51 protein-coding genes (2 of these 51 cut by a window edge) are annotated in these 57216 nt (G+C 60.4%); 34 read left to right on the top strand and 17 right to left on the bottom strand.

Annotation, left to right across the window (positions count from 1 at the left end):
* From arnC to ACIP8I_RS02800, 13 genes are all read left to right on the top strand, one after another.
* Positions 1-570, top strand: the 3' portion of a protein-coding gene (gene arnC / locus ACIP8I_RS02740) for an undecaprenyl-phosphate 4-deoxy-4-formamido-L-arabinose transferase (protein ID WP_400758459.1). The gene continues 462 nt to the left of window position 1, outside the view; only the last 570 of its 1032 coding nucleotides appear in the window; its start codon lies off the left edge, out of view; its stop codon occupies positions 568-570.
* A complete protein-coding gene (gene arnA / locus ACIP8I_RS02745; protein ID WP_247267606.1) occupies positions 567-2558 on the top strand; it encodes a bifunctional UDP-4-amino-4-deoxy-L-arabinose formyltransferase/UDP-glucuronic acid oxidase ArnA in 1992 nt (663 codons plus the stop codon). Before arnC ends, arnA begins: the two co-directional genes overlap by 4 nt.
* Positions 2558-3442: a 4-deoxy-4-formamido-L-arabinose-phosphoundecaprenol deformylase gene (arnD, locus tag ACIP8I_RS02750; RefSeq protein WP_400758461.1), complete on the top strand. Its 885-nt coding sequence runs from the start codon at positions 2558-2560 to the stop codon at positions 3440-3442. Before arnA ends, arnD begins: the two co-directional genes overlap by 1 nt.
* Positions 3439-5088 carry a lipid IV(A) 4-amino-4-deoxy-L-arabinosyltransferase gene (gene arnT / locus ACIP8I_RS02755; protein WP_400758463.1) on the top strand — a complete coding sequence of 550 codons (1650 nt, stop codon included), beginning with the start codon at positions 3439-3441 and terminating at the stop codon, positions 5086-5088. Before arnD ends, arnT begins: the two co-directional genes overlap by 4 nt.
* Entirely contained in the window at positions 5085-5429 is a 345-nt protein-coding gene (gene arnE / locus ACIP8I_RS02760) for a 4-amino-4-deoxy-L-arabinose-phosphoundecaprenol flippase subunit ArnE (RefSeq protein WP_183785026.1), read from the top strand. Before arnT ends, arnE begins: the two co-directional genes overlap by 4 nt.
* Complete coding sequence (arnF, locus tag ACIP8I_RS02765; protein ID WP_400758465.1) at positions 5426-5839, top strand: 4-amino-4-deoxy-L-arabinose-phosphoundecaprenol flippase subunit ArnF; 414 nt, start codon at positions 5426-5428, stop codon at positions 5837-5839. The genes arnE and arnF overlap by 4 nt, the downstream gene beginning before the upstream one ends.
* Entirely contained in the window at positions 5836-7215 is a 1380-nt protein-coding gene (locus ACIP8I_RS02770) for a UDP-glucose/GDP-mannose dehydrogenase family protein (RefSeq protein WP_186351698.1), read from the top strand. Before arnF ends, ACIP8I_RS02770 begins: the two co-directional genes overlap by 4 nt.
* The gene (locus ACIP8I_RS02775) at positions 7212-8810 is read left to right on the top strand and encodes an ArnT family glycosyltransferase (RefSeq protein WP_400758467.1); all 1599 of its coding nucleotides are present in this window, start codon (positions 7212-7214) and stop codon (positions 8808-8810) included. The genes ACIP8I_RS02770 and ACIP8I_RS02775 overlap by 4 nt, the downstream gene beginning before the upstream one ends.
* 79 nt (positions 8811-8889) lie before the next feature.
* The gene (locus tag ACIP8I_RS02780) at positions 8890-9408 is read left to right on the top strand and encodes a GNAT family N-acetyltransferase (protein WP_400758469.1); all 519 of its coding nucleotides are present in this window, start codon (positions 8890-8892) and stop codon (positions 9406-9408) included.
* 142 nt (positions 9409-9550) lie between these two features.
* On the top strand, positions 9551-10729 hold the full coding sequence (locus ACIP8I_RS02785; RefSeq protein WP_400758471.1) for an MFS transporter: 1179 nt from the start codon (positions 9551-9553) through the stop codon (positions 10727-10729).
* Between the two features lie 154 nt (positions 10730-10883).
* Complete coding sequence (locus ACIP8I_RS02790) at positions 10884-11573, top strand: HPP family protein (protein ID WP_400758473.1); 690 nt, start codon at positions 10884-10886, stop codon at positions 11571-11573.
* A 254-nt stretch (positions 11574-11827) separates the two neighbouring features.
* Positions 11828-12934, top strand: coding sequence for an enoyl-CoA hydratase/isomerase family protein (locus ACIP8I_RS02795; protein WP_400758475.1), 1107 nt, complete (start codon positions 11828-11830; stop codon positions 12932-12934).
* Positions 12935-12937: 3 nt separating this feature from the next.
* Positions 12938-14089 (top strand): acyl-CoA dehydrogenase family protein, encoded by a 1152-nt coding sequence (locus ACIP8I_RS02800; protein WP_400758477.1) that lies wholly within the window; start codon positions 12938-12940, stop codon positions 14087-14089.
* Positions 14090-14205: 116 nt separating this feature from the next.
* On the opposite strand, the gene ACIP8I_RS02805 is transcribed toward ACIP8I_RS02800, so the two are convergent.
* The 6 genes from ACIP8I_RS02805 to ACIP8I_RS02830 all read right to left on the bottom strand — a co-directional run bounded on the left by ACIP8I_RS02805 (position 14206) and on the right by ACIP8I_RS02830 (position 21173).
* On the bottom strand, positions 14206-14979 hold the full coding sequence (locus ACIP8I_RS02805) for an enoyl-CoA hydratase (protein WP_123586292.1): 774 nt from the start codon (positions 14977-14979) through the stop codon (positions 14206-14208).
* A 15-nt stretch (positions 14980-14994) separates the two neighbouring features.
* Positions 14995-16122 (bottom strand): acyl-CoA dehydrogenase, encoded by a 1128-nt coding sequence (locus tag ACIP8I_RS02810; RefSeq protein WP_400758479.1) that lies wholly within the window; start codon positions 16120-16122, stop codon positions 14995-14997.
* Positions 16123-16262: 140 nt separating this feature from the next.
* Entirely contained in the window at positions 16263-17456 is a 1194-nt protein-coding gene (locus tag ACIP8I_RS02815) for an acetyl-CoA C-acyltransferase (RefSeq protein WP_400758481.1), read from the bottom strand.
* Positions 17457-17468: 12 nt separating this feature from the next.
* Positions 17469-18230 carry an SDR family NAD(P)-dependent oxidoreductase gene (locus ACIP8I_RS02820; protein ID WP_400758482.1) on the bottom strand — a complete coding sequence of 254 codons (762 nt, stop codon included), beginning with the start codon at positions 18228-18230 and terminating at the stop codon, positions 17469-17471.
* Positions 18231-18245: 15 nt separating this feature from the next.
* A complete protein-coding gene (locus ACIP8I_RS02825; protein WP_400758484.1) occupies positions 18246-19910 on the bottom strand; it encodes an AMP-binding protein in 1665 nt (554 codons plus the stop codon).
* A gap of 246 nt (positions 19911-20156) precedes the next feature.
* The gene (locus ACIP8I_RS02830) at positions 20157-21173 is read right to left on the bottom strand and encodes an AraC family transcriptional regulator (protein WP_400758486.1); all 1017 of its coding nucleotides are present in this window, start codon (positions 21171-21173) and stop codon (positions 20157-20159) included.
* Positions 21174-21466: 293 nt separating this feature from the next.
* On the opposite strand from ACIP8I_RS02830, the gene efeU reads away from it, so the two are divergent.
* Genes efeU through efeO (ACIP8I_RS02850) form a run of 4 tightly spaced genes read left to right on the top strand, consistent with a single transcriptional unit; the run spans position 21467 to position 25689 of the window.
* Positions 21467-22315 carry an iron uptake transporter permease EfeU gene (gene efeU / locus ACIP8I_RS02835; RefSeq protein WP_400758487.1) on the top strand — a complete coding sequence of 283 codons (849 nt, stop codon included), beginning with the start codon at positions 21467-21469 and terminating at the stop codon, positions 22313-22315.
* 8 nt (positions 22316-22323) lie between these two features.
* A complete protein-coding gene (efeO, locus tag ACIP8I_RS02840) occupies positions 22324-23523 on the top strand; it encodes an iron uptake system protein EfeO (RefSeq protein ID WP_367084566.1) in 1200 nt (399 codons plus the stop codon).
* Between the two features lie 17 nt (positions 23524-23540).
* A complete protein-coding gene (efeB, locus tag ACIP8I_RS02845; protein WP_400758489.1) occupies positions 23541-24839 on the top strand; it encodes an iron uptake transporter deferrochelatase/peroxidase subunit in 1299 nt (432 codons plus the stop codon).
* A 25-nt stretch (positions 24840-24864) separates the two neighbouring features.
* Positions 24865-25689 carry an iron uptake system protein EfeO gene (efeO, locus tag ACIP8I_RS02850; protein ID WP_108589789.1) on the top strand — a complete coding sequence of 275 codons (825 nt, stop codon included), beginning with the start codon at positions 24865-24867 and terminating at the stop codon, positions 25687-25689.
* Positions 25690-25821: 132 nt separating this feature from the next.
* Here the strand turns inward: efeO (ACIP8I_RS02850) and pssA are convergent, their stop codons facing one another.
* Positions 25822-27165 carry a CDP-diacylglycerol--serine O-phosphatidyltransferase gene (gene pssA / locus ACIP8I_RS02855; protein ID WP_400758491.1) on the bottom strand — a complete coding sequence of 448 codons (1344 nt, stop codon included), beginning with the start codon at positions 27163-27165 and terminating at the stop codon, positions 25822-25824.
* Between the two features lie 204 nt (positions 27166-27369).
* Between pssA and ACIP8I_RS02860 the strand changes: the two genes are divergently transcribed.
* Both ACIP8I_RS02860 and ACIP8I_RS02865 read left to right on the top strand, forming a co-directional pair.
* Positions 27370-27933, top strand: a complete 564-nt coding sequence (locus tag ACIP8I_RS02860) for a TetR/AcrR family transcriptional regulator (RefSeq protein ID WP_096796073.1) — start codon at positions 27370-27372, stop codon at positions 27931-27933.
* Between the two features lie 56 nt (positions 27934-27989).
* Entirely contained in the window at positions 27990-28469 is a 480-nt protein-coding gene (locus ACIP8I_RS02865; RefSeq protein ID WP_098963977.1) for a nuclear transport factor 2 family protein, read from the top strand.
* Between the two features lie 123 nt (positions 28470-28592).
* On the opposite strand, the gene sfnG is transcribed toward ACIP8I_RS02865, so the two are convergent.
* Positions 28593-29675 carry a dimethylsulfone monooxygenase SfnG gene (sfnG, locus tag ACIP8I_RS02870; RefSeq protein WP_400758494.1) on the bottom strand — a complete coding sequence of 361 codons (1083 nt, stop codon included), beginning with the start codon at positions 29673-29675 and terminating at the stop codon, positions 28593-28595.
* Between the two features lie 333 nt (positions 29676-30008).
* Here sfnG and ACIP8I_RS02875 point away from each other — a divergent pair, with 333 nt between their 5' ends.
* Positions 30009-30788: a TSUP family transporter gene (locus ACIP8I_RS02875; protein ID WP_400758495.1), complete on the top strand. Its 780-nt coding sequence runs from the start codon at positions 30009-30011 to the stop codon at positions 30786-30788.
* Here the strand turns inward: ACIP8I_RS02875 and nudC are convergent.
* The 3 genes from nudC to ACIP8I_RS02890 form a co-directional block, all read right to left on the bottom strand.
* Positions 30756-31586: an NAD(+) diphosphatase gene (nudC, locus tag ACIP8I_RS02880; RefSeq protein ID WP_400758496.1), complete on the bottom strand. Its 831-nt coding sequence runs from the start codon at positions 31584-31586 to the stop codon at positions 30756-30758. The two genes, ACIP8I_RS02875 and nudC, sit on opposite strands and share 33 nt — an antisense overlap.
* Positions 31587-31592: 6 nt before the next feature.
* Complete coding sequence (locus ACIP8I_RS02885; RefSeq protein WP_400758497.1) at positions 31593-32405, bottom strand: crotonase/enoyl-CoA hydratase family protein; 813 nt, start codon at positions 32403-32405, stop codon at positions 31593-31595.
* A gap of 229 nt (positions 32406-32634) precedes the next feature.
* Positions 32635-33408 carry a methyltransferase domain-containing protein gene (locus ACIP8I_RS02890; protein WP_400758498.1) on the bottom strand — a complete coding sequence of 258 codons (774 nt, stop codon included), beginning with the start codon at positions 33406-33408 and terminating at the stop codon, positions 32635-32637.
* A 175-nt stretch (positions 33409-33583) separates the two neighbouring features.
* Between ACIP8I_RS02890 and ACIP8I_RS02895 the strand changes: the two genes are divergently transcribed.
* From ACIP8I_RS02895 to pncA, 4 genes are all read left to right on the top strand, one after another.
* Complete coding sequence (locus ACIP8I_RS02895; protein ID WP_400758500.1) at positions 33584-34117, top strand: tetratricopeptide repeat protein; 534 nt, start codon at positions 33584-33586, stop codon at positions 34115-34117.
* Between the two features lie 90 nt (positions 34118-34207).
* On the top strand, positions 34208-34666 hold the full coding sequence (locus tag ACIP8I_RS02900; protein WP_260688120.1) for a sigma-70 family RNA polymerase sigma factor: 459 nt from the start codon (positions 34208-34210) through the stop codon (positions 34664-34666).
* The gene (locus tag ACIP8I_RS02905) at positions 34663-35421 is read left to right on the top strand and encodes a transcriptional regulator (RefSeq protein WP_400758502.1); all 759 of its coding nucleotides are present in this window, start codon (positions 34663-34665) and stop codon (positions 35419-35421) included. The genes ACIP8I_RS02900 and ACIP8I_RS02905 overlap by 4 nt, the downstream gene beginning before the upstream one ends.
* Positions 35422-35471: 50 nt before the next feature.
* Positions 35472-36098 (top strand): bifunctional nicotinamidase/pyrazinamidase, encoded by a 627-nt coding sequence (pncA, locus tag ACIP8I_RS02910; RefSeq protein WP_400758504.1) that lies wholly within the window; start codon positions 35472-35474, stop codon positions 36096-36098.
* Between the two features lie 156 nt (positions 36099-36254).
* Here the strand turns inward: pncA and ACIP8I_RS02915 are convergent, their stop codons facing one another.
* Positions 36255-37556 (bottom strand): ATP-binding protein, encoded by a 1302-nt coding sequence (locus ACIP8I_RS02915; RefSeq protein WP_400758506.1) that lies wholly within the window; start codon positions 37554-37556, stop codon positions 36255-36257.
* Positions 37557-37560: 4 nt separating this feature from the next.
* On the bottom strand, positions 37561-38262 hold the full coding sequence (locus ACIP8I_RS02920; RefSeq protein ID WP_400758508.1) for a response regulator: 702 nt from the start codon (positions 38260-38262) through the stop codon (positions 37561-37563).
* A gap of 278 nt (positions 38263-38540) precedes the next feature.
* On the opposite strand from ACIP8I_RS02920, the gene ACIP8I_RS02925 reads away from it, so the two are divergent.
* The 5 genes from ACIP8I_RS02925 (at position 38541) to ACIP8I_RS02945 (ending at position 45480) form a co-directional block, all read left to right on the top strand.
* Positions 38541-39698, top strand: coding sequence for an efflux RND transporter periplasmic adaptor subunit (locus ACIP8I_RS02925; protein WP_400758510.1), 1158 nt, complete (start codon positions 38541-38543; stop codon positions 39696-39698).
* 15 nt (positions 39699-39713) lie between these two features.
* Entirely contained in the window at positions 39714-42812 is a 3099-nt protein-coding gene (locus tag ACIP8I_RS02930) for a multidrug efflux RND transporter permease subunit (protein WP_400758512.1), read from the top strand.
* 199 nt (positions 42813-43011) lie between these two features.
* On the top strand, positions 43012-43851 hold the full coding sequence (locus ACIP8I_RS02935; RefSeq protein ID WP_400758514.1) for a hypothetical protein: 840 nt from the start codon (positions 43012-43014) through the stop codon (positions 43849-43851).
* A 310-nt stretch (positions 43852-44161) separates the two neighbouring features.
* Positions 44162-44803 (top strand): DUF1345 domain-containing protein, encoded by a 642-nt coding sequence (locus tag ACIP8I_RS02940; protein ID WP_102355174.1) that lies wholly within the window; start codon positions 44162-44164, stop codon positions 44801-44803.
* Between the two features lie 170 nt (positions 44804-44973).
* Positions 44974-45480, top strand: a complete 507-nt coding sequence (locus tag ACIP8I_RS02945; RefSeq protein WP_400758516.1) for a hypothetical protein — start codon at positions 44974-44976, stop codon at positions 45478-45480.
* A 77-nt stretch (positions 45481-45557) separates the two neighbouring features.
* Here ACIP8I_RS02945 and ACIP8I_RS02950 read toward each other — a convergent pair whose 3' ends face one another.
* From ACIP8I_RS02950 to ACIP8I_RS02960, 3 genes are all read right to left on the bottom strand, one after another.
* Complete coding sequence (locus ACIP8I_RS02950; RefSeq protein ID WP_400758518.1) at positions 45558-47849, bottom strand: autotransporter outer membrane beta-barrel domain-containing protein; 2292 nt, start codon at positions 47847-47849, stop codon at positions 45558-45560.
* A gap of 161 nt (positions 47850-48010) precedes the next feature.
* Positions 48011-49978 (bottom strand): hypothetical protein, encoded by a 1968-nt coding sequence (locus ACIP8I_RS02955; protein ID WP_400758520.1) that lies wholly within the window; start codon positions 49976-49978, stop codon positions 48011-48013.
* Between the two features lie 90 nt (positions 49979-50068).
* The gene (locus ACIP8I_RS02960) at positions 50069-50863 is read right to left on the bottom strand and encodes a hypothetical protein (protein WP_400758522.1); all 795 of its coding nucleotides are present in this window, start codon (positions 50861-50863) and stop codon (positions 50069-50071) included.
* A 201-nt stretch (positions 50864-51064) separates the two neighbouring features.
* Here ACIP8I_RS02960 and ACIP8I_RS02965 point away from each other — a divergent pair, with 201 nt between their 5' ends.
* The 5 genes from ACIP8I_RS02965 (at position 51065) to ACIP8I_RS02985 (ending at position 56404) form a co-directional block, all read left to right on the top strand.
* The gene (locus ACIP8I_RS02965) at positions 51065-52090 is read left to right on the top strand and encodes a LacI family DNA-binding transcriptional regulator (RefSeq protein ID WP_400758524.1); all 1026 of its coding nucleotides are present in this window, start codon (positions 51065-51067) and stop codon (positions 52088-52090) included.
* A gap of 145 nt (positions 52091-52235) precedes the next feature.
* The gene (locus ACIP8I_RS02970) at positions 52236-53018 is read left to right on the top strand and encodes a sugar phosphate isomerase/epimerase family protein (protein WP_400758526.1); all 783 of its coding nucleotides are present in this window, start codon (positions 52236-52238) and stop codon (positions 53016-53018) included.
* A complete protein-coding gene (locus ACIP8I_RS02975) occupies positions 53011-54069 on the top strand; it encodes a sugar kinase (protein WP_400758528.1) in 1059 nt (352 codons plus the stop codon). The genes ACIP8I_RS02970 and ACIP8I_RS02975 overlap by 8 nt, the downstream gene beginning before the upstream one ends.
* Positions 54070-54112: 43 nt before the next feature.
* Complete coding sequence (locus tag ACIP8I_RS02980) at positions 54113-55411, top strand: MFS transporter (RefSeq protein WP_400758530.1); 1299 nt, start codon at positions 54113-54115, stop codon at positions 55409-55411.
* 15 nt (positions 55412-55426) lie between these two features.
* Positions 55427-56404, top strand: a complete 978-nt coding sequence (locus tag ACIP8I_RS02985; RefSeq protein ID WP_400758532.1) for a 2-hydroxyacid dehydrogenase — start codon at positions 55427-55429, stop codon at positions 56402-56404.
* 142 nt (positions 56405-56546) lie between these two features.
* On the opposite strand, the gene ACIP8I_RS02990 is transcribed toward ACIP8I_RS02985, so the two are convergent.
* Positions 56547-57216, bottom strand: the 3' portion of a protein-coding gene (locus ACIP8I_RS02990) for a pyridoxal phosphate-dependent aminotransferase (protein ID WP_007963375.1). The gene runs 518 nt beyond the window's last position; the window shows 670 of its 1188 coding nt (coding positions 519-1188); its start codon lies beyond the right edge, outside the window; it ends in the stop codon at positions 56547-56549.

Below are 57216 nucleotides of genomic sequence, written 5' to 3' on the forward strand. Positions count from 1 at the left end.
ATGAGCGACTACGGCTGCATGCTGCGCGCCTACCGCCGCACCATCATCGACGCGATGCTCGCCTGCCGCGAACGCAGCACGTTCATCCCGATCCTGGCCAACAGCTTCGCCCGTCACACCACCGAAATCGTCGTGGCCCACGCCGAGCGTGAACACGGCGACTCGAAATACAGCCCGATGCGCCTGATCAACCTGATGTTCGATCTGGTCACCTGCATGACCACCACCCCACTGCGCTTGCTCAGCATCGTCGGCTTCGCCATGGCCGGACTGGGCGTGCTGTTCGCGATGGCGTTGATTGTCTTGCGTCTGGCGTTCGGTGCCGGTTGGGCCGGTGACGGCATGTTCGTGCTGTTCGCCGTGCTGTTCGTGTTCACCGGTGGCCAGTTCATCGGCATGGGCCTGCTGGGTGAATACCTCGGCCGCATGTACAGCGATGTGCGCGCCCGCCCACGTTTCTTCATCGAAAAGGTGTTGCGCAGCCAACCGGCCGCTCCGGCCCCTGCCGTCACCGTTGATGGTCTTTCTTCTACCGCTACTTCTTCCACTTCCGATCAGGTTCTCTCATGAGTGCAAAAACTGTTGTCTTCGCCTACCACGATATTGGCTGCGCCGGCATTGAAGCCCTGCTCAACAGCGGCTATGACATTGCAGCAGTGTTCACTCACGCCGATGATCCGAAGGAAAACGCGTTCTATGCGTCGGTTGCACAACTGTGCGCCAACAAAGGCATCCCGGTCCACGCACCGGAAGACGCCAACCACCCACTGTGGATCGAGCGCATCGCCAAGCTGGACCCGGAGTACATCTTCTCCTTCTACTACCGCAACCTGCTGAGCGAACCACTGCTGGCCCTGGCCAAAAAAGGCGCGTTCAATCTGCACGGTTCGCTGCTGCCACGCTATCGCGGCCGCGCTCCGGCGAACTGGGTGCTGGTCAACGGCGAAACCGAAACCGGCGTCACCCTGCACCGCATGGTCAAGCGCGCTGATGCCGGCGCCATCGTTGCCCAGCAGCGCGTTGCCATCGAGCGCAGCGACACCGGTCTGACCCTGCACGCCAAACTGCGCACCGCCGCCAGCGACCTGCTGCGCGACACCCTGCCGAACATGCTGCAAGGCAAGATCACTGAAACCCCGCAAGACGAATCGAAAGCCACCGTGTTCGGTCGTCGCACCCCGGCGGACGGCAAACTGGTCTGGGCCAAACCGGCCGAAGAACTGTTCAACCTGGTGCGCGCCGTCACCCGTCCTTACCCGGGCGCCTTCTGCGCCGTGGGCGAGCACAAGCTGATCGTCTGGAGCGCCGACGTCGTCAAGGGCAACGAAGGCCAGGCGCCAGGCCGCGTGATCAGCGTCGATCCGCTGCGTATTGCCTGCGGTCAGGACTCGCTGGTGATCAACGCCGGTCAGCGCAACGACAACGGCCTGTACCTCAGCGGCCCGCAACTGGCCAATGAACTGGGTCTGGTGGATGGCTCGCTGCTGCGCGGCGCCGAATCCGGTCGTGCGCCACGTCGCACTCGTGTGCTGATCCTGGGCGTCAACGGCTTCATCGGTAACCACCTGTCCGAGCGCCTGCTGCGTGACGACCGCTACGAAGTCTACGGTCTGGACATCGGCTCCGACGCCATCGACCGTCTGCGCAGCCACCCGAACTTCCACTTCGTCGAAGGTGACATCAGCATTCACTCCGAGTGGATCGAGTACCACATCAAGAAGTGCGACGTGGTCCTGCCGCTGGTGGCCATCGCCACCCCGATCGAATACACCCGCAACCCGCTGCGCGTATTCGAACTGGACTTCGAGGAAAACCTCAAGCTGGTGCGCTACTGCGTCAAGTACAACAAGCGCGTGATCTTCCCGTCGACCTCCGAAGTCTATGGCATGTGCCAGGACAAGAACTTCGACGAAGACAGCTCGAACCTGATCGTTGGCCCGATCAACAAGCAGCGCTGGATCTACTCGGTCTCCAAGCAACTGCTGGACCGCGTGATCTGGGCTTACGGCGCCAAGGGCCTGAACTTCACCCTGTTCCGTCCGTTCAACTGGATGGGCCCGCGTCTGGATCGTCTGGATTCGGCGCGTATCGGCAGCTCCCGCGCCATCACCCAGTTGATCCTCAACCTGGTGGAAGGCACGCCGATCCGTCTGTTTGACGGTGGCGAGCAGAAGCGTTGCTTCACCGACATCGCTGACGGCGTCGAGGCACTGGCGCGCATCATCGATAACGACAACGACGTGTGCAACGGCCAGATCATCAACATCGGCAACCCGGACAACGAAGCCAGCATCCGTCAGTTGGGCGAAGAGCTGCTGCGTCAGTTCGAAGCGCACCCGCTGCGCCACAACTTCCCGCCGTTCGCCGGTTTCCGCGACGTGGAAAGCAAGGCGTTCTACGGCGCCGGTTACCAGGACGTGGAACACCGCAAGCCAAGCATCGCCAACGCCAAGCGCCTGCTGAACTGGGAACCGACCGTGGAAATGCGCGAGACCATCGGTAACACCCTGGACTTCTTCCTGCGTGAAGCCATGCTCGAAATCGCGGACAAGAAGTAATGCAGGCAGGTCTTCGTATCGATGTCGACACCTACCGCGGCACCCGTGAAGGTGTGCCGCGACTGTTGGAGATGCTCGACGAGGCGCAGGTCAAGGCAACGTTTTTCTTCAGTGTCGGCCCGGACAACATGGGTCGACATCTGTGGCGCCTGATCCGCCCGCAGTTCCTCTGGAAAATGCTCCGTTCCAACGCTGCCGGCCTCTACGGCTGGGACATTTTGCTGGCCGGCACTGCCTGGCCCGGCAAACCGATTGGCCGTGATCTCGGGCACCTGATGCGTCAGGCCCGGGACGCCGGTCACGAAGTCGGCCTGCACGCCTGGGATCACCATGGCTGGCAGGCCAACGCTGGCCGTTGGAGCGACGCGCAACTGATCGAACAGATCCGGCGCGGCGTCGACACCTTGAGCGACATCCTCGGGGAAAAGATCCAGTGTTCGGCCGCCGCCGGTTGGCGTGCGGACGAGCGCGTGATCGAGGCCAAGCAGACCTTCGGCTTTCGCTATAACAGCGATTGCCGCGGGCAGAGCCTGTTCCGTCCGCTGCTGGCGGACGGCACACCGGGCACGCCGCAGATTCCAGTGGACCTGCCGACCTTCGACGAAGTCGTCGGCCCGCACGTGGCGGCGAAGGACTTCAACGCCTTCATCCTCGACCGGTTCCAGCCGCTAGCACTCAACGTCTACACCATTCATGCCGAAGTAGAAGGGATTCTGATGGCTCAGGACTTTCGTCAATTGCTGGCCGATGCACGCCAGCGCAATATTGACTTCAAACCGCTGGGCGACTTGTTGCCCGAGTTCTTCAACACCCTGCCCGTGGGCCGCGTGCAACGCGGTGTGCTCGAAGGCCGTGAAGGCTGGCTGGGAGTGCAAGGCGCATGACCAGACGCTGGGCACTGCCGCTGTTGGTCGGCCTCTGTCTGCTGGCCTATCTGTTGCCGTTGAGCACCCATGGCCTGTGGATCCCCGACGAAACCCGTTACGCACAGATCAGCCAGGACATGCTGCTCAGTGGCAACTGGGTGTCGCCGCATTTCATGGGTCTGCGGTATTTCGAGAAGCCGATTGCCGGCTACTGGATGATCGCCATCGGCCAGGAACTGTTCGGACAAAACCTGTTCGGCGTGCGCTTCGCCTCGGCCCTCAGCACGGCGTTGAGTGTGCTGCTGGCCTACCTGGTCGCGCGCAGGCTATGGAACGATCCGCGCAAGAGCTTCGTCTGCGCCCTGCTCTATATGAGCTTCACCGTCGTCGCCGGTCAGGCCGGGTACGCCAACCTCGATCCGCAATTCACCTTCTGGGTCAACCTGAGCCTGGTCGCGCTGTGGTTTGCGCTCGACAGCCGCAGCACCGGGCAACGGCTGGGCGCCTGGGCGCTGCTGGGGCTGGCCTGCGGCATGGGTTTCATGACCAAGGGCTTTCTCGCCTGGTTGCTGCCGGTACTGATCGCGTTGCCGTGGATGCTCTGGCAGAAACGCTGGCGTGAACTGCTGGTGTTCGGCCCGGTGGCGATCGCCATCGCGATCATCGTCAGCTTGCCGTGGGCGCTGGCGGTGCACGCACAGGAACCGGATTACTGGCGGTTCTTCTTCTGGCACGAACACATCCGGCGCTTTGCCGGTGACGATGCGCAGCACGATGCACCGTGGTGGTTCTACTTGCCGCTGCTGGTGGCGTTCAGTCTGCCGTGGGTTGGCCTGTTGCCGACCGCGTTCAAGCAAGCCTGGCAAACCCGGGCCCAGCCGAACATGGTTTTCCTGCTGTTGTGGCTGTGGTTGCCGCTGGGCTTTTTCAGCCTGAGCAACGGCAAGCTGCCGACCTACATCCTGCCGTGCCTGTTGCCATTGGCACTGCTGCTGGGCAATGCGCTGGCTGATCGCTTGCGTCTGGAACAAGGTCGGGCGCTGGGAATCAACGGCCTGCTGAACCTGCTGCTGGGTGTGGTCACGCTGATCGCGCTGGTTTACCTGCAATTGAACAAACCGGTGTACGACCACGAACTGCACAGCCTGGTACTGGTGTTCATCGCCCTGATCGGCTGGATCATCGCCAACCTGGCGCAAGCGTTCCTGCCGTTGCAGTGCTGGGCGGCACCGGCGCTGGGCAGTCTGTTGCTGGCCGGGATCCTGCCGGCGGCATTGCCCAAGTCGGTGGTGGCCAACAAGACTCCGGATCAGTTCATCCGGCACCACGTCACCGAACTGTCCGGCGCCACGCACCTGCTGAGCAATGATCTGGGCGCGGCGGCAGCGCTGGCCTGGCGCATGAAACAACCAGAGGTCGCGCTGTACAACACGGTCGGCGAACTCAAATACGGTCTGTCCTACCCGGAAGGCGCTGAACGCCGACTCACCAAGGACAACGTTCAACAATGGGTACGTGAAGCGCGCCGCAGCGGCTCGGTCGGCGTGCTGATGCGCGTGAAGGGTCAGGACGAGCTCGAAGAGCTGGACCTGCTGCCCAAGGACGGTACCCGTTACGAATCGGGCAATCTGGTGATCATGGTGCTGCCCAAGGATCCATCATGAGTTGGTTGCTGTTACTGACGGCGTGTCTGCTGACCTGCCTGGGGCAAGTCGCGCAGAAATTCGCCGTCGAGAGCTGGCGCGGCGTTGATTCGTCCTGGGCCGCCAAACTGCGTTCGCCATGGTTGTGGCTGGCGCTGTTTTCACTCGGCAGCGGGCTGCTGGTCTGGCTGCTGGTGTTGCAACGTCTTGAAGTGGGCATCGCTTACCCGATGCTCAGCCTCAACTTCGTGCTGATCACCCTGATCGCCCGCTTCGTCTTCCGCGAGCCCATCGACCGCCAGCATTGGCTGGGCGTGGCGCTGGTGATCGGCGGCGTGGTTTTGCTGGGGCAACAGTCATGAACCAGGCACGGGGAATCGGTTTTGCTCTGGGCAGCGTCATGCTGGTCAGTGGCGCGCAACTGGGCATGCGCTGGAGCATGACGCGCCTGCCGCAACCGGAACAATGGCTGACGGCGCTGAGCGCCGGCAACGTTGATCTGGCGGCATTGGCCGTGGTGCTGGCGGCGATTTTCGCCTACGCCCTGTCGATGCTCTGCTGGCTCGCGGCCTTGCGCGATCTGCCGCTGGGGCGGGCCTATTCGCTGCTGAGCATCAGCTATGCGCTGGTGTACCTGCTGGCGGCCAGTCTGCCGCTGTTCAACGAATCCTTCAGTTTCACTAAATCGCTGGGCGTGGCACTGGTCATGCTCGGGGTCATCACTATTAACACTCGTCCGTCTCGTGCGCCCGAATTCAGGAGTGCTCCATGAAAATCACAGTATTTGGTAGCGGTTATGTCGGCCTGGTGCAGGCCGCCGTGTTGGCCGAAGTCGGTCACGACGTCGTGTGCATGGACATCGATCAGAAGAAAGTCGAACTGCTGCGCCAGGGGCACGTCAGCATTTTTGAACCGGGCCTGTCGAGCCTGGTGCGCGAAGGCCTGGACTCCGGCCGCCTGCATTTCACTTCCGATGAAAAACTCGCTGTTCAGCACGGTCGCGTGGCGTTCATCGCTGTCGGTACACCGTCCAGCGAAGACGGCTCGGCCGATCTGAAATACGTGCTGTCGGTGGGTGACGCCGTGGCGCGCCACCGGGAGCAGCCGCTGATTCTGGTGGAGAAATCCACCGTACCGGTCGGCACCGGCGACACCTTGCGTGCGCACATCCAGGCCGCGCTCGACAAGGCCGGTCGTGAACTGCAGTTCGATATCGTCTCCAACCCGGAATTCCTCAAGGAAGGTTCGGCGGTGTCTGACTGCCGTCGTCCGGACCGCATCGTCATCGGCTGCGAAGGTGACGAAGTACGCGACGTGATGCGCGACCTGTACTCGCCGTTCAACCGCAACCATGACCGCATCATGTTCATGGACCTGCGCAGCGCCGAGCTGACCAAATACGCCGCCAACTGCATGCTGGCGACCAAGATCAGCTTCATCAACCAGATCGCCGAACTGGCCGAACACCTGGGCGCCGACATTGAGTCGGTGCGTCAGGGCATCGGCGCCGACACGCGCATCGGTTACCACTTCATCTACCCGGGCTGCGGTTATGGCGGTTCGTGCTTCCCCAAAGACATGCGCGCGCTGATCCACAGCGCCGAGCAGGCACATTGCTCCAGCGACCTGCTGCAAGCGGTCGAAGCGATCAACGAGCGGCAGAAGCACAAGCTGTTTGACCGCATCAACGCGTTCTACAAGGGTGATCTGCGCGGCAAGACCTTCGCCCTGTGGGGCCTGGCGTTCAAGCCGAATACCGATGACATGCGCGACGCACCGAGCCGCGTGCTGCTCGATTCGCTGTTCGCTGCCGGCGCCAGCGTGCGCGCATTCGACCCGGAGGCGATGCAGGAAACCCAGCATCTGTATCCGAACGAAGAAAAACTGATGCTGATGGGCACCCCGGAATCGGTGCTGGCGGGTTCCGATGCGCTGATCATCTGCACCGAATGGCAGCAGTTCAAGGCGCCGGACTTCGACCTGATCGAGCAACGCCTGAAAGCCCCGGTGATCTTCGACGGCCGCAACCTGTACGACGCCGAGCGTCTGGCGCGCAACGGCTTCAAGTACTTCCCGATCGGCCGTGGTGATTCGCGCAAACTGCCGATGCCGCTGCAGCAGTGGCCTAACACCGCGGACGTCGCTTGATCACGTTGTCGCCTGTCATCCGCCGGCAGTCCCTGATCGCAGGGCTGCTGGCGCTGTTGCTGTTCATCGCCGGGGTTTACGGACAGGCTCCCATTGGCTTTGACTCACGCTTCGTACTGTTTGCCCAGGAGATGTTGCGACACGGGCCAACCGTTTTCCCGACCACCTACGGCCAGCCGTACGCCGACTATTCGGCGCTCTCGACGCTGTTCATCTGGTTGTTGTCGCTGCCCTTCGGCGCGGTCAACACCCTGACGGCATGGCTGCCGAGCGCGATTGCCGGCGGCGTGATCGTGACATTGATGTACCGTTTGCTGGCAGTGCATTCGCAGCGCTGGGCGCTGATCAGCATTGCGTTGCTGATGCTCACCAGCACCTTCGTCACCGAAGTGCGCGCGGTGTCGCAAGACCTGATGCTCGCCGCCGTGGCGCTGTCGGTGTTTTATCTGGGTTACGCGCACGACCACTTCGGCTCGCGCCGGCGCTGGCCGCTGATCTTTGTCCTGCTGTTGCTGGGCTTCGGGATTCGCGGGCCCATAGGTTTGGTGATACCGACCGGCATGCTCTGCAGTTACTACCTGCTCAACCGCGAGTGGAAACGCCTCTTCGTGTTCGGCGTGATCGCTTCTGTGTTACTCGCAGCGTGTGTAAGCCTGCTGTTGTGGCTGGCGAAACTCAGCGGTGGCGAAGCGTTCCTGCAGGACGTGATCCGCATGCAGTTCATGGGGCGCATGGACGGCAGTGAAGGCGTTAGCGGTTCGCTGTATTACTTCACCAGTTCCCTGGGCAACTACGCACTGTCGTATCCGCTGGCGATCCTGGTGTTGGCCGCGACCTGGCTGAGCAAGCCGCATCAGCGCGGGCCGGCCTTGCGTCTGGTGCAGTACTGCGCCGCCGCCGGGCTGATCGTCATGGTCGGCTTGTCGATTCCACAGGCGAAGAAGGCGCGTTACCTGCTGCCGATGTTGCCGATGGCGGCGATCATCGCGGCGTACCCGTTCCAGGTCCTGCACGGTCGGGTGTTCCGCGTATTGCGCGGGGTGATTCAAGGCATCTGGCTGGTGACGCCGGGGCTGTTGATGGTGGCCCTGCTGGTTGCCAAACGCCGCTTTCCCGAGCAACTCGACGGCATCACTCTGGTGCTGATCGTACTCGGCGTTCTGCAATTGCTCGCGTTGTCGCGTCTGATGATCCCGCGCTGGCGGGCCGAAGTGTTGGCGCTGTGCTCGGTGTTAGCCTTGTGGACGGTGTATGCCGCGGTGTTCGAACCGGTGGAGCGACGTCTGTACGACACGCAGGCGTTCAGTCGTGCTGCCTTTGCGCAGGTGCAGCAGAACCCGGCCCCGCTGGTGCTGCACGGCATGGGCAAAGACGCCAAGGCGATCAAGTTCATGGTCAACGTCGAGCAGGACCTGCAACCGCAGTTCACCGAAACGGTGCAGCAACTCGAAGCGCTCAAGGGGCCGGCGTGGTTGATGATGGACAGCAAGGACTTGCAATCGCTGCAGGGCACCTCGCTGGCGGGTCTGCAACCGGTGCTGACGGGCAGTTTCGACAAGAACGAATACGTGCTGTTGTATCTGAAGCCCTTGTAGGAACTGATTGAGGCTGCGATCTTTTGCGCTTTCAGGAAAAAGATCGCAGCCTGCGGCAGCTCCTACAGGGATTTTTACCATGAGTTTTGTTGTACGCCGGGCGCGGCAGAATGATGCCGCCGCCCTCCCCGCCATTGAGCGCTCGGCCGCCGAGCTGTTTCGCACAGATCCGACCCTCGCCTGGCTTGCCGACACCGACGTGGCCAGCGCCGCGCAACACCGCCAAGCCATCGAAAATGCCCACGTTTGGGTCGCCGAAAACACCTCGGCGCAGCTCGCAGGGTTTATCCGCGCGCTGGATTTCGACAACCAACTGCACATTGAAGAACTGTCGGTCAGCCTCGCGTCTCAGGGTCAAGGCGTGGGCCGTCAACTGCTGCTGGCCGCGATTGAACATGCCCGCCGTGAGCAAATGCACGCGGTGACCCTGACCACGTTTCGCGACGTGCCGTGGAATGCGCCTTTTTATCAGCGGATGGGGTTTGTGGAAGTCGCACCCGGTGAGCACGAAGCGCATTTGCTCGATGCTCTGCAGAAAGAAATCGAGCATGGCTTTGCCGCCGAACGCCGCTGCGCCATGCACCTGATATTGCCCTGACAGGACAAATCCCTTGTAGGAGCGAGCCTGCTCGCGATAGCGTCCTGTCAGTCAACTGGGTTGGCGCCTGACACTCGGAATTCGCGAGCAGGCTCGCTCCCACACGGTTTTTCATCATGAAAATAAGGACATTTGCACTGCCGTGGCCACCTACTCCCGCCTGATCCGCCGACTGATGATCACTTCGCTGAGCATCGTCATCAGCCGTGCCCTGATCAGTCCGCTGCTGACCCTGTTCCTCAGCAACAAACTGGGTCTCAACCCGCAGGACGTCGGCCTGCTGTTGGGCATCGCGGTGTTCAGTGCCACGCTGTTGTCGCTGTACGGCGGCTACATCATTGATCGCCTCGACAAGCGTCAACTGTTGATCCTTACCATGCTCTCCAGCGGTGTCGGCCTGATGTTGCTGACCTTCGCGCAGAATCTGTACCTGGTCACGCTGGTGTTGATCATCAGTGAAACGGCGTCGGCGCTGTTCCTGATCTGTTCCAAAGCGATGCTCAGTGAAAACCTGCCGGTCGGCCAGCGGGTCAAGGCGTTTTCGCTGAACTACACGCTGACCAACATTGGCTACGCCGTCGGCCCGATGATCGGCGTGGTAATTGCCGGGGTGCAGCCTTCAGCGCCGTTTATCGTCGCGGGGCTGATTGCCGCTGGCAGCGTTTTTCTGCTGCTGGGCGTGTCCCGTGAGGCCAGTCCGCTGTCGCAGGCCAGCCCACCACAGAGTTTCCTGAACACCCTGATCATCCTGAAAAACGACCGCACGATGATCCTGTTCACCCTCGGCTGCCTGCTCAGCACCCTGGTTCACGGGCGCTTCACCCTGTACCTGTCGCAGTATCTGCTGGTGACCCACACGCAAGAGCAGACCCTCGACACCATGGCCGCCCTGCTCGCCTGCAACGCGATCACGGTGATCCTGCTGCAATACCAGATCGGCCGCTTCCTCAAGCGTGAGCACCTGCGGTTCTGGATTGCTGGCGGCACCGCGTTGTTCATCGTCGGTCTGATCGGCTTCAGCATGGCCGACAGTCTGGTTGGCTGGTGCGTAGCGATGTTCATCTTCACCCTCGGCGAGATGATCATCTATCCGGCGGATTTCCTCTTCGTCGACACCCTCGCTCCCGAAGAGCTGCGCGGCAGTTACTACGGCGCACAGAACCTCGCGGCGCTGGGCGGTGCGCTGAGTCCGGTGATGTGTGGGTTCCTTCTAATGCACACGCCGGCGCCGAGCATGTTCTACGCCTTGAGCGCTCTGGCGGCGTTGGGTGGGTATTTGTGTTTTGTCAGCGGACGCCGCGTGGCGACAATTCAAAAATAATGCACTGAATCAGCATTTATATGAATTTGTCAGCATCGACTTTGCACGGCACACTGTGCGCGTTCCTCCCCCAATAGTTGGAACGCTTCGAGGACTTTCCGAAACGGACAAGTCCTTTTTTTTGCCCCGAATTTACTGCAAGGACCCGATTCACATGCTCGCTCGCTGGTTGCCCGCCGCCATCAACACCCGCCCCACCGAATGGAGCCGCGCCGCCATCGGCATGGCGCTGGGCACTTTGTTCAGCGTCTGGGCGTGCAGTCAGGTGTTCGGCATCGAGGTCGCGTATCACCTGATCGGGCCGTTGGGGGCTTCAGCGGTGTTGCTGTTTGCTGTGTCTTCCGGCGCCCTCGCCCAGCCATGGTCGATCATCGGCGGCTACCTATGCGCCAGCGTGGTCGCGTTGCTGGTGGCCCACGTCCTCGGCCGAACCCTGGGCAGCGCCTGCCTGGCGGCGGGCATCGCGCTGATTCTGATGTGCTGGCTGCGTTGCCTGCACCCACCGGCCGGCGCACTGGCACTGACCCTGGTGCTGGCCGATCCCGCCACCATCGCCATGGACTGGAAAGCCATGGAGCCGGTCATGTTCGCCGCCGCCTGCATGCTGCTCAGCGCCCTGGCCTACAACAACCTGACGCGCATCCGCTACCCGAAACGCCCGTCCGAGCCCGCGCCTGTGGTTGCCCCGGTCGACAGCCAGGCAATCACTGCCGAAGACCTGAAACTGGCCTTGGCCGACATGGAAGCGTTCATCGACGTCACCCCCGAAGACCTCGAACAACTGATCCACGCCAGCGAACTGCACGCCAAACGCCGCAGCATCCGCCAAGTTTTCACCCGATAACCACCTGGATCATTGTGGCGAGGGAGCTTGCTCCCGCTCGGCTGCGCAGCAGTCGTAAACCCGCGGTGTTGGGCCGCTTCGCAACCCGGCGGGAGCAAGCTCCCTCGCCACGAAGGCAATCCTCAACCTGCTGCAAAAACGCAAACTCCCCCTGCACATATCCCGGTTGTACACGGCAAATTTGCACTGTTACGATCCGTCAACGCTCGCGCGCGAGCTTCTCGAATAAAGACAATAAAAGCAGGGAGTTAGTGATGACTGCTCAGGCTTCATCCCCGCGGACCCCGTCCATGGATGCCACGCAAAACGAAGTGCTGGCCGAGGTTCGCAATCACATCGGTCACCTGACCCTCAACCGCCCCGCCGGTCTCAACGCCATCACCCTCGATATGGTGCGTCAGTTGCAGCAGCAACTCGATGCCTGGGCGACTGACGCCAATGTGCGCGCCGTGGTGTTGCGCGGTGCCGGTGAGAAGGCTTTCTGCGCCGGTGGCGATATCCGTTCGCTGTACGACAGTTTCAAAAGCGGCGACACGCTGCACGAAGATTTCTTTGTCGAGGAATACGCCCTCGACCTGACCCTTCATCACTACCGCAAACCGGTGCTGGCGTTGATGGACGGTTTTGTCCTCGGCGGCGGCATGGGCCTGGTGCAAGGCGCGGATCTGCGGGTGGTCACCGAAAAGAGCCGGCTGGCGATGCCGGAAGTGGCGATCGGTTATTTCCCCGATGTCGGCGGCAGCTATTTCCTCTCGCGGATTCCCGGTGAGCTGGGGATCTATCTGGGCGTCAGCGGCGTGCAGATTCGCGCGGCCGATGCGTTGTACTGCGGGCTGGCGGACTGGTTTGTCGACAGCAGCAAACTGTCGAGCCTCGACGAACAACTCGATCATCTGGAATGGCACGACACGCCGCTCAAGGACCTGCAGAACCTGCTCGCCAAAAACGGCGTGCAAACCCTCGCCGATGCGCCGCTGAAGCAACTGCGCCCGGCCATCGACCATTTCTTCGCCCTGCCGGACGTACCGAGCATTGTCGAGCAACTGCGCGCAGTCACCGTCGCCGACAGCCATGAGTGGGCGACCACCACCGCTGACCTGCTGGGGACCCGCTCGCCACTGGCAATGGCCGTGACCCTGGAAATGCTGCGTCGCGGTCGTCAGTTGTGCCTGGAACACTGCTTCGCCCTCGAACTGCATCTGGATCGCCAGTGGTTCGAACGCGGCGACCTGATCGAGGGCGTGCGTGCCCTGCTGATCGACAAAGACAAGACCCCACGCTGGAACCCGCCGACCCTCGCTGCGCTGGACGCCGGGCATGTCGCGAGTTTCTTTCACGGTTTTACTGAGAGCGGGAGCTAAGCCATGCACGATCTCGAACTGACTGAAGAACAAGTGATGATCCGCGACATGGCCCGGGACTTCGCCCGTGGCGAAATCGCGCCGCATGCGCAAGCCTGGGAAAAGGCCGGCTGGATCGACGACGCACTGGTGGCGAAGATGGGCGAACTCGGTTTGCTCGGCATGGTGGTGCCCGAGGAATGGGGCGGCACCTACGTCGATTACGTGGCGTACGCGCTGGCGGTGGAAGAAATCTCTGCCGGCGACGGCGCCACCGGCGCGTTCATGAGCATCCACAACTCGGTGGGCTGTGGGCCGGTGATGAATTACGGCAGCCAGGAGCAGAAACAGACCTGGCTGGCGGATCTCGCCAGTGGCCAGACGATTGGCTGCTTCTGCCTCACCGAACCGCAGGCCGGTTCCGAAGCGCACAACCTGCGCACCCGCGCCGAACTGCGCGACGGCCAGTGGGTGATCAACGGCGCCAAACAATTCGTCAGCAATGGCAAACGGGCGAAACTGGCAATCGTGTTTGCGGTGACGGATCCGGATCTGGGCAAGAAAGGCATTTCCGCGTTCCTTGTACCGACCGATACCCCGGGTTTCATCGTCGATCGCACCGAACACAAAATGGGCATCCGCGCCTCCGACACCTGCGCGGTGACCCTGAACAACTGCAGCATTCCCGAGGCCAATCTGCTCGGCGAGCGCGGCAAGGGTCTGGCGATTGCCCTGTCCAACCTCGAAGGCGGCCGCATTGGCATCGCCGCGCAAGCCTTGGGCATCGCCCGGGCGGCGTTTGAAGCGGCGCTGGTGTATTCCCGCGATCGCATTCAGTTCGGCAAACCGATCAACGAGCACCAGAGCATCGCCAACCTGTTGGCCGACATGCACATGCAGATCAACGCGGCGCGCCTGATGATCCTGCACGCGGCGCGCCTGCGCACGGCGGGCAAACCGTGTCTGTCGGAGGCTTCACAGGCCAAGCTGTTCGCCTCGGAGATGGCGGAAAAGGTCTGCTCCTCAGCGATTCAGATCCATGGCGGGTATGGCTATCTGGAGGACTATCCGGTCGAGAAGTACTACCGCGATGCGCGGATTACCCAGATTTATGAAGGGTCGAGCGAGATTCAGCGGATGGTGATTGCGCGGGAGCTGAAGAACTATCAGCTGTAAAAGCATCGCGGGCAAGCCCGCTCCCACAGGGAATTCTGTCGTTCACAAAAGTTGTGCACTCCAGAAAAACCTGTGGGAGCGGGCTTGCCCGCGATAGCGTCAGTGAGAACGCAACTTTACTTACCGGTAAACTCCGGCGCACGCTTGGCGACAAACGCCGCCATCCCTTCCTTCTGATCCTGCGTGGCAAACGCCGCGTGGAACACCCGGCGCTCAAAGCGCACACCTTCAGTCAGATTGACCTCGAACGCGCGGTTGACGCTTTCCTTGACCATCATCGCAATCGGCAGCGATTTGCTGGCGATCACTGCCGCCACCTTCAGCGCCTCGTCGAGCAATTCATCGCTCGGCACGATCCGCGCAACGATGCCGCAACGCTCGGCTTCCACCGCATCGATCATCCGCCCGCTGAGGCACATTTCCATGGCCTTGGCCTTGCCCACGGCGCGGGTCAGGCGCTGGGTGCCGCCCATGCCTGGCAGCACGCCGAGGTTGATTTCCGGTTGACCGAATTTGGCGTTGTCACCGGCCAGGATGAAGTCGCACATCAACGCCAGTTCGCAACCGCCACCAAGGGCGAAACCGTTGACCGCAGCGATGATCGGCTTGCGCCGGTTAGCCACGCGGTCGCTGTCGCTGAACAGATCATCCATGTAGATCTGCGGGTAGGTCAGCTCGGCCATTTCCTTGATGTCGGCACCGGCAGCGAAGGCTTTCTTCGAACCGGTGATGACGATGCAACCAATGTTCGCATCCGCTTCCAGGCCGTCGAGGGCGTGGTTCACTTCGCTGACCAGTTGCGCGTTCAGGGCATTCAGCGCCTGTGGGCGGTTGAGGGTGATCAGGCCGACGCGGCCGTGGTTTTCCAGCAGAATCGTTTCGTAAGTCATGGGCAAGATTCCTTGTCAGAGATTGCGCGAAATAACCATGCGCTGAATGTCGCTGGTGCCTTCGTAGATCTGGCAGACGCGTACGTCGCGGTAGATGCGTTCCAGCGGGAAATCGTTGAGGTAACCGTAACCGCCCAGCGTCTGCAGCGCCATCGAGCAGACCTTCTCGGCCATTTCCGAGGCGAACAGTTTGGCCATCGAGGCTTCGACCAGCGCCGGCTGACCGCTGTCGCGCAGCGCCGCGGCGTAATGCACCATCTGCCGGGCGACGGCGATCTGCGTGGCCATGTCGGCCAAGCGGAAGGCCACGGCCTGGTGCTCGATGATCGGCTTGCCGAAGGTATCGCGTTCACGAGCGTAATCGCGGGCCGCTTCGAACGCAGCGCGGGCCATGCCCACCGCTTGCGAAGCAATGCCGACCCGCCCGCCTTCGAGGTTGGCCAAGGCAATCCTGTAACCTTCGCCCTCCTCACCCAAGCGGTTGGCGACCGGCACTTTGACGTCTTCGAAGAGAATCTGGCAGGTGTCCGACGCATGCTGGCCGAGCTTATCTTCAACCCGCGCGACTTTATAGCCCGGCGAATCGGTGGGCACGATAAACGCCGTGATGCCGCGCTTGCCGGCACTCGGATCGGTCACCGCAAACACGATCACGATCCCGGCGTTCTGCCCGGAAGTGATGAACTGTTTGCAGCCGTTGAGCACGTAATGATCGCCCTCAAGACGCGCGCGGGTTTTCAGGCTGCTGGCATCGGAACCGGCCTGCGGTTCGGTCAAGGCGAAGGCGCCGAGCATGGCGCCGCTTGCCAGCGGTTTGAGAAAGCGCTCGCGCTGATCGTCGTTGCCGAACTTGAGGATCGGTACGCAGCCGACTGAGTTGTGCACGCTCATGATGGTCGAGCAGGCGCCGTCGCCGGCGGCGATTTCTTCCAGGGCCATGGCGTAGGCCAGGTAACCGGTGTCACAACCGCCCCACTGCTCCGGCACCAGCATGCCGAAGAAGCCCAGTTCGGCCATCTGGCCGATGGCTTCCTTGGGGAAACGATGCTCGCGGTCCCACTCGGCGGCGAACGGTTTCAGCCGTTCCTCGGCGAACTGCCGGGCCATGTCGCGGATCTGGGTCTGGTCTTCGTTGGGAATCATGGTGAATCCTTAAATTCAAGTCGACCCGCTTTCCCTTGTAGGAGTGAGCCTGCTCGCGATAGCGGTGGGTCATATAAATCAGTGTTGACTGACACGACGCCATCGCGAGCAGGCTCACTCCTACAAAGGGATTGCGTGAATCAATAAATGCATTCCACGGCCATCGCCGTGGCTTCACCGCCGCCGATGCAAATCGCTGCGATCCCGCGTTTCAGGCCCTTCTGGCGCAGGGCCGAGAGCAGCGTCACCAGGATCCGCGCGCCCGAGGCGCCGATCGGATGGCCCAGCGCGCAGGCGCCGCCGTGCACGTTGAGCTTGTCGTGGGGGATTTCCAGGTGGGTCATCGCCGCCATCGCCACCACGGCGAACGCTTCGTTGATTTCGAACAGATCGACTTCGTTCAACGCCCAACCAGTCTTCTTCACCAGCTTCTTGATCGCGCCAATCGGTGCCACCGGGAACAGGCCCGGCGTGTCGGCAAATGCCGCGTGACCATGAATCACCGCCAGCGGTTTAAGCCCGAGTTTCTGCGCTTGCGACTGGCGCATCAGCACCAGCGCCGCCGCGCCGTCGGAGATCGAACTGGAGTTCGCCGCCGTCACCGTGCCGCCTTCGCGGAACGCCGGTTTCAGCGAGGCGACCTTGTCCAGTTTGGCTTTCGGCGGCTGCTCGTCATTGCTGATCAGTACCTGCTCCTTGCCGACGGTTACGCTCAGCGGAACGATCTCGGCCTTGAAGCTGCCGTCCTTGATCGCCTGTTGGGCGCGGGTGGTCGAAGCGATGGCAAACGCATCCTGGGCTTCGCGGCTGAAGTCATTGGTTTCGGCACAGTCTTCGGCGAAGGTGCCCATCAGACGGCCCTTGTCGTAGGCGTCTTCGAGGCCGTCGAGGAACATCGAATCGAGCACCCGGCCATGGCCCATGCGGTAACCGGCGCGGGCGCGGTCCAGCAGATACGGCGAGTTGGACATGCTTTCCATGCCGCCGGCGATCACCACATCGGCGCTGCCGGCCAGCAGCATGTCGTGGGCCAGAATGGTGGTCTCCATGCCCGAGCCGCACATCTTGTTGACCGTGGTGCAACGGGTGGATTTATCCAGCCCGGCACCCAGTGCTGCCTGCCGCGCCGGTGCCTGACCGAGGCCAGCGGGCAATACGCAACCGAACAGCACTTCATCAACCGCGTCGCTGGCGACACCGGCGCGCTCAACCGCAGCCTTGATCGCCGCAGCGCCGAGTTGCGGCGCGGTGAGGCTTTTCAGTTCGCCCTGAAAACCGCCCATCGGGGTGCGGACGGCGCTGACGATAACAATCGGATCGTTGGAAATGGTCATGACAAATCCTCCTTACTTGGCGGCCATGCGCAAGGCGCCGTCGAGACGGATCACCTCACCGTTGAGCATGCTGTTTTCGATGATATGCCGAACCAGCGCGGCGTACTCGGCAGGTTTCCCAAGACGCGGCGGGAACGGCACGCCAGCGGCCAGCGACTCGCGCACTTCCGGGGTCATGCCGGCCATCATCGGGGTTTCGAAAATGCCCGGGGCGATGGTCATCACGCGAATACCGAAACGCGCCAGTTCGCGGGCGGCCGGCAGGGTCAGGCTGGCGATCGCGCCTTTGGAGGCGGAATACGCGGCCTGACCGATCTGGCCGTCGAACGCAGCGACCGAGGCGGTGTTGATGATGACCCCGCGCTCGCCATCGGCATTGGCTTCGCTCTCGGCGATGGCCGCAGCGGCCAGACGCAGCATGTTGAAGCTACCGATCAGGTTGACGTTGATTACCTGAGCGAAGCTGGACAGTGCATGCGGGCCGTTCTTGCCGAGGATCTTCTCGCCGCGAACGATGCCGGCGCAATTGACCAGGCCATTGAGACTGCCAAAGGCTTTGACCGTGGCCTGCACCGCCGCTTCCGCAGCGGCTTCGTTGCTGATGTCCGCCACCACGCTTTGCGCGCCAAGGCGCTGGGCCTGGGCGGCGACGGCTTCGGCGTTCATGTCCACCAGCATCACTTTGGCGCCGGCATTGACCAGCAATTCAGCGCTGGCTGCACCCAGGCCGGAGGCGCCGCCGGTGACGATAAAAACCTTGTTCTCGATCTGCATGACTGACTTCCTGATTCAAGCTGAAACGTTGTGCGCCGCGGCCTCTTGAGCCTTGGCGATTTCCTGGTTGCGCAAGATAAAGCGCTGCAATTTGCCGCTTGGGGTTTTCGGCAATTCGCTGACAAATTCGATTTCACGCGGGTACGAATGCGCGGCCAGACGCTTGCGCACGTGTTGCCGCAGCTCTTCGGCCAGCGCCGGTTCGGCGCGGTATTGCGGGTTGAGCACGACGAAGGCCTTGACCAGTTCGGTGCGCTCCGGATCGGGCTTTCCGACTACGGCCGCTTCAACCACTGCCGGGTGCTCGATCAGCGCGCTCTCGACGTCGAACGGGCCGACGCGATAACCGGAGGTGGTGATCACGTCATCACTGCGCCCGACGAAGCTGATGCTGCCGTCGGGGTTCCATTCCACGGTGTCGCCGCTGAGGTAGTAATCGCCGACGAAAGCTTTGGTCGGCGCGCCTTGGTAGCCGCCAAACCAGCACATCGGCGATTGCGTGCGGTCGATGGCGAGAATGCCCGGCTGGCCGACGCCAAGTTCGTTGTACTGCTCATCGAGCACCACGATGCGATGGCCCGGCGAGGCGAAACCCGCGGCGCCAAGGTGGATCGGGTGCTGCAGACCGTGGTGGTTGCACAGAACCATGCCCAGTTCGGTCTGCCCGTAATGGTCGTGAATCACCACGCCGAGGTTGTCGGCGAACCAGCGGATCACTTCCGGGTTCAGCGGTTCGCCGGCGCTGCTGACGATGCGCAGTTTGCCCTTGATCGACTTGGCGAACTCGTTACCACCGGCAATCAGCAAGCGGTACGCGGTCGGCGAGCCGGTGAGATTGGTGATCCCGTATTTGTTGATCACCCGGCAGGTGCTTTCGAGGGTGAAGGGGCCATCGTAAAAGGTGATCGGGTGCCCCATCGACAGCGGGCCGGTGACGCCGAAATAGATGCCGTAGGCCCAGCCCGGATCGGCGACGTTCCAGAACGAATCTTCAGGACGCAGATCCACCGCGTCGCGGGTGTAACTCTGGAATGCGACGATCGCCTTGAGCGGCACTGACAGCGCTTTCGACGGACCGGTGGTGCCCGAGGTGAACATCAGCAGGAACGGGTCTTCGCCCGTCAGCAGAACCGGCTCGCAGACACTGGAGGAGTTGGCCAGCTCGGCCCAGAAACTGAAATCGCCACGGACGATGCCCTGGCCCTTGGCGCCGCCGACGGTGACGATGGTCGGGCATTCGCTGACTTCAGCGAGTTTCGGCCGGTTGACCGCGTCAGTGACCACCACTTTGGCGCCTGAACTGTTCAGGCGATGCTCGATGGCTTTGGGGCCGAATGCGGTGAACAACGGCTGATACACCGCGCCGATGCGCCAGGTGGCGAACACGGTGATGAGTAATTCGATGTTGCGTGGCAGCAGGCCGGCGACCTTGTCGCCCCTCTGCACGCCTTGTTCGAGAAGGAAATTGGCGAAACGCGCGGCTTGGTCTTGCAGCTCGCTGAAGGTGTACGTGGCACTCGCACCGTCGCGGCCCTCCCAGAACAACGCAATGCGCCCCGGCAAGGCGTGGCGGTCGCAACATTCGACGCAGGCATTGAGCGCCTCCAGCGTGCCGCTGAGCGCAGCGTCCACGGTGTGCTGATAGTTGAACTGTTCGGTGGCAGACAAGTAATCGCGCATTGCCAGAATCCCTCTGTGTTTTTATTAGGCTGGGAACCGTTAACAACACTGGGATAGTCGCGCTGCGGCGCGGCGGCGGCAATGGTCAAAGCCATCAAAGTGGCTGACTGGTTTGGCCAAGGTTCAAAAGATGCGTTGTCCTGACTGGCCCTATCGCTGGCAAGCCAGCTCCCACAGTGTTAGCGCAAAATCTGTGGGAGCTGGCTTGCCAGCGATGGCGCCGTGCCAGGCGACAGATACTCTGAATCAGACCGCTTCGTTAAGGATCAACGTGCGGTAATGCCCAGGATTGGACCCCGACCACTTGCGAAACGCCTTGTAGAACGAACTCGCATCGGCAAACCCCAGCCGCGTGGCGATCTCAACGAAACTGATCGATGGCTCCGCCAGCCAGCTGATCGCCAGTTCCTTGCGCACGCTGTCCTTGAGCCCCTGATAGGTCTGCCCTTCCTCGGACAAACGTCGGCGCAGGGTCGAGGCGGACATGCATAACTGCTGCGCCAGGGCTTCGGTCTCCGGCCATTTTTCGGCAGGTAGCTGCCGCAGATCCTGTTTGATCCGGCTGGCAAGACTTTCCGGGTCGCGGTACTTCACCAGAATGTTCGCCGGCGCATGGGCCAGAAAGCGTTTCAGCTCTTCAGCGCTGCGTTTGATCGGCAAGTCGAGGCAGTCAGCAGCAAAGATCATCCGCGTGCGCGGACGCTCGAAACGCAGGTTTTCCGAGAACATCACCCGGTAATCGTCGCAGAAATCAGGTTCCGCGCAGCGCAGTTCGATCGCCAGAATCGGAATTCGCCGCCCCGCCAGCCAGCAGGCCACGCCGTGGACGATCATCCAGTAAGTGAAATAGGTGAAGGCGCGGCGCGGTTCGGGATCGTCTTCGAGCAGGACGATTTCGGCAAGGCTTTGTTGGTGAACCAGTTGCGCGGGCATTTTCTCCAGCATCAGCGAGAGGAAATTCAGCCCCGTGCTCAGCCCGGCAGCCAGAGTGGGTTGTGCCATGGCGCTGCGGCAAAGGAATTCGAGGCTGCCGGACTTGAGCCGGCGCGGGTCCATACCGAAAAACTCGTCATCGCCGCGCCGGGCCAGCAATCGCCAGAGTTTCGCGTATTGCGAAGCAGGCACCCGGCCGTGTTCGCTGTGCAGCAGGCCCGGAGCAATCCCGACCTTGTTCAAGACTTCATCCGTGGCCACGCCCGGGGCACAACTTTGCAGCAGCGCTTCACGCACCAGTTGCACGGCGATGGTGTCTTTTTCCGACATGGAGCGAGGCAGACCTTGTTGTTTTGGGTGACGGGCATCTTAACGCAGCCATCCCCAGCACAACACAGATCCCTGTAGGAGTGAGCCTGCTCGCGATAGCGTTGAGTCAGTCAACTCAATGGTTAGCTGATACACCGCTATCGCGAGCAGGCTCACTCCTACACAGATTCGGGCATGGCTAAAAAACATGCCGTTCAGCGAATGTTCAGGTAAATGTCAAGCATCCCCATTTGGGAATGAGTGTCATTATGTTACAACTTAGCCACCTATCTAAGTCACTCGTGGTTGCCGCAATGCTCGTTCCCTTTCTGATCATGCTGCGTGAAGGCATTGAAGCCGCGCTGATCGTTGGCATCATCGCCAGCTACCTGCAACAGACCGGTCGCGGCCAATGGATGCCGGCGGTGTGGATCGGCGTGTTTCTCGCCGCCGCTCTGGCACTGCTGGTCGGCGGTGGGCTGGAGTTGGTCAGCGCCGAATTCCCACAGAAACAGCAGGAGTTGTTTGAAGGCATTGTCGGTCTGGTCGCGGTGGGCATTCTCAGCTCGATGGTGTTCTGGATGCGCAAGGTCGCGCGGTCGATCAAGCATTCGTTGCAGGCCTCGCTGGATCACGCCCTGACCTCGTCAAAGCATCAGGTGATCGCGCTGATCGCCATGGTGTTCTTCGCCGTGGCTCGCGAAGGTCTGGAAACCGTGTTCTTCCTGCTCGCCGTGTTCCAGCAGAGCGAAGGCCCGGGCGCGCCGATCGGTGCCCTGCTCGGCCTGGTGCTGGCAATCGTCGTCGGCTTCCTGATCTACAGCGGCAGCATGCGCCTGAACCTGTCGGCGTTCTTCAAGTGGACCGGGTTGTTCATTCTGGTGGTCGCCGCCGGGATCCTCGCCAATTCGGTGCAAGCCCTGCATGAAGCGGGCGTGTGGAATCACCTGCAAACCGTGCTGTTCGACTTCAGCGCGACGCTGCCGATGGACGGCCCACTGGGTTCGGTGCTGGCCGGCATGTTCGGTTATCAGGATGCGCCGACCGTCAGCACCCTCGGTGCGTACCTGATCTATCTGGTGCTGGCGCTGGTGGTGTTTTTCTACCCCGCCGCGCCTGCTGCGCCCAAGCCAGCCAAATCGACTTCCGTTTCCAGCCAATAAGGGCATCCATGTCAAAGCCTAATACTCCTCAGGCCTCCCCTCCCCGCGCCTTGCGCTGGGCGGTGGCCGGTTCGGTGGTCGTGATGATTGCCGCCGGTGGCCTGTTCTACTACGCCTCGAAAATGGCCGCGGCCAAGCGTCAGCACAACCATGACGAAGTGGTGGTCAACATCAACGCGCACAGTTGCGAGCCGAACGAGCTGACGGTTCCTGCCGGCCGCGCCAGTTTCCGCATCGTCAACCGCTCCGACCGCGCAGTGGAGTGGGAAATCCTCGACGGCGTGCTGGTGATCGAGGAGCGCGAGAACATCGCCCCGGGTCTGAGCCAGGTGATCAACGCCAACCTGCAACCCGGCGACTACGCGATCACCTGCGGCCTGCTGAGCAATCCTCGCGGCGTGCTGCACGTGACGCCGACAGCGGCCTCCGATGCTGCCGCCAAGGCCAAGCCATCGATGGTCGCCTTTGTCGGGCCGCTGTCGGAGTTCCGCGTGTATCTGGCGAGCCAGAGCAGCGCACTGATCAAAGCTGTGACTGCGCTCAACGACGCAGTTGCCAGCGGCGATCTGGCCCAGGCGCAAGCGTTGTACTTGCCGGCGCGCGCCGCCTATCAGCGTCTGGCCCCGGCGGCGCAACGTCTGGCGGAACTGGACAACAGCATCAATGCCCGCGCCGACTACTTCGAGAAGCGCGAACAGGATCCGGCCTTCGTCGGCTTCCACCGCATCGAGTACGCGCTGTTCCAGCAACGCAAACTCGACGATCTGACGCCCATTGCCCAGCGCCTGCTGACCGACGTCACCACGCTCAAACAGCAACTGCTGGCCCAGTCGCTGCCGCCGGAACAATTGGTGAGCATCGTGGTGCGCAACCTCAACACCCTGGCCGATGTGCGTGCCGCCAGCGGTGAAGAGGAACGCTACAGCCACGCCGACCTCAACGGTTTTGCCGGCAATCTGGAGACCGCACACAAGGTCGTCGAATTGCTGCGGCCAATGTTGAGCAAATCGGCGCCGGACCTGCTGCCGAAAATCGACAGCGCACTGAGCGATTTCGACAACGTACTGAACAGCTTCAAGGTCAAGGACGGCTACGCGAGCTACGACACGGTCAGCGGCGAACAACGCAAACAGATCGCCGACAAGGCTCAGGCCCTGGCTGACGCTCTGGATGGCATCGATCCCGCCCTCGGCCTCTCCGGCCTGTAAGCAGAAGACGAATACCGATGAAAGATTTGCAAAACCTCGATCTGCAACGTCGCCGCCTGCTGATGGGTATGGGCGCTGCCGGTGTTGCGCTGGCCGGTTCGGCCCTGAGCTGCCCGGCCATGGCGGCGGCCCCGGCGCAAGTCACCGAAGCGCCGAGCAGCGACAAAACCGAAGACCGCCACGACTTCCACGGCGTGCACCAGACCGGCATCGTCACCCCGCGTCCGGCGTCCGGCATGTTCGTGTCGTTCGACGTGCTGGCCAGCGATCGCGAAGACCTCGAGCGGCTGTTCCGTACGCTCAACGAGCGCATCGCATTTCTGATGAAGGGCGGCCCGGTGGCGCAGATCGACCCGAAACTGCCGCCACCGGATTCCGGCATCCTCGGCCCGGTGGTGACGCCGGACAACCTGACCATCACCGTCTCGGTAGGCGAGTCGCTGTTCGATGAGCGCTTTGGACTGGCCGAGGCCAAACCGAAACGTCTGCAACGCATGGTCGGCTTCCCCAACGATGCGCTGGAGGCCGATTGCTGCCACGGCGACCTGAGCCTGCAATTCTGCTCGAACACCGCCGACACCAACATTCACGCCCTGCGCGACATCGTCAAGAACCTGCCGGACCTGCTGCTGGTGCGCTGGAAACAGGAAGGCAGCGTGCCACCGCAAGCCCCGGCCAAACCGGGGGTGCCGGCGCAATCGGCGCGCAACTTCCTGGGTTTCCGCGACGGCTCGGCCAATCCCGATTCCAACGACGCCAAAGCGATGGACAAGCTTGTCTGGGTGCAACCGGGCAGCGATGAACCGGCCTGGGCCGCGCACGGTAGCTATCAAGCGGTGCGGATCATCCGCAATTTCGTCGAGCGCTGGGACCGTACGCCGCTGCAGGAACAGGAAAGCATTATCGGCCGGGTCAAGACCACCGGCGCACCGATGGGCGCCAACCATGAAACCGAGGTCCCGGATTACAGCAAGGACCCGGAGGGCAAGCTGACCAAGCTTGACGCGCACATTCGCCTGGCTAACCCGCGCACCGCGGCGAGCCAGGCCAACCTGATCCTGCGCCGGCCGTTCAACTACTCCAACGGCGTGAACAAGAACGGCCAGCTCGACATGGGCCTGCTGTTCATCTGCTACCAGGCCGATCTGGAAAAAGGCTTTATCACCGTGCAGACCCGGCTCAACGGCGAGCCGCTTGAGGAATACCTCAAACCGGTCGGCGGCGGTTACTTCTTCACCCTGCCGGGTGTCGCGGGCGACAAGGATTTCATCGGTCGCTCGCTGCTCAACGCCACACAACCCAAAACAGCTGCATAACCATAAAAACCCTCGGAGCCGCTCCATGAAAAAGTCGCCACTCGCGTTATTGCTGACCCTTGGTTTGCTCAACACCCCGCTGTCGGCGTTCGCCGCGACGGCGCCGCTGGATCTGGTCGGCCCGGTGTCGGACTACAAGATCTACGTCACCGAGCAACTGGATGAACTGGGCAGCCACACCAAACAGTTCACCGATGCGGTGAAAAAAGGTGATCTGGCCACCGCGCAAAAGCTCTACGCGCCGACGCGCGTGTATTACGAGTCGATCGAGCCGATTGCCGAGCTGTTCAGTGACCTGGATGCGTCCATCGATTCGCGCGTCGACGACCACGAAAAAGGCGTGAAGGCTGAAGACTTCACCGGATTTCACCGCCTCGAATATTCGCTGTTCTCGGAGAAGACCACTGAAGGCCTGACCGCCCTGGCAGACAAGCTGGATAGCGACGTCAAAGACCTGCAGACCCGCGTCGCCGGCCTGACCTTCCCGCCGGAGAAAGTCGTCGGGGGTGCTGCTGCTTTGCTGGAAGAGGTTGCCGCGACCAAGATCTCCGGTGAAGAAGACCGTTACAGCCACACTGACCTGTACGACTTCCAGGGCAACATCGACGGCGCGAAGAAAATCGTCGACCTGTTCCGTCCGCAGATCGAAAAACAGGACAAGGCGTTCGTTGCCAAAGTCGACAAGAACTTCGCCACCGTGGACAAGATCCTCGCCAAGTACAAGACCAAGGACGGTGGGTTCGAGACGTATGACAAGGTGAAGGATAACGATCGCAAGGCGCTGGTCGGGCCGGTGAATACCTTGGCGGAAGACCTGTCGACGTTGCGTGGCAAGCTGGGTCTGAACTGAGTTCATTGAGCGTCTAAGCAGGCCCCATCGCTGGCAAGCCAGCTCCCACAATGTTCTTGGTGTACACGATATTTGTGAATGACCGAGAATACTGTGGGAGCTGGCTTGCCAGCGATGGCATTTTCAGCGGCGCTAGAGAATCCGGTAGAGCAACCGCTCGATCCGCACCCGACTCACCCGCTTCAAAAACTTCGCCACCCCCGCCGGGTACTCCGGCAAGGTCTCCAGGCTCTGGAAGCTGGCGATCCGCGTGGTGTTGCGGAAGATCTCCTCCTGCTCCTTCGCCCGTGGCTCAAGCCATTCGCCCTGCGGATCATCGATCAGCAGCGCGTTTTCAAGATCGAGGCGGAACGCCCGTGGATTGAGGTTGTTGCCGGTCAGCAGCGTATAGCGCTGGTCGACCCACATGCCCTTGAGGTGATAGCTGTTGTCGCCGTCACGCCACAGATGCAGGTTCAACTGGCCGCTGTCGATGTTGCGCTGATGCCGCTTGGCAAAACGCCGCAGGCTGATTTCGTACAGGTATGGCAGCGCCGCAATCACCTTGAACGGCTCGCTCGGCGGGATGTAGAAATCGTTGGCCGTCTTGTCGCCGACCACGATGTCGATCTTCACCCCACGGGCCAGCGCACGGTTGACCTCGCGGATGATCGGCAGCGGCAGGTTGAAGTACGGCGTGCAGATGGTCAGCTGCTGTTGCGCACTGGCGATCAGCTCGACGATCACCCGGTTCAACGGGTTGTTCTTGCCCACGCCGAGCAACGGACTGACCGACAGGCCGGTATGCGCGGTGCTGCCGGCACTGGTGTCGTACGCCGCATATTTGAGACGGCTGCGCAGATCGCCGATGTCGTTGCGCAGGCTGCGGGTGGTCGGCAGGTTGGGCAGGTCGAGGCGATGCACAGCCTTGGATTCGATCAGGCCGTGCTTGACCAGATGATGCATCGAGTCGGCCAGTTCGCGGCTGTGCAGCACGTGGTAGCGGTCGAAACGGTACTTGTCGAACTTGTGCAGGTAGACGTTGTTCAGACTCGCGCCGCTGTAAACCACGCAATCGTCGATCACAAAGCCTTTCAAATGCAGGACGCCGAACAGTTCGCGGGTCTGCACCGGCACGCCGTAGACCGGCACTTCGCTCTGATGGGTACGGGTCATTTCCTGATACCACGCCGAGTTGCCTGGCTGTTTGCCGGCACCGATCAGCCCGCGCTGGGCGCGCAGCCAGTCAACCACTACGACGATCTCCAGCTCCGGGCGCTTGAGCTTGGCGGCATGCAAGGCATCGAGGATTTCCTGACCGGCCTCGTCGTGCTGCAGATACAGCGCAACGATGTAGATGCGCCGGGTCGCCTCGGCGATTTTCTCCAGCAGGCAACGACGGAACTCGGCGGCGCCGGACAGAATCGTCACGGCCTCGGGAGTCAGCGGAAAGCTGCGCAGTTTGGGCAGCAAAGAGCGTTTGAAAAGCAACGGCATAGGGCTCGCAATGGGTCGAATCCGAAGAACCCGAGAGCTTACACCATCAACCGGTTCGGGTCTTGTGAGTGTCTGTAAAGAGATCAAAAGATCGCAGCCTTCGGCAGCTCCAACACTGATCCCTGTAGGAGCTGCCGCAGGCTGCGATTTTTTGATCTTAAAAACAGCTTGCACAAGGAGAACGATCGTTCTACTGTTCGCCACATGAACGAAATCACTGACACCTCGACCCGCGACATCATTCTGGATGTCACCGAAAAGTTGATCTACAAAAGTGGCATCGCGGCCACCGGCATGGATCTTCTGGTGAAAACCGCCGGCGTCTCCAGAAAAAGCATCTACCGCTACTTCGCCAACAAGGAGGAGCTGACCGTAGCCGCCCTGCAACGCCGCGACGTGCGCTGGATGCATTGGTACAGAAGTGCTGTCGATCAGGCAGAAACCCCGGCCGACCGCCTGCTCAACCTGTTTACCGTGCTCAAAAGCTGGTTCGCTTCGGAAGGTTTCCGTGGCTGTGCCTTCATCAATACCAGTGGCGAGACCGGCGATCCCGAAGACCCGGTGCGCCAGGTCGCCAAAGACCACAAACAGAAGCTGCTCGACTACCTGTGCGAGCTGTGTACCGAACATGGCGTCGAAGATCCGCAACGTCTGGCCAGACAATTGCTGATCCTGATTGACGGCGCCATTACCGTAGCGCTTGTGATGGGTGATCACAGTGCCGCTGATAATGCGCAATGCATGGCGCGTAAGTTATTGGACCTGTAACGCCTTAAATAAGCCTCAACCGTTGTTTAATCGTTAATTAGATCGGGAGACTGAAAATGTCGACTGCTGCCCAAGTGCGTCCGCCTTTACCGCCGTTCAACCGTGAATCGGCTATCGAAAAAGTACGTCTGGCCGAAGATGGCTGGAACTCCCGCGATCCCGAGAAGGTGTCGCTGGCCTACACCCTCGACACAAAATGGCGCAACCGCGCCGAGTTCGCCAACAACCGAGAGGAAGCCAAGGCCTTCCTGACCCGCAAATGGGCCAAGGAACTCGATTACCGCCTGATCAAGGAACTCTGGGCCTACTCCGACACGCGGATTGCCGTGCGTTACGCCTATGAATGGCATGACGATTCGGGCAACTGGTTCCGCTCCTACGGCAACGAAAACTGGGAGTTCGATGAACACGGCCTGATGTTCCAGCGCTATGCCTGCATCAACGACATGCCGATCAAGGAAAGCGAACGCAAGTTCCACTGGCCGCTGGGGCGGCGTCCGGATGATCATCCGGGGCTTTCCGACCTGGGTCTCTAAGTTCACATAGTTCCAATTGTAGGAGTGAGCCTGCTCGCGATAGCGGTGTGTCAGTCAGCCTGAATATTGACTGTTCATACGCAATCGCGAGCAGGCTCACTCCTACAGGGTTTTTGTGTTGTTTCAGGCTACTGCGGCAGTCTTCTCAGCCTCCAGCTCCCGCACCAGCGGCAACACCCGTTTGCCGAAATACTCCACCTCCTCCTGAAAGTGCAGAAACCCTGCCAACACCAGATCCACCCCCACCGCTTTCAACGCCACGATCCGCTCGGCAATCTGCTGTGGCGTGCCGATCAGGTTGGTCTTGAAGCCGTCGTTGTATTGCACCAGATCCTCGAAGGTCGATTTCGCCCAGTTGCCCTCACCTTCCGGTGACGCCCTGCCCGCTTGCTTCGCCGCGTCACCAAAGGCGTTCACCGCCTCCGGGTCGGCTTGGTCGATGATCTGCGCCAGCACCGCGTGCGCCTCTTCTTCGGTGTCGCGGGCGATGACGAAAGCGTTGACGCCGATTTTCACCGAATGCTTGTTCGCCGCCGCTTTGGCCCGGATGTCATCGACCTGCGCCTTGATCCCTTCGACGCTGTTGCCATTGGTGAAATACCAGTCCGAGACCCGCGCCGCCATGTCCCTTGCCGCACGGGAACTGCCGCCCTGAAAGATTTCCGGGCGCCCGAGCGGTTTCGGTTTGAGGGTGTAATGGTCGAAGCGGTAGAAGTCGCCGCGAAAGCTGAAGTTATCCTGGCTCCAGATCCCGCGCAGCGAGCGGATGAATTCCTCGGAACGCCGATAGCGCTCGTCGTGTTCCAGCCAATGTTCGCCGATGGCCTGGAATTCGCCCTTGAACCAACCGCTGACGATATTCACCGCAATCCGGCCGTTGGTGAGTTGATCGATGGTCGCCAGTTGCTTGGCCGCCAGCGCCGGCTGCCACGGCCCCGGCAGAATCGCAGCGATCACCTTGAGTTTGCTGGTGGCGGCCAGCAGCGCATGACTGAACGCCACCGATTCATGCTGGAACTCGGCGCCGTAACCGGCGGTGAAGCGGATCTGCGTCAAGGCATATTCAAATCCGGCGGCCTCGGCGAGTTGCGCCAGTTTGCGGTTGTAGTCGATGCCCCAGTCGGTGCGCTGCTCGATCTTGCTGACCACCAGACCGCCACTGACGTTCGGCACCCAGTAGGCGAATTTCACGGCTTGCTGACTCATTGGCGTGTCCTCGGGACGTTGGGAAGGTCAGTGGGATAGAGCAGCAAGCGTGCCAGTCCCCATTGACCCGGTTTTATTGGGTTTGAGGCTGAAGAAGCTGCATTGCTGGAGGATGATTTGTTGTGTGGGTGTTGGGTGGGCAACAGTTGGGTTTTGAGTTGAAAGAGTTGACCCCATCGCGAGCAGGCTCACTCCTACAAGGAGAACGCATTTCAAATGTAGGAGTGAGCCTGCTCGCGATAGGGCCATACGGGTCGCCGCAACACTTGGAAATGAGTAACATGTCAGCCCTTCCCCGCAGCCCCTCTGCGCCCTGCCGAATAAGCCGATTCCATGCCTTTCGAACTCAGCGTTGACCTCACCACCCTGGCCATTCTGGCCCTCGTCGCTTTCATTGCCGGTTTCATCGACGCCATTGCCGGCGGCGGTGGGCTGTTGACCACCCCGGCGCTGCTCACTGCCGGTCTGCCACCGCATCTGGTGCTGGGCACCAACAAACTTAGTTCGACTTTCGGCTCGGCCACCGCCAGTTTCACCTTCTACCGCCGCAAGCTGTTCCACCCTCGGCAGTGGACACACGCGATCATCGGTACGCTGGTCGGCGCGCTCACCGGTGCCATCGTCGCGCACTACCTGCCGGCGGAATGGCTGAACAAGATGCTGCCGGTGATCGTGTTTGCCTGCGGTGTATACCTGTTGTTCGGCGGCACGCCCAAGGCGCCGCTGGACAGCGACGCGCCGATCAAGAAGAAATGGCAGTCGAGCCAGGGCTTCAGCCTCGGTTTCTACGACGGTGTGGCCGGCCCCGGCACCGGTGCGTTCTGGACGGTCAGCAGCCTGCTGCTCTACCCGATCGACCTGGTCAAGGCCAGCGGGGTGGCGCGCAGCATGAACTTCGTCAGCAACATCGCGGCGCTGTCGGTGTTCGTGTTTTCCGGGCAAGTGGACTGGATCATCGGCCTGTGCATGGGCCTGTCGGTGATGGTAGGTGCGTTCTTCGGCGCGCGCACCGCGATCAGCGGCGGCGCCAAGTTCATTCGTCCGGTGTTCATCACCGTGGTGCTGGGGCTGACCGTGCGCCTAGCCTGGCAACACTGGTTCAGCGTGACCTAAACGGCGCGCCACGTAGACGTCGATCAGGTAACGGGCAATCGATTTTGACGCCGGCAACGGCGGCAGGTCGTGCACGTTGAACCATTGTGCGTCCTCGATCTCGTCCTCCTGACAGACGATCTCGCCCCCGGCATATTCGGCATGGAAGCCGAGCATCATCGAATGCGGGAACGGCCAGCACTGGCTGCCCATGTACTGAATGTTCTTCACTTCGATGCTGACTTCCTCGCGCACCTCGCGAATCAGGCAATCCTCCGCCGACTCGCCCGGCTCGGCGAACCCGGCCAGCGTGCTGTAGACCCCGGTGACAAACCGCGGTGAACGCGCCAGCAGGATTTCGTCGCCGCGGGTGATCAGCACAATCATGCTCGGCGAAATGCGCGGATAACTGCGCAAATCACACGGTTGGCAATACATCGCCCGCTCACGCGGCACTTGGGTCATCGCCTGCCCACAGTTGCCGCAAAAACGATGCTCGCGGGCCCAGGTGCCGATCTGCGCGGCATAACCCAGCACTTTGTAGATCGTGTGATCGCCTTCGAGCATGAACGCCCGCAGGCCTTTCCAGTTGCAGCCCGGCACGTCGCTGGAGCTGTGCAATTCCAGCAGATACACCGGCTCGCCATCGAGATGGCCGATGCCGTGTTCCGCCAGGATCGACAAATCCTGACGCTTGAGCCATTCCCGGGGGAACAGCGCTCCGTTGTCATCGAACAGAAAGCCTTCGGGACTGCGCGCCACGGCCCAGCCGCCGGGTTGATCGGTGTCCAGTACTGCAGTGGTCCAGCGAGCTGTCATGGTTTCTCAATCCAGAAATTCGGGTTTCTGTTTACTCATATGGGCGGCCATGGCCACGCGCAAGTCGGTGGATTGCAACATGGCGGCGTTCCAGGTGGCAACGTATTCGAGTCCGTCGTCGATGCGATGGTCGCGCATGTAGCTGATCATTTCCTTGGTGCCGGTGACCGCGATGGGCGATTTGCTGGCGATGTCGCGAGCAATGTCCATCACGCCTTCAAGCAGCAGCTCCTTGTCAGCGTAAACGCGATTGACCAGACCGATGCTGCGCGCCTCATCAGCACCGAAAGTGCGCCCGGTGTAGGCCAGTTCACGCAGCATGCCGTCACCGATGATCCGTGGCAACCGTTGCAAAGTGCCAACATCGGCGGCCATGCCGATGTCGATTTCCTTGATCGAGAATTGCGCGTCTTCGGCGGCGTAGCGCATGTCGCACGCGGCGATCAGGTCAATCGCACCGCCGAGGCAATAGCCTTGAATCGCCGCCAGTACCGGTTTGCGGCAGTTGTCGACAGCATTGAACGAAGCTTGCAGGGTGAGGATCTTGCGCCGCAGCAGGCGCGCATTACGGCCGACGTCCTTGCCCAGCTCGTTGGCGACGCCGGCGAGCATCATCAGGTCGATGCCGGAGGAAAAATGTTTACCGTTGCCGCTCAGCACCACCACCCGCACTTCATCGGTGTCATCGATCCACTGGAAAATCTCGACGATCTCGCTCCAGAACGCGGCGTTCATCGAGTTGATCTTTTCCGGGCGATTGATCTGCACATGGGCGATGTTGTCGGCCAGTTCGACGCTGAAGGCGGTGTATTGAGTCATGGCAGTGATCCTTTACCGGGCTGAAAATGAGGCCCGAACTATAACAAGGCATCACGATGGCGGTTCGGCCAAATGCGGGACTGACTGCCACAAGGTCAGGTAGGTGCCATCAATCCGTGTAGGAGCTGCCGCAGGCTGCGATCTTTTGACTTTGAAGATCAAAAGATCGTCCGATCGCGGCCCGAGCCTTCGGCAGCTCCTACAGGGTTTTGTATGTGCAGCGAAAAATCTAACCGCGCTTCACCGCCACATACGCCGCCGTCTCATAAGGAACTGTCAGCACATGTCGCCCACGCAACGCCGGCTCCGAGGCAATCAACGCGCGAATCTGCTCATCAACCTTGTCCCGCTGCGCCTGCGGCAAGGCCGCAATGAAACTGGTGGAGCGCACCCGATTGAAGATCACGTCCTCGGGCGAGCCGGTGTGCCCATGATGAAACTGCTGCAACTGCAACGGCCCGAACGCCGGATGCGGAAACGCCTGACGCCATTGGCCGGTGTAGTAACGCGGCGTGTCCCCCTCCAGCGCATTCACGATAGCGTCGAGTTTCGGCACCCAGCTGACTTGCGTATCGCGCAGGTTCCAGATCAGCCCGAGCTTGCCGCCGGGCTTGAGTACCCGGGCGATCTCGCTCAAGGCTTCGGGTGTGGCGAACCAATGGAACGCCTGCGCGCAGACCACCGCATCTACGGAGGCGTCGGGCAACGGCAGATCGGTCGCAGTACCGCTCACCGCCAGCACCTCGGGCCAGGCGGCGGACAATTTTTCCAGCATCTGCGCCACCGGCTCCACCGCAATCACCTGCGCATCGGTGGCCGCCAGCCGCCCGGTGAACTTGCCGGTGCCGGCGCCCAGATCGATGACCGTCTTGTGACTGTCCAGGCCCAATGTCTGGGTCAACCATTGACTGACCTGCGGCGGGTAATCGGGGCGACCTTTGACGTAGGTGTCGGCGGCAGTCTTGTAGCCGGCGGCAGCGGAGTGATGGACCTGATCTTTCATGGCAGTTCCTCGTGTGTCAGCGCCGAGTCATGGCAAAGCGCTGGATGGACGGCGGGCGTTCCTGAGCATAGCGCCGTGATTTGCGCGTACCTTGAACAGAGCCTGACAAAGCAATGAATAAAATGCCGTGCTGTGGTGTTCAAAGTGAAACATAACCCTCTGTGGAGCCTTGCCCATGACTATCCGTTCCGTTATGTTCGCCGCCCCGTTGCTGCTGGTGGCCGCGTTATCCACGTCGATGGCATTTGCCAATGGTGATGAAAGCGCACCCGTGCAGAAGCCCAACTGCCCCAAAGGCCAGGTCTGGGACAGCAAATCGCAGAAATGCGTGCTGCAGACCAGCAGCGCCGTGCCGGATGCCGATCGCACCGATTACGCCTACCGATTGGCCAAGGACGGTCGCTACGAAGAAGCCCTGGCCCTGCTCGACACCCTGAAACAACCGAACACCGCCAAGGCCCTCAACTATCGCGGTTACGCCACACGAAAACTGGGGCGTACCGATGAAGGCATCGGCTATTACCTGCAATCGGTGAAACTCGATCCGCAGTACGCGCAAGTGCGTGAATACCTCGGCGAAGCCTATGTGATCAAAGGTCGCGTCGACCTGGCGCAGGAGCAGTTGCAGCAGATCCAATCGATTTGCGGCACGTCCTGCGAGGAATACCAGGATCTGGCTGAAGCCATCAACGATTCATCGAAAACCTGAAACAGATAAAGGAACGCCATCATCGTCAGCGATCAGGCATTCAGAGCAGAACTCGGACAGCATCTGGCGCGACTGTGGCGCTACGGCCTGCTGCTGTCGCGCAATCGGCACGTTGCCGAGGATCTGGTGCAAGCCACGTGTGTGCGGGCGCTGGAACGTGCCGGGCAATATGTTGCCGGCACGCGCATGGATCGCTGGTTGCTGAGCATCCTGCATTCGATCTGGCTCAACGAAGTGCGCGCGCGTCGGGTGCGTCAGGGCACAGGCCAGGTCGATGCCGACGGGCAACTGGCCTTCGACGGCGAATACGCCGCACAAACCCACGTGATGGCGGCGCAGGTGATCCGCCGGGTCGATGCGTTGCCGGAAACCCAGCGCGAAACCGTTTATCTGGCCTACGTTGAAGGCCTGTCCTACCGCGAAGTTGCCGAGATCCTGCAAGTGCCGATCGGTACCGTGATGAGCCGTCTGGCCACCGCGCGGCTGAAACTGGCCGAGTACCCGCCGCTGCAAGCCGTGCCGAAAACCACTGGAGGTGACCACCCATGAACAAGCCCTCCGACGAACAACTGGTGGCCTACCTCGACGACGAACTGGATCCCGCGTATCGCGCTCAACTCGACAGCGCGATTGTCGACGACCCGTTGCTCAGCCTGCGCGTGCAATGGTTCGAACGCAGCAGCCTGCCGTACAAGGATGCCTATGACGAACTGGCGCAACAGGCGCCGCTGGAGCGTTTGCAGGCGCGCCTCGATGCCATCCCTGCCCCTCAGCGGCCAGGCCTGAGCCGACGCTGGTTCATTGGTGCGGCCGCCGCGAGTCTGCTGGCGGGCGGCGTGTTGGCCGATCGCCTGTTTCTCGCCTGGCAAACGCAGCAAGCGCATAACTGGCGCGCCCTGGTGGGCGACTACATGGCGCTGTATGTGCCGCAAACCCTCGATCACCTGCCCAGTGACGAAGCCAGCCAGCGCGCACAACTGCGTGCGGTGGATGCACGATTGGGGCTGAGCCTGTCGCCGGCACTGGTGAAGTTGCCGGGCACCGAACTAAAGCGTGCACAAATGCTCGAGTACGACGGTGTGCCGATTGCGCAACTGACCTATCTCGATGCGAAACACGGGCCGCTGGCCTTGTGCGTGACTCGCTCCAACAGTGGCAGCCAGCCTTTGGCGCACGAACGGCGGCATGAGATGAACGTGGTGTACTGGACCGAAGGTGAGCATGCGTGGATGTTGATCGGGCACAATCCGGCCCCGGCGCTGGAAGACCTCGCCAGACACTTGATCGAACGGTTGAGCGCATGAGTGCCGCTGCCACTATGCTGAGCGCGTGATTATCCAAGGAGGAAGCATCGATGCAGATTTCACCCCGCAGCGCCCTGCTGGTCATCGACGTGCAGAATGACTTCACCCCGGGTGGCCAACTGGCCGTCCCCGAAGGCGATCGGATTGTGCCGCTGATCAATCGCCTCGGCGATCTGTTCAAGCAAGTGATCATTGCCCAGGACTGGCACCCGAGCGGCCACGCTTCGTTTGCCTCGAGTCATCCCGGACGCAAACCGTATGAGGTCATTCAGCTGCCCTACGGCGAGCAGACGCTCTGGCCGGATCATTGCGTGCAAGGCACCGTCGGCGCCGGGTTTCACCCCGAATTGAACCTGCCCCACGCGCAACTGATCATCCGCAAGGGCTGCAACCCGGACATCGACAGCTATTCGGCGTTTCTCGAAGCGGACCGGCGCACCACCACCGGTCTGGCCGGTTATCTGAAAGAACGCGGTATCGACACGGTGTACATGGTCGGTCTGGCGCTGGATTTCTGCGTGATGTTCTCGGCGCTGGATGCGCGGGCGGCGGGGTTCAATGCGTTTGTGCTGCTGGATGCCTGTCGCGCCATTGATATGGAGGGTTCACTGGCGGCGGCGATGGAGCGAATGCAAACGGCCGGGGTTGGCTTGATCCAGTCAAACCAACTGATCTGACACCGCAACCGCATCCCTGTGGCGAGGGAGCTTGCTCCCGCCCGGCGGCGAAGCCGTCGCAAAACCGGCAAATGACGCCTGGCTGCGGATTGCCTAGGGCCGCTTCGCAGCCCAGCGGGAGCAAGCTCCCTCGCCACAGGTTTTCCTTCACTTTATTCAGGCAGCGGTAGGCAACCACAATCTGAACCGCGCCCCGCCCAACGGCGAACTTTCCACCGTCAGCGTCCCGCCCTGCGCCTCCAGTGCCCGACGGCTGATCGCCAGGCCCAGGCCAAAGCCACCGGTGGCGCGGTCGCGGCTGCGATCAAGGCGATAAAACGGCTCGAAAATCCGCTCACGCTCGTCATCCGGGATGCCAATCCCATCATCGTCGACCCAGATCCCGCAGCCATCAGGGCTGACCTGCACGCCAATCTGAATGCGTTTCTCGCAATAGCGCATGGCATTGCGCAGCAGGTTCTGGATCGCCCGGGCGGTCAGGCGGGGATCCAGCGAAAAGCGTTCGAGCTGACCATGCAACAACACATCAATAACGATGTCCGGTGACTCCAGCTCTTCATCGACACTGCCCAGAATGCTGTCGATGAACTCATCCAGCGAAACCTCAACCTGTTCGGGCAATTGCGCCGGATTCTGCAGGCGACTGTAAGACAGCAGTTCCAGCACCAACTCATCCAGTTCGCGAATGTGCGCAACCAGCCCTTGCAGGCGCTCGCGACTGGTCGCCGGTAAATCATCGGACAGCGCCAGGGCCAGGCCGAAGTCCAGACGGGTCAGCGGTGTACGCAATTCGTGGGACACCGCGTTGAGCAGGTCGCGCTGCTGATTGAGCAGATTTTCGATGTCGCCGGCCATGGTGTCGAACACGTTGGCCAGGCTGCCGATGTTGGAACTGGCGGGTATCTGCGTGCGCTCGTTCAGGTGGCCCTTGCCGAAGCGTTCGGCAGCGCCCTTGAGGCGTTCCAGATCGCGCCAGTGCGGGCGAATCCACAGCAGCAGGCAGGCGAGCATGCTCGCGCCGATCAGCACGTTGATGCTCCAGTACAACAGATTGACGTCCAGCGGATCCGGCGGCACCACCATTTGCACGGCGACGTCATCGTTCAGTGGGGTGACCGCCAAGGTGCGCCATCCCCAATCGCCAATACGCACCACGTTCTCCCCGGCGCGCAATCGCACCTGCTCGGGGGCGGTGAACCCGGCGTCGTCGATACGTGCCAGAGCGATGTGCAGCGGCTGGAAGTCCTTGTCCATCGACTGCGCCAGTGCCGGCCACTGATCCTGCGGCACCGCGTGAAACTGCCGGGTGATCAGCGATTGCAGGCCGCGCGAATAGTCGAGGTTGTAGGTGATGAAGCGCTCGCGGAACGCCATGATCACCAGATCCGGCACCAGATAGATCGCCGCACTGTAGGAGACGATCGTCACCAGATACAGGCGAAAGAGGATTCTGAACATCAGCTCAGCATTCCCACTCGGAGCGGCTGAACAGGTAGCCCTTGCCCCATACGGTCTTGATCTTGCGCGCCTCGCCGGCGTGATCGTCGAACTTGCGCCGCAGCTTGGAAATCGCCACGTCCACCGAACGATCGGTGCCGTTGAACTCAATGCCGCGCAAGCGCTGGAGGATCTGATCGCGGCTCAGCACCTCCCCGGCGTGTCGGGCCAGGACCACCAGCAAATTGTATTCGCCGCTGGACAGCTCCACCGGTTGATCGCGCCAGGTCACGGTGCGCTCGGACAGGTCGATGCACAGATTGCCCATGACGATCCGGTCATTGACCGTCATCGGTTCACCGAGGCTGCTGCGCCGCAACAAAGTACGCACTCGTGCCAGCAGAACCCGTGGCTCGCACGGTTTGGTGACGTAATCGTCTGCGCCCATTTCCAGGCCCAGTACCTGATCGTGACTGTCATCGCGGGCGGTCAGCATCAGGATCGGCAGCGTCGCCGAATCGGCCCGCAGCAAGCGGCAGACCTGCAGGCCGTCGAGACCGGGCAGCATCAGGTCGAGAATCACCAGATCCGGCGGATTGATCCGCGCCCGTTCACGCACGTGGTCGCCACGGCCGATCACGCAGACGGAATAACCGTTGCGCTCCAGATAGCTGGAAATCAATTCGGCGAGGGCGGTGTCGTCTTCGACCAGGAGGATGTTGGGCATTGGGGGTGTTCCAGGAAAGTGCTGTGGCGACTGTTTGGGCCTCATCGCGAGCGAGGCTCACTCCTACAAGGTTCGTGTCTGACACAGTTCCAATGTAGGCCTTCGCCTGCTCGCGATGGCGGTTTATCTGTCGCAATAAATTTCAAGGCGTAAAGGATATACGCCCACACCCGTCCCTGAGTAAAACCCTTACACAATTTCACACAGCGCCTACAAAGCTTCACCGCTACCCTCGGCGTCTGGCCTTAGGATGCGGGCTTCAATATTGGGGGTAGTACATGTCGAAAAATCTGCTGGCCGGGCTCGGCCTCATCGCCGTTGCGCTGTTGCTGAGCGCCTGTGATTCGTCCTCGAAGGCCGAAGAAGAAGCGCCGCCGGCCACTGTGCGCATCGAGACCATCGAGGCCCGCCCTCTGTCGATCAGCAGCGAACTGAGCGGGCGGATCGCCGCGCCACGCATCGCCGAAGTACGTGCCCGAGTGGCCGGCGTGGTGCTGCAACGCTCGTTCCGTGAAGGCAGCGACGTGAAAAAGGGCGACGTGCTGTTCCGCATCGACCCGGCACCGTTCAAGGCTGACCTGGACAGCGCCGAAGCCGCGCTGCGCAAAGCCGAGGCCAACGCCTTCCAGGCGAAGTTGCAGGAGCAACGCTACGCGCAGTTGATCGACGACAAGGCGATCAGCGCCCAGGATTACGACAATGCCCGCGCCAATGCCCGGCAAACCGCCGCCGACGTGGCAGCCAATAAAGCTGCGGTAGAACGGGCGAAGCTGAACCTCGGCTACGCCACCGTCACCGCGCCGATTTCCGGGAGGGTCGGCCGTGCATTGGTCACTGAAGGTGCGCTGGTCGGACAGAACGAAACCACGCCATTGGCACTGATTCAGCAGCTCAACCCGATCTACGCCGATCTCACCCAGTCGACCCGTGAACTCAATGAATTGCGCCGCGCCTTCCGTTCCGGGCAGTTGCAGGAAGTCGGTCAGGATCAGGTCAAGGCCACACTGATTCAGGATGACGGCAGCCTCTACCCGTTACCGGGCAAGTTGCTGTTCAGCGACATCAGCGTCGATCCGGGCACCGGCCAGATCATTCTGCGCAGCGAGTTCCCCAATCCTGACCTCGACCTGCTGCCGGGCAGCTTCATCCGCGTACGCCTGCAACAAGCCACCGTGCAGAACGGCATCACCGTACCGCAACGTGCGGTGCAGCGTGACAGCGCCGGTATCGCTCAGGTGCTGACCATCGACCAGCAGATGCGCGTGGCGCAGCAACCGGTGCAACTGGGCGCAGTGCAAAACGATCGCTGGATCGTCACCGGCGGCCTCAAGCCCGGCGACCGCATTGTCACCGAAGGCCTGCAGCACGCCCGTCCCGGCGAAACAGTGCAGATCGACGACACCCCTCTTCCACTTGCCCAGACCTCTGGTCAGTAAGCAGGACGCTTTCATATGCCGCAGTTCTTTATCGATCGCCCGGTGTTCGCCTGGGTTGTCGCCCTGTTCATCCTGTTGGCCGGTGCGCTGGCCATCCCGCAATTGCCGGTGGCGCAGTACCCCGACGTCGCCCCGCCGCAGATCGAAATCTACGCCGTGTACCCCGGCGCATCGGCACAGACCGTCGATGAAAGCGTGGTCAGCCTGATCGAGGAAGAGCTCAACGGCGCCGATCACCTGCTGTACTTCGAATCGCAGAGCAGCCTCGGCAGCGCGACGATCAAAGCCACCTTCCAGCCGGGCACCAACCCGGAGCTGGCGCAGGTCGATGTGCAGAACCGCCTCAAAGTGGTCGAATCGCGCCTGCCGCAAGCGGTCAACCAGCAAGGTTTGCAGGTGGAGAAAGTCTCTGCCGGCTTTCTGCTGCTGATCACCCTGACCTCCAGCGACGGCAAACTCGATGACGTGGCACTCAGTGATTATCTGGCGCGCAACGTGATGAACGAGATCAAGCGCATCGACGGCGTCGGCAAGGCGCAGCTGTACGGCGCCGAACGCGCGATGCGGATCTGGATCGATCCGCAGAAGCTGATCGGTTTCAACCTGACCCCGGCCGACGTCAACACCGCCATCGTCGCGCAGAACGCGCAGGTTTCGGCGGGCAGTATTGGCGATTTGCCCAATCCGTCCTCGCAGGAAATCACCGCGACCATTTTGGTCAAGGGTCAGTTGTCGACTCCGGAAGAATTCGCCGACATCGTGCTCAAGGCCAACCCCGACGGCTCCACCGTGCGCATCGGCGATGTGGCGCGGGTCGAAGTCGGCAGTCAGGAATACCAGTTCGGCACGCGCCTGAACGGCAAGCCGTCCACCGCCGTCGGCGTGCAATTGGCGCCGGGAGCCAATGCGCTGGCGACCGCCACCTTGATCCGGGCGAAGATGGACGAACTGTCGCGCTACTTCCCGACCGGCGTCGAATACAAGATACCGTACGACACCTCGCCGTTCGTCAAAGTCTCGATCACCAAAGTGGTTTACACCTTGGGCGAGGCGATGCTGCTGGTGTTTGCGGTGATGTTCCTGTTCCTGCAGAACATCCGCTACACGCTGATTCCGACGCTGGTGGTGCCGGTGGCGCTGATGGGCACGTTCGCCACCATGCTGGCGCTGGGTTTCTCGATCAACGTGCTGACCATGTTCGGCATGGTGCTGGCCATCGGCATTCTGGTGGACGACGCCATCGTCGTGGTGGAAAACGTCGAGCGGATCATGGCCACTGAAGGCTTGTCGCCGAAAGAGGCGACGCGCAAGGCCATGAAGCAGATTACCGGCGCGATCATCGGCATCACCCTTGTGCTGGTGGCGGTGTTCATTCCGATGGCGTTCATGCAGGGTTCGGTGGGCGTGATTTACCGGCAGTTCTCTTTGTCGATGGCGACCTCGATCCTGTTCTCGGCGTTCCTTGCCCTGACTCTGACGCCTGCACTGTGCGCCACGCTGCTCAAGCCGATTGCCAAGGGTGAGCACCATGAGAAAAGCGGCTTCTTCGGCTGGTTCAACCGCCGCTTCGAGCAACTGACCGACCGCTATCAAGGCTGGGTCGGTTACGCGCTGAAGCGCAGCGGGCGATATCTGTTGATCTACGGCGTGCTGCTGATCGGTATGGGCTTGTGCTTTGCACGTCTGCCCTCCTCGTTCCTGCCGGTCGAGGATCAGGGTTACACCATCACCGACATTCAACTGCCACCCGGGGCCACCAAGAACCGTACGGTGCAGGTCGCCGAGCAACTTGAAGCGCATAACGCTGGCGAGCCCGGTATCAGTGACAGTGTGGTGATTCTCGGCTTCAGCTTCTCTGGTAGCGGGCAGAACGCGGCGCTGGCCTTTTCCACGTTGAAAGACTGGTCGCAGCGCAGCAGCGATGACGCGGCAAGCTCGATTGCCGACCGCGCCAACATCGCCCTGAGCCAGATCAAGGACGCGATGGCGTTCTCGGTGCTGCCACCGCCCGTAGACGGCCTCGGTACGTCCAGCGGCTTCGAATTCCGCCTGCAGGATCGCGGCGGTCTCGGTCACGCGACATTGATGCAGGCGCGCACTGAACTGCTCGCCGCCGCCGAGAAAAGCCCGGTGCTGATGAATGTGCGCGAAAGCGCGCTGGCCGAAGCGCCGCAGGTGCAACTGGAAGTAGACCGCAAGCAGGCCAATGCGCTGGGCGTGTCGTTCGCTGACATCGGCAGTGTGTTGTCCACCGCCGTGGGTTCCTCCTACATCAACGACTTCCCCAATCAGGGGCGCATGCAGCGGGTGGTGGTACAGGCCGAAGGCGATCAGCGCAGTCAGGTCGATGACCTGCTGAAAATGCACGTGCGCAATAACGCCGGGCACATGGTGCCGCTGTCGGCGTTCGTTCAGGCCAAATGGACGCAAGGCCCGGCGCAACTGACCCGTTATAACGGTTATCCGGCGATTGCGATTTCCGGCGAACCGTCGCCAGGCCACAGCACCGGTGAGGCCATGGCGGAGATTGAACGGCTGGTCGCTCAAGGGCCGAAAGGTCTGGGTCAGGAATGGACCGGGCTTTCACTGCAGGAACGGTTGTCCGGCAGCCAGGCACCGATTCTGCTCGGTCTGTCGCTGCTGATCGTGTTCCTGTGCCTGGCGGCACTTTACGAGAGCTGGTCGATTCCGACCTCGGTGCTGCTGGTGGTGCCGCTGGGCGTGCTCGGCGCAGTGCTGGCGGTGACCTTGCGCGGGATGCCCAACGACGTGTTCTTCAAGGTCGGGCTGATTACCATCATCGGTCTGTCGGCGAAGAACGCGATCCTGATCATCGAATTCGCCAAGAGCCTGTATGACGAGGGACACGACCTGATCGATGCGACGTTGCAGGCAGCGCGCCTGCGTCTGCGCCCGATCGTCATGACCTCGCTGGCGTTCATCCTGGGCGTGGTGCCGTTGGCCATCGCCACCGGCGCCAGTTCGGCGAGCCAGCAAGCCATCGGCACCGGGGTGATCGGCGGGATGATCACGGCAACGCTGGCGGTGATCTTTGTGCCGTTGTTTTTCGTGGTGGTGATGAAGCTCGTGCAACGCTTCACCAAACACCACTGATCCCTGTGGGAGCGGGCTTGCCCGCTCCCACAGTGTCATTCGAAGGGTCAACTCAGTGTTCACATCCCCCTCGCCTTTCCCGCTGAAAGACAACACCTGTCAACTCTGACAGTTATGCAGAATATCCCGCACCCTTACCCTGAAACGCCACTGACTGATCAGTGAAGCAACAGCGGCTTCAGGGCCAAGGACAGCAATCATGAACGATAAAACCAACGAGCAGCATATGAGTGCAGTTATTGAAGGCACCCATCCCCATACATTCAAAGCGAACAGAGACTGGGCAATCTCCCAGTTCGAAAATCGGTTCTGGATCCGCGCCGTTCACGATGAAAACGAGGACGGGCAAGATCAGCAAAATGACAAACCACAGCACCTCATAACGCTGAGGGTTCCCGACACTATTTCGAATGACGGCGAGGAGAACGTCCTGCAGATCGGCGGGAATACCGAGGCCATTTACGCCCGTTTCTCCAGTTGGGGAGGTCCTGTTCACCCGGCGCGTTCCGGCGAGATCAAAATTCACTACGACTGGAAAACCGCTCGTATGTACGGCGAGTATCACTTCAAAATCAGCTCCCTTGGAGAGCAGCTGGACATTATCAAAGGCATTTTTGATCTGACCGGCATTACTGACTCGGTACAAAACAAGCAATACGTAGCGACAGGCACCTTCACCGCCAATGGCGGACTTGGCGAGTTCAAAGCCGATAAGTTGAGCATCACGAAACATCAGCCGTCGCCGATTATCCCGCCCTATCTTGAAGTGAGAGCTGCGCAGGGTTCCGATATTCAGATTCGCTACACCATTTTCATCATGGGCGACTTGAAAGCTGGGGAGTTTGATCTGTCGAAAAAAGATGAGGTGTACATCGTTCACAACTCGTCCAAAGGTGAGCTTTACATCTCAACGTCCGGAAAGCTGAATTTTACCGCCGACCCCACCGAGAAACTGATCACCGGCACGTTTGATGCGCAGTTCCGCGATAGCTTGGAAAATGAGGTAAACGCAAAGGGTGAATTCAATATCGAGGTCTGACAACCACCGCCCCGTGGGAGCAAGCCCGCTTGTGTCTGAGTAAGGGAATAAACTCTGGGGTGAGAGGGGTGGATGGCAAGCTGTGAGTCCGCGGTGCTTGAAGCACGAGTGGGAGCAAAGCTGCCATCCACCTTTCTACTCTGGCCCCTAAGCCCGAACAGTTGGACGAGCGCCACTCGAATCACAAGCCTGTCACACAGTGGTGCCGTTGTTCGTTGTGGTGGTGATGAAGCGCTCCAAAACGTCAGCTCCTACAAAAGCACTGCTGCGTGCGCTAAGGTTCCGGGATTGATCATCACTGTGAGTCCTCATGCGCTTTCTCGCCCGCACCCACCCTCGCCTGTCCGCCGCCGCTCTGGTGGGCCTTGCCACCGGCCTGCTGGTCCCTGCCGATTCGATCATCAGCAAAATACTGATTGGCTGGAATGCCGGCGTCTGGACCTACCTGATCCTGATGTTCTGGTTGACCGTTCGGGCGAAGGCGCCGGACGTCAAACGTATCGCCGTCATCGAAGACGAAAACGCCGGGCTGGTATTGTTCGTGGTGTGTATCGCGGCGTTGGCCAGCCTGGCCGCCATCACCCTGGAGCTGGCCGGCACCAAAGATCTGGATACCCATCGCAAACTTCTGCATTACGCGTTCACCGCCCTCACCGTCGTAGGTTCGTGGCTGGTGATCGGGGTGATTTTCAGCGTGCACTACGCCCGGCTGTTTTACACCTGGGACGGCAAGGAGCCGGCACTGCGCTTTGCCGAGGGCCTGACAACACCCAATTACTGGGACTTCCTGTATTTCTCGTTCACCATCGGGGTCGCGGTACAGACGGCCGATGTCGGCGTCGCCACTCGCGACATTCGCAAGATCGTACTGGCACAGTCATTGATCGGGTTTGTGTTCAACACGGCGATTCTGGGCTTCTCGATCAATATTGCGGCAGGGTTGTTTGGTTGAAGGTCATTCACAAACACAAGAATCGACGCCAATAAAAAATCACATAAAAATGGCGATGTATACCTGTAAAGTCTGACAGTTTACAGCTTCGCCTGGCTGGCATCTCATAGGCTATCCCGCCTGTATTGAATGGCGAGATATCCTTTGTCATGACAGCGGAGGCTGGATTTATGAACGCATTAGCAAAAGTGTCATACCAATCAGTGATGGCAGGCACATGTAAAGGAACAATCAATGGAACCGAGCCTTACGAGGCCGGCATGGTAATACTGTCTGAGGCGACCTACCCCCCGCCTCATGGTGAGGCACATGTCATGCAGGCCATACAGCGGGGGGCAGCCCCGGATTATAAAACCAAGGAAGTCACGGTTTCTTTTACCAAGGGTCTCGCGAACGACAGATATGCATTGCTTCCTGGCTCTCCTAGCGTCCAGGTAATTTTTGTCGATAGTTCTACACCGGGTACACCAATCTCCTATACCAACAACAATGGAATAGCTGAACTCGCATTCGACGCTGATAAGTCCATTTTCAGTGGCATTATTAACGCCACACTCGAAAATCGGGATGAGGACACAATTAGAACCGTCAATCTGCACGTCAACTTTGAAGCCCTGCCAACACCACCTATGCGGCGAATTCCGCGTCCACCGTCATCCCGCAGGGGCCCATGCTGATTGATCGACGCCAGGCCGGTTAGGCATCTAAAAGAAAAGGAGGCCGAAGCCTCCTTTTCTAATTTCCAGTATGCCGATCAGAACGTGTATCGCAAGCCCAGGGTCAATCCGGCGGGTTGACGGAAGTTCTTGCCGTCGCTGTATTCATAGTCGGCATGCATTTGCAGGTTTTTCGATACCGATGCCGCGACACCGGCTCCGACCATTCCCCGTGCCCCGGAAAGATCGTTCTTGAACACGTTGTCATTGACCTTCACTTCGTTGTTTTTGGCGAACTCATAGCCGCCACCCACCCGCAGATAAGGTTGCACTTCAACGTCATTGTTCAGTTTGAAATTGCGACCCGCCGTCACACCCGCTTCACCGAGGAGTGAACGTGCGCGGCCACCGTCTGCCTGCAAATCGTTGTCCAGCGAAAAGTCCTTGCCCTGAATGACCACGGCCGACCACTTGGTGAAGGGCTCGACGAAATAACCGTCGTCAAGCTTGATGTGCCGACCGAATTCCACCGATCCACCGACCCCCGTGTTGTCATAGTCGCCTTTGGCCCGGGCGCCGTCGCTCAGGCTGACCTTCGCTTCGTTGCGAAACCGGTTCACTTTCAACACGGCATCGGCGTAATAACCGCTGTTTGCATCCAGCCAGGTGGCGTAAGTGCCCAGGTAGTAACTGTCGACATTACCCGACGTGCCCGCATTCAGATCGAGGTCGGACTTGCTGTGGCCGCCCATCACACCAACCAGCCACTGACCGTCCCCTACCGGCAGGGTGGTGTCAGCCCCCAGGGTGAACCCCACCTGACTCTGCCGGTAGCCGACACCGGATCCGTCAGCGATCTGATATTGATTGCCATAGGTCCGCCCCCAGGCGCCGCCCTGCCCTCCATTGAAACGCAACTCACCCATCCGGCTGCGCAACGAGGTCAGCTCGCCATACCAGGTCGGCAGAGGCGTATTGAACAGTGCCAGTACCGAGCGTGCGCCCGGGCTGACAATGCGAGAGGTCGGGTCAAGAATCCAGTCGTTGCCACTCTTGGCCAAGGCGTAGGAATACGCGCCTTGATCGACGACATTGCCCTGCAGCGAAAATTGTGCGGAGCCACCGTTGGTCTTGACCACCGTCACTGGCTGACCCGCAGGCGGTTCCGTACCGCTGCTGGCAATGAGCAATTCGTGCGAACCGCTGGCCGTGCCGGTGACGTTGAGCAAATCGGTCTGGCCGGTCGCCAGATCGGTACCCATGATGAAATGGCCGTTGCCGGACAGATTGGTCACATCCAGTTGATAGAACGCGTTGTCTGCCCCGAACTTGACCGAGCCACCATTGAGCACAAGATTTCCGACCTGGCTGTTATCCACCAGCACCCATTGTGAGTTGTCGTTGATCGTGGCGTTGGCCACGTTTCCAAGCCGGCCAGTCAGCACCGAATTGTTCTGCAAGGTCAGCCCGAACGTGCTGCCCGCCTCCGTCACGATATCGCCATTGAGTGTACTGCTGTTGACGGTCATTGAAACATCGGAACCGCCCCTGACCTCAACCAAGGTGTTATTGCCCGCCAGAAGTCTGGAGTTGGAAAGTGTCAATGTCGCGGTGGTCCGCTCGACATTAGCGAAATCCACCAGAATGGCAGAACCGTTTTTACCCTGAACAGTGGTGTTGTCCAGATTCAACGTGGCGGGTGCTACACCTGTTACATCCAGCGCGATGAAGACACCGTTCTGAGCGCCCGTGAGGGTACTGTTTCTGGCAACGGCATCAGCACTCTGCAGCCACAAGCCATAACCCGAAGGGCCGGTTCCCTCAAGGGTCGAGTCGACGACATTGATCAGGCTGTGGGAGGTGGCCAGGGCGCCAGCGGTCACGCCGGTGATGATGCTGTTATTGGTGATATTGGCTGTCGAGCCCGCCTGCGTGCCGAACACGCGCGCCGCCGACAGACCGATTCTGTCCGCATTGATCGTGCTGTTGTCGACGTTGCCCAGACTTGAGACAAGCTGCAAACCCGCTCGGGCACCCACGCTCGACAGGTTGGCGCCGCTCAGATTCACCGTCGAGTTGTTGGTGGCACTGATACCCTGAGTTCGGCTACCAGCGTTGACATTCACCGTCGAGCGGTTGGCGGTGATTGCCAGGGTCTCGGCATTGTTGACGTTCAGCGTGGCATTTTGAGTGAGATCCCAGCGTTCGATGGCATCTCCTGTATTGACGTTCGCGGTGCCCCCTACTACGGGTGCTGCACTGGCAAAGGAAGAAATCACAAGAAATGGCAAGCACAGTCCTTTCAATGAAAAGCCACGGAACGAACGTAAATACATACTGGTCACCTGCTCCGAAAAATAAACGATCGAATACGACGAGATGCCCGGCATCTCGTTTCTGAAGGGGTGCAAGGCTATAGAGCAATTACTTTGTTATCTGTAGGACTTATCCTTTTCTCATGAGCGATAACTCAATGCACACGAAGATCAAAACGCAGATGTGAACATGAGGGCGTGAAACGAATACACGCCCCCATTGATTCACACGTCAATCAAGGACTGACTTCTTCACAATATTCACCATCGTTATTGACCAGGAATACTTCGTGAATGGCAGGTGTCGATTCCGGTATAACGCTGGAGATCGTGTAGGTCAGTTTGCCCCAGCCTCCTGACACAGGTTTCAGATGAGTTGCGTATACGCCGATTTCGAACTCCATATCTGCAACAGGATCTGGAACCGGTCTGTCAACAACTTGCACGCGGGTTCCCGGAATGGGAACGGTAGCGTTTTCATCCGAGAACCCTTCCCAAGTCAAAGTCACTGAACGCCCGATAACCATTGAAGGACTTTGCGGCACAGTCACTTTGAGATTGCGTCGAGTAGTACCATCCCCATTCGGCGGGAAGTTCAATGTCCCGCAGGAAATCCGGCCCCTGAACAGACCGTTTACCACCGGGGCTGGCAAGTCGATTTTTGTGATGTCTACAACAACATCCTGTTCTCTCGAAAATACCGGGTTGTTCCCGCCAATCCGGGAAAGTTTCCACTTGATCTTGATAGTTGCGTTTTGTTTCAACTCGATAACACTCCATGGCACCACAACAGGCCCCAGTTCCGTTCCCTCATCGCCAGGCTGCAACAGGATATCCGGCGTTAACGCTACATCGTCATAAAACACGGTGACTGACAGCGCGGTTTCGGCAGGAGGAGCGTCATAGAGTTGTACGAAGATTTCCGCATGCTTGCCATGGTCGTTATCGTCGAGGATGTTATCGACGCCTTGAGAAGAAACCAGTCGTGGCAAAGCAAAGTTCGGGTTGACGTCGCTCGGCTCATCGGGATTGTCGGGGCCATCCTGGAAGATATCGACTTCGATATCGGTGTCTTCCGTGGCAATCGGCGCGCCAGCTCCCCGGAACATTTCGTAACGGACATTAGTTGGGACAGGCACGTCAGTGACACCGTATTCTGCTTTGATGATTGCGTAATCCACCGGAAAGACCAGCGTCGTATTGGTGCCCACAAGCTGCTCGGAACCTGCTTGCGTTTTGCCCCAATATACCCGGATGGAGTCGGAAGGCGCGCTGGGCTGGGGAACGGGCACTTCGACAGTGACCCCAAGCATGCAATCCGCCACATCAATCAGGGTATCGCCATCCGTGCCATCTGCCAGCGGAACACCAGGTTTCTCCGGCACAGGGGGAGCAAGGTGCCGGACCACTCGCGTGTTTTGTCTTGACCTGTGACTGATATTGCCCACCAGATCCTTGACTATGAATCTCAGCTCATTCACCCCATCCTTCAGAGCATTGAGAATACTGAGAGGAATGTTGATTAGCCCGCTCGCCGGAACAGTCACATCTCGCAGAACGGGTGTGGCATAGGCCGGATCGTTCGAGATGCCAAAGTAGATATCACAAACGTCTGTCGCTTCGGCATTGAACGTTGCGAGCGTGATTCTGACGTCGATACCGCCAGGGTGGGCGCCCAGATAGGCATCATCGATCTCCTGACTGGGTGGCAAATCTGCGGGGAAATTGATCGCGGGTGGCGACAGGTCCGAGGCTGGTGACTTGATCTGGTAAGGCTTGGTCTTGTCGATGCGGTATCGGGTGATATCGGCGTGAGTCGGGTTAGCACCTCCGGCATAGATGATGTATTCAAGGTCATATTCGGTGGGCGTTTCCGGTGTTGGCAACTCTACAAGTCGGGCCAGTGGTATCGCGAGCGGCAGGGGCCAGGTGCGATTGGCAATTGGACCCAGAGGATGATCGAGTAAAAGCGTGATAGGGGTTGTACTACCATTGACGTATAGATTGACGTCCAGCGTATCGTTCGCGAATTCGTCAGGCGGCTGAGGAATCGTATACGGCAGGTTTGCATTCAACTTCGAAATCGGAATACGCCCATCTCCAGGAATTCTGTCGGCAATAGTGGCACCGGGCAAATTCGATGGGCCGTTACCTTGCAACCGAACCTGTTTGTTGAAGGCAGTATTTCTTACTCTGGTGTTCATGACGTGATCTCCGTTTCTCATGCATAAAGGCACCTTATCCGGCGAGACGCGAAAGTCGGTGCTAGGGTTTGACGCTTTGTACCAATACCTTCAAGGACCGCACGGCAAGTTTTCACCGGGAATTATCCGGTCAATCTTGACCACTCCACTGTTTGAGGACCCGATCAATCTGAAGCCACGATAAATTGAATAACCGGCCTTGCCCGATGCATCCTTTTTCATAGGTTCTATATGCGGCACAAATGGCTCTACCGTGATAGAAAAACCGACAGCAATTTCCTGCGCACTCAACAGTGTTTTGTCGATTCGTTTGTAAGTACCCGGGATGACAGTTCCACTGCCATTCAGAGTTGAATAACCGGACCATTCCACTGCACAGACATCACCAATCTGACAAAAAGCTGGCAGTGGCGGTACCTTGACCTCAATCCCGTGCCAGACTGGAGGGTTGGAACTGCAATTGAGATACCCCCATATATTGGCTGCGGGGAAATCTGGCGCGGGCAGATTGACCGGAACGGGAGTGTGATTAATGGTTAAAGTTCGAGGATCAGAGTAAGCCGGGTTACCCACAAAGTTTTGTGTCTCATAAGACAGCTCCACGACGCCATCATTGATCAGAAACTCTGGACCAATGGGAATAATGATCTCGAGGGCTGTAATAGGCGTTGTATAAAACGTTGTAGAAGTAAACTCGACAACACCGCTTCGTGTCAGTCGAACAATCAGAGTGTCTTGCTCTCCGGGTGGCGACTGTTGCGGCCATACAGGAATAATGACCTCAATACCATTCTGCAGGAGATCAGGCGGAATGTTCCCGGCAGGGTCGCTTTCCGGGATACCACGAACCTGCGGAGCGTCATAGACGAGAATATTGTCAGGCATGTCATTCCCCGTTGATTTCCAGAGTGGTACTGGAATCAATTAGGCGCCAATTCTCGGCATCGACCAACTGTCAGATCTGACAGGTAAAACTACCGTCTGTCAGATTTCTTCTGATCACTCGCCGCATATCCCTGTTGACGTAGCGCGGCTGATGAGGTTTCCTGAAACCGGTTTCACAGTATAAAAACAAGGCCCGCCTACATGAACGACTTCTCCGCCGCCCAGCGCAGCCGCGTGACCATGCTTGATGTCGCCGAACGCGCCGGCGTCTCCAAGGCCAGCGTCTCGCGCTTCATCGGCGACGACCGCGCCCTGCTCTCCGATGCCATCGCCTTGCGCATCGAACAGGCGATCGCCGAACTCGGCTACCGCCCCAATCAGATGGCCCGAGGCTTGAAGCGCGGCCGTACGCGCCTGATCGGCATGCTCGTGGCCGATATCCGCAACCCTTATTCTATTGCCGTGATGCACGGGGTGGAAACTGCCTGCCGTGCGCACGGTTACAGCCTGGTGGTATGCAACACCGACCGCGACGATGAGCAGGAGCGCCAGCATTTGGCGCTGTTGCGCTCGTACAACATCGAAGGGCTGATCGTGAACACCCTCGGCCATCACCGTGAAGAACTCCACGAACTGCACCGCGAGATGCCGTTGGTACTGGTGGACCGCAAGGTGGAAGGCCTGGACAGCGACATGGTCGGGCTGAACAACCCGCAAGCCATCGAGATGGCGCTGGAGCATCTTCAGCATCGTGGCTATTGCGATGTGCTGCTGGTAACCGAACCGTATGACGGCACCAGTTCGCGGATCGAGCGAGTCAGCAGTTTTCAGGCGCAAATTGCCCGGCGCTCCGGGTTGACCGGCGCCGTACTGGAAACCGACGACGCACTCGCCACTCATCTGCAAACCTTTTTAAACACACCAGCGACCGGACCTAAAGCCCTGTTCTGCGCCAACGGCGTGGCGGCGCTGGCCTGCACCCTGGCCTTGCGCGAAATCGGTTGCCGGTTGTTCGAGGATGTCGGGCTGATTGCCCTGGATGATCTGGATTGGTACCCGTTGGTGGGCAGCGGGATTACCGCCCTCGCCCAGCCGACGGGCGAGATTGGCGCGCGGGCGTTTGAGTGTTTGCTCAAGCGTTTGCGGGGGGATGTCGAGGTAGCGCGCAGGGTGGATTTTGCGCCGGTGTTGGTTGAGCGCGGGTCTACCCGAGGATCTTTGCGGTGATTTTTATGGCGCCATCGCGAGCAGGCTCACTCCTACAAGGGGAGTGCATTCCAAATGTAGGAGTGAGCCTGCTCGCGATAGCCCGAAAAAGAACCATCAGATTTTTTTTGAACAAAAATGAAACCGGTTTCAGAGGTAGATAACAATGAATAAACCTGCCGTTTCCATCAGCCTGTCCAGCTACGGCGCCGAGCTCGTGCGCCAGCGTGGCCAGGCGTTCTTCATCGATGTGCTGGCCGCTGCTGGCGCTGATCGCATCGAGTGGCGCGAAGAGTTGCTGACCCGCGAAGTGCCGGAGCAACTGAACGCCGCCACCCAGGCGCAGGGCCTGCAAAGCATCTATTCGTCGCCGAGCGAACTGTGGCTCACCGGGCAGGCACGGCCCAATCCCGAGCTGATCAGCGCCCTGCAACATGCAGAGGCGTTTGGCTCAAAATGGCTGAAGGTCTCGCTCGGTTACTTCACCGACAATTGTGATCTGCCAGTACTGAAACAACTGCTGGGCAACAGCCCGGTGCAACTGCTGGTGGAAAACGATCAGACCTTGCATGGCGGCCGCATCGAACCGTTCCAGCGTTTTTTCACGGCGGTGGAGCAGCATGGTTTGCCGATCAAGATGACCTTCGACATCGGCAACTGGCAGTGGCAAGACCAGTCCGCCGCCAACGCCGCACGCCTGCTCGGACGCCACGTCGGCTACGTGCATTGCAAAGCGGTAGCGCGCCGCGCCGACGGCAAACTGGTCGCCGTGCCACCGGCCGTCAGCGACCTGCATTTGTGGGAACAACTGCTGCGGCACATGGCCCAAGGCGTTATGCGCGCCGCCGAATACCCGTTGCAGGGCGATGATCTAGTGGCACTGACCACCGAACATGTCGCCGCCCTCGCCCGCCTCGGCCAATCGCGCCTGGAGCCTGCCCATGTCTGATCTCGATATTTTGTCGTTCGGCGAAACCATGGCGATGCTGGTTGCCGAACAGGCCGGTGATCTGGCTGCCGTCGAGCACTTTCACAAACGCATTGCCGGCGCCGACAGCAATGTGGCGATCGGCCTGTCGCGCCTGGGTTTCAATGTGGCGTGGCTAAGCCGGGTCGGCGCCGATTCCCTCGGACGCTTCGTGGTCCAGACCTTGATCGAGGAAGGTCTGGATTGCAGTCACGTCGCAGTCGACAGCGCGCATCCGACCGGTTTCCAGTTCAAGTCGCGTAACGACGATGGCAGTGACCCGCAGGTCGAGTATTTCCGCCGTGGCTCGGCGGCCAGTCATCTGTCACCGCTGTCGATCAGTGACAGCCTGTTAAGCGCCCGCCACCTGCACGCCACCGGGATTCCACCGGCGCTGTCAGCGAGCGCCCGGGAAATGTCGTTCGAGCTGATGACACGCATGCGTCATGCCGGGCGCAGCGTGTCGTTCGACCCCAATTTGCGCCCAAGCCTGTGGGCCAGCGAGCAAGAGATGATCCGCGAGATCAACCGCCTCGCCGCCCTTGCCCACTGGGTCTTGCCGGGCTTGAGCGAAGGTCGGTTGCTGACCGGATTCGAAGATCCGGCGGACATCGCGGCGTTCTATCTCGATCAGGGCGCCGAAGCCGTAGCGATCAAACTCGGGCCGCAAGGTGCCTATTACCGCACGCAACTGGATCAGGGTTTTGTCGCCGGGGTACCGGTGGCCAACGTGGTCGACACCGTGGGTGCGGGGGACGGATTTGCGGTCGGCATGATCAGTGCGCTGCTGGAGCATCAGAGTTTTGCCGAGGCGGTGCAACGCGCCAACTGGATTGGCAGTCGGGCGGTGCAGAGTCGCGGGGATATGGAGGGGTTGCCGACCCGGTGCGAGCTCTCCAGCGAATTCGAGGCCGCCATCGCTGGCAAGCCAGCTCCCACAGGGTTCGGCGGTGGGAATGCAATAGTCGACTTACCCGAGATACCTGTGGGAGCTGGCTTGCCAGCGATGAGGCCCGCTCAGACAACCGATTAATTGAACCTGCTGCGACAAAAACAACAAGCTCAGGAGCAACACCATGAAAACCGCAACCCTCGCCGCCCGTCGCTGGTGGTACATCATGCCGATCGTGTTCATCACCTACAGCCTGGCGTATCTGGATCGCGCCAACTACGGCTTCGCCGCCGCCTCCGGCATGGCTGCCGACCTGATGATCACCCCGGGCCTGTCTTCATTGCTCGGGGCGCTGTTCTTCCTCGGCTACTTTTTCTTCCAGGTGCCGGGAGCGATCTACGCGCAAAAGCACAGCGTGAAAAAGCTGATTTTCTTCAGCCTGATTTTCTGGGGCGGCCTCGCCACCCTGACCGGGGTGGTGTCCAACGCCTACTGGCTGATCGTCATCCGCTTCATGCTCGGCGTGGTCGAAGCCGCGGTGATGCCGGCGATGCTGGTTTACCTGTGCCACTGGTTCACCCGTGCCGAACGCTCGCGGGCCAACACTTTTCTGATCCTCGGCAACCCGGTGACCATGCTGTGGATGTCGGTGGTTTCCGGCTATCTGGTGCAACACTTCAGTTGGCGCTGGATGTTCATCATCGAAGGCTTGCCGGCGGTGATCTGGGCGTTTATCTGGTGGAAGCTGGCCGATGATCGTCCGGCTCAGGCCAAGTGGCTGAGCGAGCAGGAAAAGCACGATCTGGAAAGCGCGCTGGCCGCAGAACAGGTCGGGATCAAAGCAGTGAAGAACTACGCCGAAGCGTTCCGTTCGCCGAAGGTGATCATTCTGGCGCTGCAGTTTTTCTGCTGGAGCATCGGCGTCTACGGCTTCGTGCTGTGGCTGCCGTCGATCCTCAAGGCCGGCGCGCAAATGGACATGATCGAAGCCGGCTGGCTGTCGGCGCTGCCGTACCTGGCGGCGGTGATCGGCATGCTTGCGGTGTCGTGGGGCTCGGACAAACTGCAAAAGCGCAAACGCTTCGTCTGGCCGCCACTGCTGATCGCCTCCATTGCGTTCTACGGCTCCTACGCCCTGGGCGCCGAGCATTTCTGGTGGTCGTACACGTTGCTGGTGATTGCCGGCGCCTGCATGTACGCGCCGTACGGGCCGTTCTTCGCCATCGTTCCGGAGATCCTCCCGGCCAACGTCGCCGGTGGCGCCATGGCGCTGATCAACAGCATGGGCGCGCTCGGTTCGTTCGGCGGCTCGTATCTGGTCGGTTATCTGAACAGCTCCACCGGTTCGCCCGGTGCTTCGTACCTGCTGATGAGCGGCGCGTTGCTGCTGTCGGTGGTGCTGACGATTTTTCTCAAGCCCGGCGCCAGTGACCGCGTCGTGGCCAAAGCCGTTGCCACGCGTCCTGTGCCAGCGCATTCCTGAAAGGATTTTTCGTCCATGAAAAAGCAAGTCGTGCTGTACAAGAAACTCTCGCCGGCGCTGATGACGCGTCTGCAGCAACAGTGTGACGTGACACTGATCGAAAGCCTCGACGCCGACGGCTTGATGAAACTGCGCGACGCCCTGCCCGGCGCCCACGGTTTGCTCGGCGCCAGCCTGAAACTCGACGCGGCGTTGCTCGACCTCGCGCCGCAACTGCAGGCGATTGCCAGCGTTTCGGTGGGCGTCGACAACTACGACATCGACTACCTGACGCGGCGCAAGATTCTCCTGAGCAATACCCCGGATGTACTGACCGAAACCACCGCCGACACCGGTTTCGCCTTGATCCTCGCCACGGCCCGACGCGTGGTGGAGCTGGCGAACATGGTGCGCAGCGGCCAGTGGCATCGCAACATCGGCCCGGCGCATTTCGGCACCGATGTGCATGGCAAGACCCTGGGCATCATCGGCATGGGGCGGATCGGTGAAGCGTTGGCGCAGCGCGGGCATTTCGGCTTTGGCATGCCGGTGCTCTATCACAGCCAGTCGCGCAAACCGGCGGTCGAGGCGCGTTTCGACGCGCAGTACCGCAGCCTTGAGGCGCTGCTGCAAGAGGCGGACTTCATCTGCCTGACCTTGCCGCTGACTGCGCAGACCGAAGGTTTGATCGGCGCCGAGCAGTTTGCGCTGATGCGCCCCGAGAGCATTTTCGTCAATATCTCGCGCGGCAAAGTGGTGGATGAAGCGGCGCTGATCGACGCGTTGCGCCATCAGCGGATTCGTGCGGCGGGGCTGGATGTGTTCGAGCGTGAGCCGCTGAATCATGACTCGCCGTTGTTGCAGCTGAATAATGTGGTGGCAACCCCGCACATGGGCTCGGCGACGCATGAGACGCGCGAGGCGATGGCGCGGTGTGCGGTGGAGAATCTGCTGGCGGCTTTGGCTGGGGAGAAGCCGGTGAATCTGGTGAATCCCGCGGCTTGGCAGGGCTGATATCTTCAGTGCCTGTTCTGAACAAATCGCTGGCAAGCCAGCTCCCACAGGTTATTCAGTGTTCATTACATTTCAGAACGACACAAAACCCTGTGGGAGCTGGCTTGCCAGCGATGAGGCCGGGACAGGCCCCACAAAACTGTCAGGCACTACGCGCCTGAAGAAGCTGCACCGCACACAACGCAATCCGCGCACAGGCATCCGCCAGCTGCACCCGATCCAGCACCAGCCCGATGCGAATATGCCCCGCCGCACTCGGCCCGAACGCCTCACCGGCCAGCACCGACACGCCGTACCCTTCCAGCAGCCGCTCGGCAAACGCCTGCGCGCCATACCCGGTCTGGCGTACATCGACCATCACGAACATCCCGCCATCGGGGCGAATCGGCTGCAGCCCCGGACAACCGCGCAAGCGTTCGCAGACCAGATCGCGGCGCAACCGATATTCCTCGCGCATCTGCGTCACTTCCGGCAGATCACTTTCCAGCGCCACTTGCGCGGCTTTCTGCACGAAGTCCGGCAGGCCGAAGAGCATGCTCAACGACAGGTTCACCAGATGCTCGGCCAAGGCTTTCGGCCCGATCGACCAGCCGATACGCCAGCCGGTCATGGCGTGGGATTTCGACAGGCTGTTGATGGTCGCCGTGCGTTCGGCCATGCCCGGCAGACTCGCCGGGCTGATATGTTCGCCCTCGTACAGCAGATCGCTGTAGACCTCGTCACTGATCAGCCACAAATCGTGGCGCACGCACAGCGCCGCCAGTTCCTGCCAGATCAGCAGGGACAGGCTTGCGCCAGAGGGATTGTTGGGA

Source organism: Pseudomonas sp. NPDC088414 (genome assembly GCF_044753325.1).
In the GTDB taxonomy this organism is placed as follows: Bacteria; Pseudomonadota; Gammaproteobacteria; order Pseudomonadales; family Pseudomonadaceae; genus Aquipseudomonas.

What these genes read in the sequence shown, in the direction of transcription:
- arnA (WP_247267606.1), top strand. Translation starts at nt 567, where the DNA reads ATGAGTGCAAAAACTGTTGTCTTCGCCTACCACGATATTGGCTGCGCC.
- arnD (WP_400758461.1), top strand. Translation starts at nt 2,558, where the DNA reads ATGCAGGCAGGTCTTCGTATCGATGTCGACACCTACCGCGGCACCCGT.
- arnT (WP_400758463.1), top strand. Translation starts at nt 3,439, where the DNA reads ATGACCAGACGCTGGGCACTGCCGCTGTTGGTCGGCCTCTGTCTGCTG.
- arnE (WP_183785026.1), top strand. Translation starts at nt 5,085, where the DNA reads ATGAGTTGGTTGCTGTTACTGACGGCGTGTCTGCTGACCTGCCTGGGG.
- arnF (WP_400758465.1), top strand. Translation starts at nt 5,426, where the DNA reads ATGAACCAGGCACGGGGAATCGGTTTTGCTCTGGGCAGCGTCATGCTG.
- ACIP8I_RS02770 (WP_186351698.1), top strand. Translation starts at nt 5,836, where the DNA reads ATGAAAATCACAGTATTTGGTAGCGGTTATGTCGGCCTGGTGCAGGCC.
- ACIP8I_RS02780 (WP_400758469.1), top strand. Translation starts at nt 8,890, where the DNA reads ATGAGTTTTGTTGTACGCCGGGCGCGGCAGAATGATGCCGCCGCCCTC.
- ACIP8I_RS02790 (WP_400758473.1), top strand. Translation starts at nt 10,884, where the DNA reads ATGCTCGCTCGCTGGTTGCCCGCCGCCATCAACACCCGCCCCACCGAA.
- ACIP8I_RS02795 (WP_400758475.1), top strand. Translation starts at nt 11,828, where the DNA reads ATGACTGCTCAGGCTTCATCCCCGCGGACCCCGTCCATGGATGCCACG.
- ACIP8I_RS02800 (WP_400758477.1), top strand. Translation starts at nt 12,938, where the DNA reads ATGCACGATCTCGAACTGACTGAAGAACAAGTGATGATCCGCGACATG.
- ACIP8I_RS02805 (WP_123586292.1), bottom strand. Translation starts at nt 14,979, where the DNA reads ATGACTTACGAAACGATTCTGCTGGAAAACCACGGCCGCGTCGGCCTG.
- ACIP8I_RS02810 (WP_400758479.1), bottom strand. Translation starts at nt 16,122, where the DNA reads ATGATTCCCAACGAAGACCAGACCCAGATCCGCGACATGGCCCGGCAG.
- ACIP8I_RS02815 (WP_400758481.1), bottom strand. Translation starts at nt 17,456, where the DNA reads ATGACCATTTCCAACGATCCGATTGTTATCGTCAGCGCCGTCCGCACC.
- ACIP8I_RS02820 (WP_400758482.1), bottom strand. Translation starts at nt 18,230, where the DNA reads ATGCAGATCGAGAACAAGGTTTTTATCGTCACCGGCGGCGCCTCCGGC.
- ACIP8I_RS02825 (WP_400758484.1), bottom strand. Translation starts at nt 19,910, where the DNA reads ATGCGCGATTACTTGTCTGCCACCGAACAGTTCAACTATCAGCACACC.
- ACIP8I_RS02830 (WP_400758486.1), bottom strand. Translation starts at nt 21,173, where the DNA reads ATGTCGGAAAAAGACACCATCGCCGTGCAACTGGTGCGTGAAGCGCTG.
- efeU (WP_400758487.1), top strand. Translation starts at nt 21,467, where the DNA reads ATGCTCGTTCCCTTTCTGATCATGCTGCGTGAAGGCATTGAAGCCGCG.
- efeO (WP_367084566.1), top strand. Translation starts at nt 22,324, where the DNA reads ATGTCAAAGCCTAATACTCCTCAGGCCTCCCCTCCCCGCGCCTTGCGC.
- efeB (WP_400758489.1), top strand. Translation starts at nt 23,541, where the DNA reads ATGAAAGATTTGCAAAACCTCGATCTGCAACGTCGCCGCCTGCTGATG.
- efeO (WP_108589789.1), top strand. Translation starts at nt 24,865, where the DNA reads ATGAAAAAGTCGCCACTCGCGTTATTGCTGACCCTTGGTTTGCTCAAC.
- pssA (WP_400758491.1), bottom strand. Translation starts at nt 27,165, where the DNA reads ATGCCGTTGCTTTTCAAACGCTCTTTGCTGCCCAAACTGCGCAGCTTT.
- ACIP8I_RS02860 (WP_096796073.1), top strand. Translation starts at nt 27,370, where the DNA reads ATGAACGAAATCACTGACACCTCGACCCGCGACATCATTCTGGATGTC.
- ACIP8I_RS02865 (WP_098963977.1), top strand. Translation starts at nt 27,990, where the DNA reads ATGTCGACTGCTGCCCAAGTGCGTCCGCCTTTACCGCCGTTCAACCGT.
- sfnG (WP_400758494.1), bottom strand. Translation starts at nt 29,675, where the DNA reads ATGAGTCAGCAAGCCGTGAAATTCGCCTACTGGGTGCCGAACGTCAGT.
- ACIP8I_RS02875 (WP_400758495.1), top strand. Translation starts at nt 30,009, where the DNA reads ATGCCTTTCGAACTCAGCGTTGACCTCACCACCCTGGCCATTCTGGCC.
- nudC (WP_400758496.1), bottom strand. Translation starts at nt 31,586, where the DNA reads ATGACAGCTCGCTGGACCACTGCAGTACTGGACACCGATCAACCCGGC.
- ACIP8I_RS02885 (WP_400758497.1), bottom strand. Translation starts at nt 32,405, where the DNA reads ATGACTCAATACACCGCCTTCAGCGTCGAACTGGCCGACAACATCGCC.
- ACIP8I_RS02890 (WP_400758498.1), bottom strand. Translation starts at nt 33,408, where the DNA reads ATGAAAGATCAGGTCCATCACTCCGCTGCCGCCGGCTACAAGACTGCC.
- ACIP8I_RS02895 (WP_400758500.1), top strand. Translation starts at nt 33,584, where the DNA reads ATGACTATCCGTTCCGTTATGTTCGCCGCCCCGTTGCTGCTGGTGGCC.
- ACIP8I_RS02905 (WP_400758502.1), top strand. Translation starts at nt 34,663, where the DNA reads ATGAACAAGCCCTCCGACGAACAACTGGTGGCCTACCTCGACGACGAA.
- pncA (WP_400758504.1), top strand. Translation starts at nt 35,472, where the DNA reads ATGCAGATTTCACCCCGCAGCGCCCTGCTGGTCATCGACGTGCAGAAT.
- ACIP8I_RS02915 (WP_400758506.1), bottom strand. Translation starts at nt 37,556, where the DNA reads ATGTTCAGAATCCTCTTTCGCCTGTATCTGGTGACGATCGTCTCCTAC.
- ACIP8I_RS02920 (WP_400758508.1), bottom strand. Translation starts at nt 38,262, where the DNA reads ATGCCCAACATCCTCCTGGTCGAAGACGACACCGCCCTCGCCGAATTG.
- ACIP8I_RS02925 (WP_400758510.1), top strand. Translation starts at nt 38,541, where the DNA reads ATGTCGAAAAATCTGCTGGCCGGGCTCGGCCTCATCGCCGTTGCGCTG.
- ACIP8I_RS02930 (WP_400758512.1), top strand. Translation starts at nt 39,714, where the DNA reads ATGCCGCAGTTCTTTATCGATCGCCCGGTGTTCGCCTGGGTTGTCGCC.
- ACIP8I_RS02935 (WP_400758514.1), top strand. Translation starts at nt 43,012, where the DNA reads ATGAACGATAAAACCAACGAGCAGCATATGAGTGCAGTTATTGAAGGC.
- ACIP8I_RS02940 (WP_102355174.1), top strand. Translation starts at nt 44,162, where the DNA reads ATGCGCTTTCTCGCCCGCACCCACCCTCGCCTGTCCGCCGCCGCTCTG.
- ACIP8I_RS02945 (WP_400758516.1), top strand. Translation starts at nt 44,974, where the DNA reads ATGAACGCATTAGCAAAAGTGTCATACCAATCAGTGATGGCAGGCACA.
- ACIP8I_RS02950 (WP_400758518.1), bottom strand. Translation starts at nt 47,849, where the DNA reads ATGCCGGGCATCTCGTCGTATTCGATCGTTTATTTTTCGGAGCAGGTG.
- ACIP8I_RS02955 (WP_400758520.1), bottom strand. Translation starts at nt 49,978, where the DNA reads ATGAACACCAGAGTAAGAAATACTGCCTTCAACAAACAGGTTCGGTTG.
- ACIP8I_RS02960 (WP_400758522.1), bottom strand. Translation starts at nt 50,863, where the DNA reads ATGCCTGACAATATTCTCGTCTATGACGCTCCGCAGGTTCGTGGTATC.
- ACIP8I_RS02965 (WP_400758524.1), top strand. Translation starts at nt 51,065, where the DNA reads ATGAACGACTTCTCCGCCGCCCAGCGCAGCCGCGTGACCATGCTTGAT.
- ACIP8I_RS02970 (WP_400758526.1), top strand. Translation starts at nt 52,236, where the DNA reads ATGAATAAACCTGCCGTTTCCATCAGCCTGTCCAGCTACGGCGCCGAG.
- ACIP8I_RS02975 (WP_400758528.1), top strand. Translation starts at nt 53,011, where the DNA reads ATGTCTGATCTCGATATTTTGTCGTTCGGCGAAACCATGGCGATGCTG.
- ACIP8I_RS02980 (WP_400758530.1), top strand. Translation starts at nt 54,113, where the DNA reads ATGAAAACCGCAACCCTCGCCGCCCGTCGCTGGTGGTACATCATGCCG.
- ACIP8I_RS02985 (WP_400758532.1), top strand. Translation starts at nt 55,427, where the DNA reads ATGAAAAAGCAAGTCGTGCTGTACAAGAAACTCTCGCCGGCGCTGATG.